The organism is Eubacterium sp. F2 (genome assembly GCF_046244355.1).
In the GTDB taxonomy this organism is placed as follows: domain Bacteria; phylum Bacillota; class Clostridia; order Peptostreptococcales; family Anaerovoracaceae; genus Aminicella.
This window is the reverse complement of the sequence record NZ_CP176393.1, coordinates 115,343-173,013: the sequence shown is the minus strand read 5'-3', so window position 1 is coordinate 173,013 and position 57,671 is coordinate 115,343. Positions and strand designations below refer to the sequence as shown.

At 49.5% G+C, this 57,671-nt stretch carries 51 protein-coding genes, 3 tRNA genes and 2 riboswitches (2 of these 56 running past the window's edge); of the genes, 44 read left to right on the top strand and 10 right to left on the bottom strand.

Annotation, left to right across the window (positions count from 1 at the left end):
- The 6 genes from ACI77B_RS00695 to ACI77B_RS00670 all read left to right on the top strand — a co-directional run.
- A protein-coding gene (locus ACI77B_RS00695; protein WP_409336913.1) for an ABC transporter permease crosses the window boundary here: on the top strand, positions 1-651 show its 3' portion. 150 nt of this gene lie to the left of the window's left edge; the window shows 651 of its 801 coding nt (coding positions 151-801); the start codon falls outside the window, past its left edge; its stop codon occupies positions 649-651.
- Between the two features lie 16 nt (positions 652-667).
- Positions 668-1,762, top strand: a complete 1,095-nt coding sequence (locus tag ACI77B_RS00690) for an ABC transporter substrate-binding protein (protein WP_409336912.1) — start codon at positions 668-670, stop codon at positions 1,760-1,762.
- 21 nt (positions 1,763-1,783) lie between these two features.
- The gene (locus ACI77B_RS00685; RefSeq protein WP_409336911.1) at positions 1,784-2,470 is read left to right on the top strand and encodes a TIGR00266 family protein; all 687 of its coding nucleotides are present in this window, start codon (positions 1,784-1,786) and stop codon (positions 2,468-2,470) included.
- A gap of 433 nt (positions 2,471-2,903) precedes the next feature.
- The gene (locus ACI77B_RS00680) at positions 2,904-3,242 is read left to right on the top strand and encodes an ArsR/SmtB family transcription factor (protein WP_409336910.1); all 339 of its coding nucleotides are present in this window, start codon (positions 2,904-2,906) and stop codon (positions 3,240-3,242) included.
- 130 nt (positions 3,243-3,372) lie between these two features.
- The gene (locus ACI77B_RS00675) at positions 3,373-3,588 is read left to right on the top strand and encodes a cation transporter (RefSeq protein WP_409336909.1); all 216 of its coding nucleotides are present in this window, start codon (positions 3,373-3,375) and stop codon (positions 3,586-3,588) included.
- Between the two features lie 134 nt (positions 3,589-3,722).
- Entirely contained in the window at positions 3,723-5,690 is a 1,968-nt protein-coding gene (locus tag ACI77B_RS00670) for a heavy metal translocating P-type ATPase (protein ID WP_409336908.1), read from the top strand.
- A gap of 207 nt (positions 5,691-5,897) precedes the next feature.
- Here the strand turns inward: ACI77B_RS00670 and ACI77B_RS00665 are convergent, their stop codons facing one another.
- Both ACI77B_RS00665 and ACI77B_RS00660 read right to left on the bottom strand, forming a co-directional pair.
- On the bottom strand, positions 5,898-6,539 hold the full coding sequence (locus ACI77B_RS00665) for a DnaJ domain-containing protein (protein WP_409336907.1): 642 nt from the start codon (positions 6,537-6,539) through the stop codon (positions 5,898-5,900).
- Positions 6,529-7,404: a DUF5685 family protein gene (locus ACI77B_RS00660; protein ID WP_409336906.1), complete on the bottom strand. Its 876-nt coding sequence runs from the start codon at positions 7,402-7,404 to the stop codon at positions 6,529-6,531. Before ACI77B_RS00660 ends, ACI77B_RS00665 begins: the two co-directional genes overlap by 11 nt.
- A 251-nt stretch (positions 7,405-7,655) precedes the next feature.
- Between ACI77B_RS00660 and ACI77B_RS00655 the strand changes: the two genes are divergently transcribed.
- The 7 genes from ACI77B_RS00655 to ACI77B_RS00625 all read left to right on the top strand — a co-directional run bounded on the left by ACI77B_RS00655 (position 7,656) and on the right by ACI77B_RS00625 (position 18,905).
- Positions 7,656-10,175 carry a glycoside hydrolase family 25 protein gene (locus ACI77B_RS00655; protein WP_409336905.1) on the top strand — a complete coding sequence of 840 codons (2,520 nt, stop codon included), beginning with the start codon at positions 7,656-7,658 and terminating at the stop codon, positions 10,173-10,175.
- 379 nt (positions 10,176-10,554) lie between these two features.
- Entirely contained in the window at positions 10,555-11,943 is a 1,389-nt protein-coding gene (gene argH / locus ACI77B_RS00650) for an argininosuccinate lyase (RefSeq protein ID WP_409336904.1), read from the top strand.
- Between the two features lie 63 nt (positions 11,944-12,006).
- Positions 12,007-13,389 carry a class II fumarate hydratase gene (gene fumC, locus ACI77B_RS00645; protein WP_409336903.1) on the top strand — a complete coding sequence of 461 codons (1,383 nt, stop codon included), beginning with the start codon at positions 12,007-12,009 and terminating at the stop codon, positions 13,387-13,389.
- 7 nt (positions 13,390-13,396) lie between these two features.
- A complete protein-coding gene (locus tag ACI77B_RS00640) occupies positions 13,397-14,020 on the top strand; it encodes a hypothetical protein (protein ID WP_409336902.1) in 624 nt (207 codons plus the stop codon).
- Positions 14,021-14,337: 317 nt separating this feature from the next.
- Positions 14,338-14,435: riboswitch (cyclic di-GMP riboswitch) on the top strand.
- A 33-nt stretch (positions 14,436-14,468) separates the two neighbouring features.
- A complete protein-coding gene (locus ACI77B_RS00635; protein WP_409336901.1) occupies positions 14,469-14,612 on the top strand; it encodes a hypothetical protein in 144 nt (47 codons plus the stop codon).
- A gap of 422 nt (positions 14,613-15,034) precedes the next feature.
- Positions 15,035-16,273, top strand: a complete 1,239-nt coding sequence (locus ACI77B_RS00630) for an InlB B-repeat-containing protein (RefSeq protein WP_409336900.1) — start codon at positions 15,035-15,037, stop codon at positions 16,271-16,273.
- A gap of 406 nt (positions 16,274-16,679) precedes the next feature.
- Positions 16,680-16,773, top strand: a riboswitch (cyclic di-GMP riboswitch).
- A 269-nt stretch (positions 16,774-17,042) separates the two neighbouring features.
- Entirely contained in the window at positions 17,043-18,905 is a 1,863-nt protein-coding gene (locus ACI77B_RS00625) for an InlB B-repeat-containing protein (RefSeq protein WP_409336899.1), read from the top strand.
- Between the two features lie 191 nt (positions 18,906-19,096).
- On the opposite strand, the gene ACI77B_RS00620 is transcribed toward ACI77B_RS00625, so the two are convergent.
- Together ACI77B_RS00620 and ACI77B_RS00615 are read right to left on the bottom strand one after the other, a co-directional pair.
- Positions 19,097-20,464 (bottom strand): PFL family protein, encoded by a 1,368-nt coding sequence (locus ACI77B_RS00620; RefSeq protein ID WP_409336898.1) that lies wholly within the window; start codon positions 20,462-20,464, stop codon positions 19,097-19,099.
- A gap of 14 nt (positions 20,465-20,478) precedes the next feature.
- Positions 20,479-20,751, bottom strand: a complete 273-nt coding sequence (locus tag ACI77B_RS00615) for an ACT domain-containing protein (RefSeq protein ID WP_409336897.1) — start codon at positions 20,749-20,751, stop codon at positions 20,479-20,481.
- Positions 20,752-21,148: 397 nt separating this feature from the next.
- Here ACI77B_RS00615 and ACI77B_RS00610 point away from each other — a divergent pair, with 397 nt between their 5' ends.
- The 19 genes from ACI77B_RS00610 (at position 21,149) to ACI77B_RS00520 (ending at position 40,179) form a co-directional block, all read left to right on the top strand.
- The gene (locus tag ACI77B_RS00610; protein ID WP_409336896.1) at positions 21,149-21,832 is read left to right on the top strand and encodes a uracil-DNA glycosylase; all 684 of its coding nucleotides are present in this window, start codon (positions 21,149-21,151) and stop codon (positions 21,830-21,832) included.
- A 118-nt stretch (positions 21,833-21,950) separates the two neighbouring features.
- A complete protein-coding gene (gene typA, locus ACI77B_RS00605) occupies positions 21,951-23,837 on the top strand; it encodes a translational GTPase TypA (protein WP_409336895.1) in 1,887 nt (628 codons plus the stop codon).
- Positions 23,838-24,271: 434 nt separating this feature from the next.
- A complete protein-coding gene (locus ACI77B_RS00600) occupies positions 24,272-27,718 on the top strand; it encodes a pyruvate carboxylase (RefSeq protein ID WP_409336894.1) in 3,447 nt (1,148 codons plus the stop codon).
- 173 nt (positions 27,719-27,891) lie between these two features.
- The gene (locus ACI77B_RS00595; protein WP_409336893.1) at positions 27,892-28,506 is read left to right on the top strand and encodes a DUF47 domain-containing protein; all 615 of its coding nucleotides are present in this window, start codon (positions 27,892-27,894) and stop codon (positions 28,504-28,506) included.
- A 22-nt stretch (positions 28,507-28,528) separates the two neighbouring features.
- On the top strand, positions 28,529-29,515 hold the full coding sequence (locus ACI77B_RS00590) for an inorganic phosphate transporter (RefSeq protein ID WP_409336892.1): 987 nt from the start codon (positions 28,529-28,531) through the stop codon (positions 29,513-29,515).
- A gap of 177 nt (positions 29,516-29,692) precedes the next feature.
- Positions 29,693-30,961, top strand: coding sequence for a diaminopimelate decarboxylase family protein (locus ACI77B_RS00585; protein WP_409336891.1), 1,269 nt, complete (start codon positions 29,693-29,695; stop codon positions 30,959-30,961).
- A 173-nt stretch (positions 30,962-31,134) separates the two neighbouring features.
- Positions 31,135-31,509: a YlxM family DNA-binding protein gene (ylxM, locus tag ACI77B_RS00580; protein WP_409336890.1), complete on the top strand. Its 375-nt coding sequence runs from the start codon at positions 31,135-31,137 to the stop codon at positions 31,507-31,509.
- 19 nt (positions 31,510-31,528) lie between these two features.
- Entirely contained in the window at positions 31,529-32,866 is a 1,338-nt protein-coding gene (gene ffh / locus ACI77B_RS00575; RefSeq protein WP_409336889.1) for a signal recognition particle protein, read from the top strand.
- Positions 32,867-32,977: 111 nt separating this feature from the next.
- Positions 32,978-33,220 (top strand): 30S ribosomal protein S16, encoded by a 243-nt coding sequence (gene rpsP, locus ACI77B_RS00570; RefSeq protein WP_178263966.1) that lies wholly within the window; start codon positions 32,978-32,980, stop codon positions 33,218-33,220.
- 19 nt (positions 33,221-33,239) lie between these two features.
- On the top strand, positions 33,240-33,497 hold the full coding sequence (locus ACI77B_RS00565) for a KH domain-containing protein (protein ID WP_178263965.1): 258 nt from the start codon (positions 33,240-33,242) through the stop codon (positions 33,495-33,497).
- Between the two features lie 111 nt (positions 33,498-33,608).
- The gene (gene rimM, locus ACI77B_RS00560; RefSeq protein WP_409336888.1) at positions 33,609-34,106 is read left to right on the top strand and encodes a ribosome maturation factor RimM; all 498 of its coding nucleotides are present in this window, start codon (positions 33,609-33,611) and stop codon (positions 34,104-34,106) included.
- A gap of 91 nt (positions 34,107-34,197) precedes the next feature.
- Complete coding sequence (gene trmD / locus ACI77B_RS00555) at positions 34,198-34,956, top strand: tRNA (guanosine(37)-N1)-methyltransferase TrmD (protein WP_409336887.1); 759 nt, start codon at positions 34,198-34,200, stop codon at positions 34,954-34,956.
- A gap of 71 nt (positions 34,957-35,027) precedes the next feature.
- Positions 35,028-36,011, top strand: coding sequence for an HlyD family efflux transporter periplasmic adaptor subunit (locus tag ACI77B_RS00550; protein WP_409336886.1), 984 nt, complete (start codon positions 35,028-35,030; stop codon positions 36,009-36,011).
- 18 nt (positions 36,012-36,029) lie between these two features.
- A complete protein-coding gene (locus ACI77B_RS00545; RefSeq protein ID WP_409336885.1) occupies positions 36,030-36,737 on the top strand; it encodes a YggS family pyridoxal phosphate-dependent enzyme in 708 nt (235 codons plus the stop codon).
- An 11-nt stretch (positions 36,738-36,748) separates the two neighbouring features.
- The gene (locus ACI77B_RS00540; protein WP_409336884.1) at positions 36,749-37,252 is read left to right on the top strand and encodes a cell division protein SepF; all 504 of its coding nucleotides are present in this window, start codon (positions 36,749-36,751) and stop codon (positions 37,250-37,252) included.
- Positions 37,253-37,255: 3 nt separating this feature from the next.
- Positions 37,256-37,552, top strand: a complete 297-nt coding sequence (locus ACI77B_RS00535) for a YggT family protein (protein WP_409336883.1) — start codon at positions 37,256-37,258, stop codon at positions 37,550-37,552.
- 23 nt (positions 37,553-37,575) lie between these two features.
- Positions 37,576-38,643 (top strand): DivIVA domain-containing protein, encoded by a 1,068-nt coding sequence (locus tag ACI77B_RS00530; RefSeq protein ID WP_409336882.1) that lies wholly within the window; start codon positions 37,576-37,578, stop codon positions 38,641-38,643.
- Positions 38,644-38,758: 115 nt separating this feature from the next.
- Complete coding sequence (gene lspA / locus ACI77B_RS00525) at positions 38,759-39,229, top strand: signal peptidase II (protein ID WP_409336881.1); 471 nt, start codon at positions 38,759-38,761, stop codon at positions 39,227-39,229.
- On the top strand, positions 39,229-40,179 hold the full coding sequence (locus ACI77B_RS00520) for an RluA family pseudouridine synthase (protein WP_409336880.1): 951 nt from the start codon (positions 39,229-39,231) through the stop codon (positions 40,177-40,179). Before lspA ends, ACI77B_RS00520 begins: the two co-directional genes overlap by 1 nt.
- 137 nt (positions 40,180-40,316) lie before the next feature.
- On the opposite strand, the gene ACI77B_RS00515 is transcribed toward ACI77B_RS00520, so the two are convergent.
- A complete protein-coding gene (locus ACI77B_RS00515) occupies positions 40,317-40,517 on the bottom strand; it encodes a hypothetical protein (RefSeq protein WP_409336879.1) in 201 nt (66 codons plus the stop codon).
- 374 nt (positions 40,518-40,891) lie between these two features.
- On the opposite strand from ACI77B_RS00515, the gene ACI77B_RS00510 reads away from it, so the two are divergent.
- Positions 40,892-41,839 (top strand): GTP pyrophosphokinase, encoded by a 948-nt coding sequence (locus ACI77B_RS00510; protein ID WP_409336878.1) that lies wholly within the window; start codon positions 40,892-40,894, stop codon positions 41,837-41,839.
- A 194-nt stretch (positions 41,840-42,033) separates the two neighbouring features.
- On the opposite strand, the gene ACI77B_RS00505 is transcribed toward ACI77B_RS00510, so the two are convergent.
- Positions 42,034-43,719 (bottom strand): Rqc2 family fibronectin-binding protein, encoded by a 1,686-nt coding sequence (locus ACI77B_RS00505; RefSeq protein ID WP_409336877.1) that lies wholly within the window; start codon positions 43,717-43,719, stop codon positions 42,034-42,036.
- Positions 43,720-43,932: 213 nt separating this feature from the next.
- Here ACI77B_RS00505 and ACI77B_RS00500 point away from each other — a divergent pair, with 213 nt between their 5' ends.
- The 7 genes from ACI77B_RS00500 (at position 43,933) to ACI77B_RS00470 (ending at position 48,582) form a co-directional block, all read left to right on the top strand.
- Positions 43,933-44,820 carry a YicC/YloC family endoribonuclease gene (locus ACI77B_RS00500; protein WP_409336876.1) on the top strand — a complete coding sequence of 296 codons (888 nt, stop codon included), beginning with the start codon at positions 43,933-43,935 and terminating at the stop codon, positions 44,818-44,820.
- 80 nt (positions 44,821-44,900) lie between these two features.
- The gene (gene gmk, locus ACI77B_RS00495) at positions 44,901-45,521 is read left to right on the top strand and encodes a guanylate kinase (RefSeq protein WP_409336875.1); all 621 of its coding nucleotides are present in this window, start codon (positions 44,901-44,903) and stop codon (positions 45,519-45,521) included.
- Positions 45,522-45,786: 265 nt separating this feature from the next.
- Positions 45,787-46,179, top strand: coding sequence for a DNA-directed RNA polymerase subunit omega (gene rpoZ / locus ACI77B_RS00490; RefSeq protein ID WP_409336874.1), 393 nt, complete (start codon positions 45,787-45,789; stop codon positions 46,177-46,179).
- Between the two features lie 120 nt (positions 46,180-46,299).
- Positions 46,300-48,087: a M20/M25/M40 family metallo-hydrolase gene (locus ACI77B_RS00485; RefSeq protein ID WP_409336873.1), complete on the top strand. Its 1,788-nt coding sequence runs from the start codon at positions 46,300-46,302 to the stop codon at positions 48,085-48,087.
- 221 nt (positions 48,088-48,308) lie between these two features.
- Positions 48,309-48,380, top strand: a tRNA-Asn gene (locus ACI77B_RS00480).
- A gap of 10 nt (positions 48,381-48,390) precedes the next feature.
- Positions 48,391-48,476 (top strand) — tRNA-Leu (locus tag ACI77B_RS00475).
- A gap of 30 nt (positions 48,477-48,506) precedes the next feature.
- Positions 48,507-48,582: transfer RNA gene (locus tag ACI77B_RS00470), tRNA-Met, on the top strand.
- Between the two features lie 646 nt (positions 48,583-49,228).
- Here ACI77B_RS00470 and ACI77B_RS00465 read toward each other — a convergent pair.
- The 4 genes from ACI77B_RS00465 to ACI77B_RS00450 all read right to left on the bottom strand — a co-directional run bounded on the left by ACI77B_RS00465 (position 49,229) and on the right by ACI77B_RS00450 (position 51,481).
- Complete coding sequence (locus tag ACI77B_RS00465; protein WP_409336872.1) at positions 49,229-49,777, bottom strand: glycoside hydrolase family 5 protein; 549 nt, start codon at positions 49,775-49,777, stop codon at positions 49,229-49,231.
- 96 nt (positions 49,778-49,873) lie between these two features.
- On the bottom strand, positions 49,874-50,299 hold the full coding sequence (locus ACI77B_RS00460) for a putative toxin-antitoxin system toxin component, PIN family (protein ID WP_409336871.1): 426 nt from the start codon (positions 50,297-50,299) through the stop codon (positions 49,874-49,876).
- An 11-nt stretch (positions 50,300-50,310) separates the two neighbouring features.
- Complete coding sequence (locus tag ACI77B_RS00455; RefSeq protein WP_409336870.1) at positions 50,311-50,592, bottom strand: type II toxin-antitoxin system RelB/DinJ family antitoxin; 282 nt, start codon at positions 50,590-50,592, stop codon at positions 50,311-50,313.
- Between the two features lie 361 nt (positions 50,593-50,953).
- Positions 50,954-51,481: a rhodanese-like domain-containing protein gene (locus ACI77B_RS00450; RefSeq protein ID WP_409336869.1), complete on the bottom strand. Its 528-nt coding sequence runs from the start codon at positions 51,479-51,481 to the stop codon at positions 50,954-50,956.
- Positions 51,482-51,770: 289 nt separating this feature from the next.
- Between ACI77B_RS00450 and ACI77B_RS00445 the strand changes: the two genes are divergently transcribed.
- The 4 genes from ACI77B_RS00445 to cas8c form a co-directional block, all read left to right on the top strand.
- A complete protein-coding gene (locus ACI77B_RS00445) occupies positions 51,771-53,669 on the top strand; it encodes a hypothetical protein (RefSeq protein WP_409336868.1) in 1,899 nt (632 codons plus the stop codon).
- An 83-nt stretch (positions 53,670-53,752) separates the two neighbouring features.
- Positions 53,753-56,149 (top strand): CRISPR-associated helicase Cas3', encoded by a 2,397-nt coding sequence (gene cas3 / locus ACI77B_RS00440; protein WP_409336867.1) that lies wholly within the window; start codon positions 53,753-53,755, stop codon positions 56,147-56,149.
- Positions 56,134-56,862: a type I-C CRISPR-associated protein Cas5c gene (gene cas5c, locus ACI77B_RS00435; RefSeq protein WP_409336866.1), complete on the top strand. Its 729-nt coding sequence runs from the start codon at positions 56,134-56,136 to the stop codon at positions 56,860-56,862. Before cas3 ends, cas5c begins: the two co-directional genes overlap by 16 nt.
- Positions 56,862-57,671, top strand: partial view of a type I-C CRISPR-associated protein Cas8c/Csd1 gene (cas8c, locus tag ACI77B_RS00430; RefSeq protein WP_409336865.1) — the 5' end (the start) only. Its footprint extends 993 nt past the window's final position; only the first 810 of its 1,803 coding nucleotides appear in the window; its start codon is at positions 56,862-56,864; the stop codon falls past the right edge of the window. The genes cas5c and cas8c overlap by 1 nt, the downstream gene beginning before the upstream one ends.

Sequence of the window (57,671 nt, the reverse complement as noted above, 5' to 3'; positions counted from 1 at the left end):
CACGACACGACCATGCTGAATGCAGTCTGGAATACCTTCTCCATCGCCATCGTAAGCTCGCTGATTGCAACGATAATCGGCGTCCTTGCCTGCGTGGGAATCCTGAACTTCGGCCGGAAGGGCCAGGCGCTGCTTCTAGGTGTGAACAATATCCCGCTGCTGAACGCGGACATCGTAACCGGAATTTCCCTGATGCTGGCCTTTATCGCCTTCGGATTCTACCTGAACTGGGGAACCGTGCTGCTGGCACACATTACTTTCAGCATCCCTTACGTCATTCTGTCTGTCATGCCGAAACTGAAAAATCTCGGTGTGCAGAATTACGAGGCGGCGCTGGATCTGGGTGCGTCGCCGGTGACCGCATTCTGGAAAGTCGTGATTCCGGACATCCGGCCGGGTATCGTTTCCGGCTTCCTCCTTGCCTTTACCATGTCGGTGGATGATTTTGTCGTCACCCACTTCACCAGAGGCGCAGGTATCAACACGATTTCCACGCTGATTTACAGTCAGGTGAAGGTCGGCATCCGTCCGACCCTGTTCGCCCTGTCTACGATCATTTTCATCGTGGTCATGGCCGTGCTTCTGATCGCCAACCGTGAGGACGACCGTCCCCCGGAAGACGAGTTCGTCGTTGAAACCCCGCAGAGTTAGGAGGGTGGACAAAAAAATGAAAGAACAAGGAAGAAAATATACGGCCGCGCGCCGGGCGGTTTCGCTCTTGCTGATTTTTGTTTTGTCCCTGCTGGCGGCAGTTACGCTGACGGGATGCGGAGAAAAGGACAAGAACGAGGTCCTGGTCTACTGCTACGGCGACTACATCGATCCGTCTGTCGTCAAGCAGTTCCAGAAGGAGACGGGCATCAAGGTCGTGCTGGACACCTTCGACACGAATGAGGAAATGTACCCGATCATCAAGAATCATGCCGGTGTGTACGACGTCATCTGTCCGTCCGACTACATGATTGAAAAGATGCGGACCGAGGGCCTGCTGCAGAAAATCGACTTCAGCAAGGTGCCGAACATCAAGTATATCGGAAAGCAGTATCTGAAGATCGCGGACAAAACCTACGACCCGGGTAATAAATATGCGGTGCCATACCAGTGGGGCGTTGCCGGAATCATGTATAATAAGAAGAAGCTTGGAGACGGCGCGGTGACGTCCTGGAAGGATCTGTGGAATAAGAAATACAAGGGAAGCATTCTGATGCAGGATTCTGTCCGCGACACGCTGATGGTGGCCCTGAAAAAGGATGGCTATTCTCTAAATTCGACCAGGAAGTCGCAGCTGAAGCGCGCGGTGAATGATCTGATCGCCCAGCGGCCGCTGGTCTATAAATATGTCAATGACTCGGCCAGAGACCTGCTCATCGGAAATTCCGCCAAACTGGGCGTGGTCTGGAACGGCGAGGTGATCTACAGCCAGAAACTGAATAAGAATCTGGCCTTCTGCGTACCGAAGGAAGGATCGGAGCTGTTCATCGACAACTGGGTCATTCCGAAGAACGCTTTCCATAAGACCAATGCAGAGAAGTGGATCAACTTCCTCTGCCGGCCGGATATTGCCTATAAGAATTTCAAGTATCTGACCTACAGCACGCCAAATGAGGGTGCGCGCAAGCTGATGCCTGCAAAATACCGGAACAATCCGAACCTGTTCCTGTCCGACAAGCAGCTCGCAAAATGCCAGGTATTGCGTGATCTCGGCCCGGATGGCGATGATCTGTACAGCACATACTGGAAGATATTCAAGTCGTCAAACTAATATTGTAAAAAGGAGAGGCCTATGAATTATGAAATCAAGGGTGGAAATCTGCCTGTCGTCATCTGCAGCCTGAACGAAGGGGAGATGATGATTACAGAATCCGGCGCCATGAGCTGGATGAGCCCGAACATGAAGATGGAGACCACCAGCGGCGGAGGACTCCGGAAAATGTTCGGCCGCATGATGTCCGGAGAAAACCTGTTCCAGAACCACTACACAGCGATGGGAGGCCGCGGAATGATCGCCTTTGCGTCCAGTTTTCCGGGCTCCATCATGCCGGTGGAGATCGGACCGGGACGCGAGATCATCGCGCAGAAAACCGCTTTTCTCGCCTCTGAGGCAGGCGTAGAGCTGTCCATCTTCTTCCGCAAAAATCTCGGTTCCGGATTTTTCGGCGGTGAAGGTTTCATCATGCAGAAACTGTCCGGCATGGGAACCGCCTTCCTGGAAATTGACGGAAGTGTTGTGGAATATGAACTGAAGCCGGGCCAGCAGATCGTCGTAGACACCGGATACGTTGCGGCGATGGATGGAAGCGTCCGCATGGACATTCAGGAAGTTCCGGGCCTGAAGAACATGTTCTTCGGCGGCGAAGGCGTGTTTAACACCCTGCTCACCGGGCCGGGCCACATCTGGCTGCAGACCATGCCGATCAGCGGAACCGCCGCGGCGATGGCACCTTATCTGCCGCTGAATGATAATAATTAGCAGAAGAGGGAGAATAGAATACCGGAAAATCTGCCTGGCAGCGATTCGATAGTCACAGAAGATTTCTGCCGGGAACAATTAAAGCTCAAGGTGGTTTTAGGTATTTTCTGACAGGAAAAGCAGATACCGCCCTGGGCTTATTTTCTATTCGGCAGCGGAAAAATTTTGTTAAGTACCTGTGGTGGTGTAAAATCAAAAAAACAGCTTCTCTGTTTCCACACTTCGTCGCTGCCATTCGCTTTAGCAGAAAAAAGTTAAATTCTTTCTCTTGCCATATTGACTTTTGATGAATATATGATAATATAATCATATGAACGATAGTTCATAGTAAGCAGATGAAGAGAGCTGATCCTGAACGCCGAGAAAGGACAGAAAGGCAGTATTTCACTGCTGCCGGCGGAGAGGGTTGAGAAGCAGAGCAGGAGGAATGAGTATGTCAGATTTAATTGAGTTATTTGACCGAAAGGTAGACCGCCTGACCCATGAAATTGATGAGGAGGAGCTGATTGACCTTGCCGAGCTGTTTAAGGTGTTCGGTGATTCGACCAGAATCCGGATTCTTTATGACTTGTTTGAGGGCGGAAAGAGTGTCGGAGAAATCTGTGATGATATTTCCATGAATCAGTCAGCCGTGTCGCATCAGCTGCAGATCCTGAAATCTTCGGATCTGGTCAGTGCGAAGAGACAGGGAAAATCGATGATTTACTCACTTGCGGATGATCATGTAAAGACCATCATTGCAATGGGGAAAGAACATATTGAAGAGGAGTAAGGAACATACTTTTCGAACATTGACAGAGCGGGAATCCCGGGCTGCACAGGGAGCTGCGCGGCGGAAGGAAACTGCGGAAGGTCAGAAGTCAAAGCAGTCCGGCATAAAGCCGGCGGAAAGGAACTTTAAAATGAAGAAGAAATTCAAAATCGAGGTAGACTGTGCAAACTGTGCAGCAAAGATGGAGAATGCGGTGAAGAATCTGGATGGTGTAAATGACGTAAACGTCAACTTCATGATGCAGAAAATGAAGATCGATGCAGATGATGACCGTTTTGACGAAATCATGAAAGAAGTTGTAAAGGCCTGCAAGAAGGTTGAACCGGACTGCGAAATTTATCTTTAAATTATAGATCAGAGAAGCGTGCGGACGGCCATGCAGGCGGCTTTCCGCACGTTTCTCCATGATAAAGGGATACTGGGATTAAAGATTGCTGAAACAATAAATCTGCTGTGAAGGCAGATTCGGAGGGAAAGAAAATGAAAAACAGTTCACTGACAAAGAAACAGCGGAAGGAAAGAAACCGGATTGTTCTGGCGCTGATCATCTATGTGATTATCGTCGCCGGAGAACACATTCTGAAAAGGATGGGACTTCTTACAGGTGTGTTCAGCAGCCACTGGGTTCTGATGATTCTCTACCTGCTTCCTTACTTCATCGCAGGCGGCGACGTCGTGAAAAACGCGCTGATCGGAATCAAGAATCTTCAGATGCTGGATGAATCCTTCCTGATGTTCATCGCGACGATGGGAGCCTTCGTTGTCGGAGAAAACGCCGAGGCCTGCGCGGTTATGCTGTTTTATCAGATCGGAGAATTTTTCCAGGACTATGCAGTAAACAAGTCCAGAGGCTCCATCAAGGACCTGATGGAAATCGCGCCGGAGTACGCCAATCTCCTTCACGATGACGGATCCGTAGAAACTATCGATCCGGACGACGTGGAGATCGGAAATATTCTGGTCATCCGTCCGGGTGAGAAGGTCCCGGTTGACGGCGTGGTTGTCGACGGCGCAAGCATGGTGGACACCGCGGCACTGACCGGTGAGTCCGTTCCGCGCAGCGTCGGAAAGGACGATGAGATTCTCTCCGGCTGCATCAACGGCGAGGGACTTCTGAAGATCAGAGCATCCAAAGAATACGAAGATTCCACCGTTTCCCGCATTCTGGAAATGGTCGAGGACGCGACCTCCAAGAAATCCAGAACGGAGAACTTCATCACGAGATTCGCCCGCTGGTACACACCTCTGGTCGTTCTGGGCGCGGTCATCCTGGCCGTTATTCCGTCCATCATCACCCGCGACCCGCTGACCTGGATTTACCGTGCCTGCACCTTCCTCGTCATTTCATGTCCGTGCGCCCTTGTAATTTCCGTCCCGCTTTCATTCTTTGGCGGAATCGGTGCAGCATCTCGTGAGGGCGTGCTCGTCAAGGGCTCCAACTACCTGGAGCTGATGGCAGAACTCGATACCGTCGTTTCCGATAAGACCGGAACTCTCACGAAAGGCGAGTTTACCGTGACAAAAACCAGCCCGGCAAGTGGAGTAACGGAGCAGGAACTCCTGGAAACTGCCGCTTTTGCGGAAGGTCTCTCGACCCACCCGATCGCCGCATCCATCCGCCGTGCTGCCGGAAAATCCGGAAACCCTGCCGGTCTGGAATCCGTTGACAACGTCAGCGGCCGCGGCCTGATCGCAAAGTCAGGCGGCCGCAGCATCATCGTCGGAAACGCAAAAATGATGCAGGAACACGGAATTTCATGTTCTGAGGAACGCGATGATGCCGCAACCATCGTTTATGTTGCGGAAAATGGAAAGTACCTCGGCGCGATTGCCATTTCCGACGTCGTAAAGCCGGAAGCCGCTGAGGCAATCCGCGAAATGAAAGAGGAGGGCGTCCGTCAGGTCGTCATGCTGACCGGAGACAGAAAACAGGTCGGCGAGGCCATCGGCAGCCGGCTTGGAATTGACCATACCTATTCCGAACTTCTGCCAGACGGAAAAGTCCAGAAAGTGGAAGAACTCCTGAATGAGGAGAGAGAAAATAAAAAGAAGCTTGCATTTCTCGGAGACGGAATCAATGACGCGCCGGTACTTGCCCGCGCAGATGTAGGAATTGCCATGGGATCTCTTGGTTCTGACGCAGCGATCGAAGCTGCCGACGTCGTTATCATGGACGACAATCTGGACCGTATCCCGCTGGTCATCCGCATCGCGAGAAGGACCGTCCGCATCGCAAGAGAAAACATCGTCTTTGCAATCGCCGTGAAGCTGATCATTCTGCTGCTCGGTGCGCTCGGACTTGCCGGCATGTGGGCAGCTGTATTCGCAGACGTTGGTGTAGCGATCATCTGCATCATCAATTCCATGCGTATGCTGAACCGTAAAGCCTTCCAGAGGAAGAGTCTGCCGGAAAGCGGGGAAAGGAAGCTGAAAAAAGAAGCTGCATAGAGAAATTGCAGAAGAAAAATAATCTATCACCCAGAAGAACAGAAAAAACCGGCATGTCAGCAGATGATGCAGCTGATATGCCGGTTAAAAGTTTCATAATATAATGCTTTATGGCAGTGCAGTGATGATTATCATGGAAAAATAATCAACTGTCTGACGGCAGATACAGCGTAACTGTTCCTGGTAAACTCCCAGGCTCTGCACTGCTTAATAACAGCAGAAGCACAGCGGCAGGGTCCAGCAGAGAGGGTTCATTCCGTAACCCTGGTCGGCGGACATACCCTGATACATGCTGCCGACACTGTTCATCTGGCTGTAGGCGTTCTGGTACTCGACGTTGGACGGGTCCATCTGGACGGCAGTCTGCACGTCCTGCAGGCCTTCGGCGATGCGCCCGAGTTTGAAGGAAACGACACCATACAGGAAGTGCCATTCTGCGTCTTCTGCGCGGTTCTGCAGGAGGAGCTGCTCGGCAGCAGAAATATTATTGCTGTTGATGTAGGCGCGGATCTGGTTATAGATCGGCGAGCTGCCGGTGTAAGATCCGTACTGGCTTTCTGCGCTGGATGAGCCGTAGCTGTAAGCACCGCCGGAGTATGATGAGCCGGATGCTCCGTAAGAGTATCCGCCATAGCTCTGCGATTGTGCAGAAGCGCCGCCGTTTTTTGTCAATGTATCATAGGCCCAGTTGACTTCCTGCAGTTTTTCTTCAGCGAGGTCAGCAAGCGGGTTTCCCTGGTATTTATCCGGGTGGTATTTTTTTACAAGTTCCCGGTAGGCTTTCCGGATGTCATCCTGAGAAGCATTACGGGGAATGCCTAGTATTTCGTATGGATCTCTATTTCCCATTGTTATTTGTTTCCCCCTTCTCAAGCACCTGGTCGGTCTTGCTGTGCAGCCCCAGGTAAACGATGTTTTCAATGATTCCGCGGTTTTTCTTTATGTCCAGCAGGTCCAGTGCCTTGGACATTTCTCCGAGTGCGTGGAAGAGCAGGGCAGAACCGAGGCTCTTTACACGCTCAGCCGGGATGGATGCGAACGGATTATAGCTTCCTGTTCTCCGGTCTTCTTCGAGGTCGTCCAGAGCATCGATCATGTAGATCCATCTGCCGAGCTGGAAGGCGAAAGCGCTGGTAATCCGCAGCTCAGCTGATGACGCCGGCTGGTCCGGATCATCTTCTTCATGGAGAAAGTAGCTGAGGAAGATGGTTTTCATGACTTCTCCGAAGGCGTTGGCCGGAAGATCGATGGAAGTGCAGTTCTGCCGTTCCAGTTCATACAGCTTTGCAAGCTGGCTGTGTACCCGGTCCGCTGTTCCTGGGAATTCAGCCTTTGCCGTAGAATAGGCACTGTGGAGAACGGCGGAACGCGACAGGGTCTTTATGGTATGCCCGTCATCCTGGATGTCATCCCTGTTTTTTTCATATCCAAGAATTACGGTCATTGCGGCGGCGTATTTCTGCGCACGGCCGCGAATGACTGGCTTTTTCTTAATGTGATGGGCTGCGCAGTGTTCCATGGACACTTCATCTTCCGCAGAGTCGAGGGACTCCAGGAACAGTGCCAGGAAGGCCATTTCGAATTGCAGACCAAACCGGAGCAGCTGTCCGTATTCTGCTCCGATGGTCTTGCACAGCCCGCAGTAGTATCCGTTATAGACGCTGAATTCACGGACTTTCAACTCTTCCTTCTGCGTAATTACATACCCAAACATAAATTCATCTCTCATTTATTATTTTACGAGTATCATTTTAGATGACATGAGTGGATATTTAAAGACTGTTTTGTGTTGATCAGATGATATGATTTGACAAGTGAAGTCATTTCGATTATCATGAGAGATAATTGCTTAAGAATCTTTAAGATTTATTTAAGTTTTCTAAGTAATGATTGATCTGAGAAGAGAGGAAAACCGCTGCGCTCAGCCAGTCAGCTGGCAGAGCGGGCAGTAAAGGAGGAGTTTTTTTGAGTTTGCAGAAGAAAGTTTCCCGGCGGATGGTACTGCTGATTTCTGTAATAACAGCAGTTATAGTCGCGCTGTCGCTGACTGTTTTTGCGGCAACGAGCAGCACCTCCGGCGGAAAGACTTACTATCACCCGCCATATGTGCAGGGCAGCAATTATATTACATTTAACGGTATTGATGTTTCCGTCTTCCAGGGTTCCATCAACTGGCAGAAGGTAAAGAAGTCAGGCGTTGACTTTGCCTTCATCCGTGTCGGTGGAACTTATGGAAAATCAGCATTTACGCAGTACGGCGACAGCAAATTCCTGACCAATGTCCAGAATGCGCAGAAGGCCGGTGTCAATGTCGGTGTTTATTACTTCTCACTGGCAAAGACCACATCTGAAGCACAGAGAGAAGCGGCCTGGGTAGTAAAACAGATTCAGGATGCCGGCCTTGAGCCGAATATGCCGGTCGTCATGGACTATGAATTCCTCTCAGGTTCCCGCCTGAGCACGACTACATACGGACCGACAGCCTCTGTAAGGTCACAGCTGACGGCCAATGCGAAGGCATTTATGAAGTACATCAAGAACGCAGGCTATACGCCGATGTTCTACACCTACAGAAGCGTCTGCGACTGGTCACCTCGTTTCAATATGAGTGACCTGCAGGATTACCCGTTCTGGCTTGCTCAGTACAGCACGACCAACAGCTACAGCAAGCGTGTGGATTACTGGCAGTACAGCAGTTCCGGAAGTGTAAGCGGAATCAGCGGTAACGTGGATATGGACTTCTATTACTATAATAAAAACGGCACAGGAACGGAGTCCGGAACCAAATCCATCAGAAACTGCAGCGTTTCCATTCCATACAGCCAGATGGCATACAGCGGTTATGCACTGGAGCCAAAGGTTACGGTCAAGGACGGCAGCAAGACCCTGACTGCAGGAGAAGATTACACCGTTGCTTACTTCAAGAATGTGAATAAGGGAACCGCTTATGTCGTGGTAAACGGAATCGGTGATTATTCCAATACCATCAGCAAGACCTTCACGATTTCCACATCCAATAAGGCCAGCAATGGAAGTTCAGACAGCAGCTCCACGAGCAGACCGACATCTCTGGGACAGGTAAAGAGTCTGACCACATACGCATATCCGTCTTCTGACAAGCTCAAGCTGAAATTCAGCAGTGTGTCCAACGCACAGAATTATGAGGTTGCGTACAAGACCAACGACGGAGACTGGAAAACCGTTACCACAGGCGGAAAGACGACCTGCACCCTGAAGACATCTGATAATGCCGCAGTGGCCGCTAAGGTACGCGCCGTATATGGATCCGGATCAAACGCGGTATACGGAGATTATTCTCCGACCAGATACCGTTACCTCGGCCTTGCCAAGATCAGCACAGCCCTGGATCTGGATGAGGGTGAGGCAGACGTTTCCTGGACACCGATCCAGAACGCGTCCGGCACCGTCTCCTATGCTGTATCTGCGATCGACAGCAACGATGATGCAGACACAGAGACCTACACCGGTGATTCCACAACATCACGTAAAATCGATGTAGAAGAGGGCGATGACTACACCCTGCAGATTGTTCCGTCCATGGAACTGAACGGACAGACCTACAAAGGCACATACTCCGGTATGAGAGCCTACAGACTGACCTCCAAGTGTGAGAAGCCGACGGTAACAGCAACATCGTCGCTGACTGGCATCAAGGTTTCCTGGGACGACGTCTATGCGGACAAGTATCGTGTTTACGTCAGCAGCAATGCGTCTTCTCCGACATCGAACCTGGCTGCGAAGAAGGATACTTCATCCACCAGCACGACGATTACCGGTCTGAAGAAAGGTCAGAAATATTACGTCAGCGTTCGTCCATACGATAAGGCTGACAGCAAGACCTATTACGGAGAGCTGAGCAGCCGTACAGCGGTTACCCTGACTTCCTCCATCAGCCGCGGCAGTTCAGAGAACAGTGTTACGGCACCGGAGAAGATCAGCAGTCTGTCAGTCACTGGAAGCACTTCCAGGGCAGCAGCCACGGTAAAGATCGGAGCAGTTTCCGGAGCGTCGGATTACCAGATCAGCTACAGAAAGAACGGCGGCAGCTGGAAGACCGTCTCCACCGGCGGAAAGACCAGCTATACTCTGAGCGGCGACTACGGCGACCGTCTGGAGGTCAAGGCCAGAGCCCTTGCGACAGCAGACGGAAAATCCGCATACAGCGGCTACTCGTCCGTGAAGAAGCGCGCCCTGCTGAAGCAGAATAAGATTGTATCTTCTTCTTCGACAAAAGGCACCCTGAAGCTGAACGTCAAGAAGATGAAATACACCGGATACTTTGTAACTCTTACCAGAAACGGGACAACGAAGAACTACCGCTTCAGTAATTACAAGACAACAGCTTTGACGATCAAAAATCTGAAGGCCGGCACATATAAAGTGAAGGTATACAATTACCTGAAATCCGGTTCTTCTACCTTCAACGGCTGTGGGTCCAAGGCCGTCAGCGTCACGGTGAAATAGGCCGAAGGAAAGAACATTCCGGGCTGAAGAATCCCCCGGCAGACGCCGGATTCTGGCCGCCAGAAAATAAGACAGGATGATACAGAAGCCCTCTGCTCTGGGAAAAGAAATTCCCATGGCAGAGGGCTTTCTTCCCGTATAGTATGAGTTTACCGTTTGTTGAATTGACACAGGCCGCCTGAAATGCAATAATAAAAGATACGTATGCGCGTCAGATGCGTAAAAAGAAATCAGAATACGCGGATACGGCTTTAGCATTCATGAAAGATGAGTTTTGTCATTACGGGGCAGAGTGAGAATCATCCTGCCTTTCAGAAATACAGTAAAACGCAGCATGTAATTATGCATAAAGAGTGAATAAGAAAAAGGGGAAATGAAAATGGCATTATGGGGAGGCCGGTTCCATAAAGATATGGATGACATGGTGAAGAAGTTCAATGCGTCGATCGGATTTGATCAGAGAATGTACCAGGAAGACATTTGCGGAAGCATTGCACATGTAAAAATGCTGGCGAAGCAGGCTATCGTGACAGATGAAGAGGCACAGAAGATCATTGAGGGCCTGGAAGGAATCCGGAAAGACATCGAAGATGGAAAGATCAGTTTTACGGCGGATGATGAAGATATCCACATGGCAGTGGAAAGCCGCCTGATCGAGCGCATCGGCGAGACAGGCAAAAAGCTGCACACAGCAAGGAGCAGAAATGATCAGTGCCAGGTTGACGGACGCCTGTATCTGAAAGAACAGATCCGGGAAATCGTCAGCGAACTGATTCACCTTGAAGAGGTGATTTTGTCGAAGGCAGATCAGTATAAGGACAGCATTACCGTTGGATTCACGCACATCCAGCACGCACAGCCGATTACGGCAGGTTTCATCTTCATGGCCTATTTCCAGATGTTCAAGCGGGACATTGAGCGGCTTCTGGATACCTATGAGAGAATGGATCTCTGCCCGCTGGGCGCCTGTGCACTTGCCGGCACGACATTCCCGACGGACCGTCATTACACAGCTGAGCTGCTGGGATTCCGTGCGCCGACGGAGAATGCGATGGATTCCGTCAGTGACAGAGATTATGCGTTGGAGTTCCTGAGTGATGCGTCTATCAGCATGATGCATCTGTCCAGATGGGCGGAGGAGTTCGTCTGGTGGAACAGCTCGGAGTTCAGCTACATTGCCATTGATGACAGTTACTGCACGGGCAGCAGCATTATGCCGCAGAAGAAGAATCCGGACATGGCGGAGCTGATCAGAGGAAAGTGCGGACGTGTTTACGGCGATCTGATGCAGCTTCTGACCACGATGAAGGGCACGCCGCTTGCATATAATAAGGACTTCCAGGAGGATAAGGAAGGTCTGTATGACGCAGTGGATACATGGAAAGCCTGCGTTGCGATTTTCGCGAATATGCTGGAAAAGACAGAGCTGCGCACGGATATGATCGAGAAACAGCTGCATAAGGGATTCCTGAATGCGACGGACATTGCGGAACATCTGGCCCAGGAGGGCATTCCTTTCCGCGAGGCGCATAATATCGTCGGCAGGATGGTAAAACTCTGTGAAGACGGAAACTGTGACTTTTCCGATCTGACGGATGAGCAGCTTCAGGCGATCGACAGCCGCGTGACCAGAGATGCGCTGGGAGACATCAGCATTCCGGCCTGTGTAAACGCGAGAAAGTCCTTTGGAGGAACAGCGCCTTCCGAGGTTGCGCGTCAGGTTGAGACTGGAAAAAACTGGCTTGAGGAAATCCAGAAAGAGCAGTAGAACATAAAATCACCGTTTCGGTGCTCCGCCTGCAGGACTCTGCGGGCGTCAGAAAGGGGAAAAATGAGCGGATACAGAATCGAACATGATACGATGGGTGAAGTACGTGTTCCGGCGGATAAATACTGGGGCGCGCAGACAGAGAGAAGTTTTGAGAACTTTAAGATCGGAAAAAAGAAAATGCCTGAGGAGATTATCCGGGCATTCGCAATATTAAAGAAGGCCGCGGCACAGGCAAATGAAGAGCTGGGCATGCTGGACGGCAGACGGGCAGAACTGATCGGTCAGGCCTGCGATGACATTCTGGCAGGAAAGCTGGACGGGAACTTCCCGCTGGTGATTTTCCAGACCGGAAGCGGCACCCAGTCCAATATGAACGTTAATGAAGTCATTGCTCACAGAGGAAATGAAATTGCCGGAGAGCAGCTCCTGCATCCGAACGACCACGTCAACTGTTCGCAGAGTTCCAACGATACCTTCCCGACGGCCATGCACATCGCCGCCCTCACAACGGTAGAGACACGGCTTCTTCCGGCCGTCAGAAAACTGCGGGATCTCCTGAAGGAGAAGGAAGACGCCTACATGGACGTGGTGAAGACAGGAAGAACTCATCTTCAGGACGCGACACCGCTTACACTGGGACAGGAAATCAGCGGATGGCGCTCCATGCTGGATCACGATGAGAAGCAGATCGCCGCAGCATCCGAGTCCTTGAGAGAACTGGCCCTGGGCGGAACAGCAGTAGGAACCGGACTGAACGCACATCCGGATTTTGCCGCGAAGTCTGCAGAGAAGATCAGTGCACTGTCCGGAATCCAGTTCAGAACAGCAGAGAACAAGTTCCAGGCGCTGACTTCCAAGGATGCCCTGGTTTACGTACACGGCGCCATGAAGGCACTGGCCTGCGATCTGATGAAAATTGCCAATGATGTCCGCCTCCTGGCAAGCGGACCGCGCTGCGGCATCGGAGAGCTGATTATCCCGGCGAACGAACCGGGAAGCTCCATCATGCCGGGAAAGGTCAATCCGACCCAGTGCGAAGCCGTCACCATGGTTGCTGTACAGGTTATGGGAAATGATGCTGCCGTTGGAATCGCCGCGTCTCAGGGAAATTACGAGCTGAACGTGTTTATGCCGGTCCTGATTGATAATTTCCTGGAATCCGCCGGACTTCTCGCCGATGCCATGGATTCCTTCGGGAAGAACTGCATCGCTGGAATCCGCCCGAACATGGAAAAGATCAATGAGAATCTGAATAAATCCCTGATGCTGGTCACCGCCCTGAGCCCGCACATCGGCTATGAAAACAGCGCCAAAATTGCAAAGCTGGCGTACCAGGAAAATCTCACACTGAAAGAAGCCGCGCAGAAACTGGATCTCGTCACGCCGGAGCAGTTCGACGCGTGGGTGGTTCCGGAAAACATGGTCCACCCGAATCAGAGGTGATCCCTGTATGAAAAAGTGGATAAGCTGGCTGTCAGTGGTGCTGGGTGTTTTTCCGTTCCTGATCCTTCTGTGGCCGCTGGATCTGAACTCCGGAATCAAGTATCCACGCGATGTTGCGGCGGCGGTCATCCCCTGCATTATTGCGTCCATCAGCTGCATCCTGCTGAACATCAATGATGTGAGAAAACGCAGGCCGCTGTCGGCGCGCAGGGCCTTGTCTGTGATGGAACTGTACATCGCCATGTTTCCGTTCCTCAGCGCGGCGTTTGCAATGACAGCAACACTGCTGATCGTTTCCCGGCATACGTGCCGCGCGTGGGAAGTCAGCGGGGCGGCCTTTCTGATCTGCGGCATTCTGCATATCGTGCCGATCAGTAACGCCGTCGGCCTGATCCTGCGCCTTCCGTCCCTGACGACCGGAGACGGCAACAGCCGGAGAAATCTGCATATCGGACTGCAGTTCATTCCGGTTGTCAACATCATCGATTCCTGGCACCTGCTGCAGATTTCCCGTTACGAGGGTGAACAGATCAGCCGGGCAAGATGGGCGACCCTGTACATGGGCCTGCTGATCCTGCTGATCCTATCCCTCCTGCTCGCGAGATTTGTGATCTGGTGGATCCTGACCTGATAGAAAGACAAGTACATAAAAGTATCATTACAGCGGATTTCCCAGCCAGAGTGAGGTTGGAGATCCGCTGTTATTCTTCTTTGAACAAAAGGTGATCAGCCAGGCAAAATAATGCGGGGATGAACGGTAGAGCAGAAAGCAGGTCACAGATACCCGGTGCTGTCAAATCATATTTATATTGTAAGAATAGGGGAAAGATGTATACTTTATAAATGTATTGTGAAGATTAAGTGTTTATGATATCATACATGTAACCAAACGATCTGTTTTGATCATTTATTAACCATTGTTCTCAAATAGTTCACTCAAATACAGTCAAATGTAAAAGGCAAACCGGCCGTGAGACCGGGACGCAAAACTACAGGGTCTTCCGAGTTTCTAAGCGATATGTTCCGGAAGACAGCCAGCTGCCATTCCTGTAAAGAAGACATGAATGGAGGTATTTACTATGAGAAGAGAGAACAAGAGAAAGGGACTGAACCGATTACTGGTTCTCGTCCTGGCGGCAGCCGTTACCATGGCGTTCAGCTTTACGAGTATTTCGTTTGCTGCAGAAGAGACCGGGGGGGGAGCGATCAGCCGATCACTTTAAAATTACAGTATTCATATTCAGGAGAGCGTAATGGACAGTTAATTGATGAAGTAACGATTTCGTCCGGAACAACACAAAATGATGCGACACGTTTTGAGAATATGGCAAGTGTTAAAGAGGGTTCATCCTTTACAGAAGGAAAGAAGAAATATGAATACTCAGGTCTCACCTGGAGCGATGGCTCAGCTCTTCAGTTTCCACTTTCGTATGATGCAATAAAGGCAAAAGTGACAGAACTGAAAAGTAATGTAATACTGGTTCATTTCACCGAGAAACAGTTTTATAAGTATAAGTTTCAAACCATTGATAAAATAGGTAGATCCGGTATTAGCTGGGAAGAGAAAAGCCCAGCAAACACATCTTGGTATATTCATACAATGCAGAACCCGGGCTCAAAAGAACATTTTAAGTTTGAATATTGGATGATTGGCGAGAGGCCGTTTAAAATCGGTGAAGTATATTTTACGAAAATAAAGGATTTACAGGAAGATACGACAGATACGGCATATGCTTGGTGGCAGCCGGCACTCTGGTTTGAATACTATGATGGCGATAAACTGCTTAAAACTACAGATGACTATTATAAGGATACGGCAATTCCTTCCTACGAACCAGAGAAGAAGGATGGTATGAAGTTTATCGGATGGGCAGATAAAGATGGAAATCTGTATGCAGAAGACCAGATTTTTAAAGTTCCAGAAATCACAAAAGATAACGGCAATGTGGGTCCGGTGAAACTGTATGCCAAGTGGAAAGAAAACTCCGCTCCGTACGTTCCGGTTACTCCATCCACTCCAACCGAAGAGCACACCGTCACGTTCCACCCGAATAACGGCGAATCAAACTTCACACAGACCGTTCCGGACGGCGGCAAGGCTGTTCAGCCGGAAGATCCGGCGCAGGAAGGGTATACCTTTGACGGATGGTTTACAGACAGCAGTCTCACACAGGCTTACGATTTCAACACTCCGGTGAAGGGGAATCTCGATCTCTACGCCAAGTGGACCAAGACCGTAAAACCGGTTAATCCGGTCAAGCCGGTTAAACCTTCCAGGAAGGTCACAGGAATCCTGCTTCCTAAGGTCATTGCCAACGGCAGCAGTGAGCAGACATTTACATGGACACCGCTGACCAATGTCGATGGATACTTTGTCTATGAAGCGTACTGCAATACCTATAAGAATGTTCACCCATTCAAGAAGGTGGCAGATGTCTCCGCCTCTTCTCCGAGAGTGTACAAGCGTTCCGGACTGAAAAAGGGCGCTGCATATAAGTACTACGTTGCAGCATACCAGATCAAGGATGGAAAGAAGCAGATCGTAAAGAAGAGCGTTACGGTTCATTCTGCGGCCGGAAACCTGCTGAAGACGAAGAAGGCAGCATACACCAACGTGAAGAACGTCAGTGTGAAGAAAAATGCGGTAACCCTGAAGATCGGAAAGACCTATAAGATTCAGCCTTCTGTTAAGGGTGTTTACTCCGGATATGCCATTCTGCAGAAGAGCCATGCCCCGATGTACCGCTATCTCTACATTAAGGATGGAAAGAACATCAGTGTAGATCAGAACGGAAATGTCAAGGCATTGAAAGCAGGAAAGTGCAACGTATATGTACTTGGTACCAACGGTGTCAGAACGAAGGTTGCTGTAACCGTTAAATAGCCGATGAAGTTTCTCGGAAAAGAGAAGATCGGCAGAAAAAGAAGTTAACACATTGCAGTGCAGAAGCCGGCAGCGGTTCATCATCCAGGTGAGCCCTGCCGGCTTTCTCCTTGAAGAGGAAATTTTTGTTCGGGCAGAAGAGGGATGGGAAGAGACTGCGGATGATTGGAGCGTGAATTACAGCTGAATGCATAAGCGCTCTCGATGTTAGAAAATACGGACTATTGTTTGCAATATAAGATCGTAGAAAAGGAGTATGGTAAGTCAATATCGAAAGAAATCGGGTGAATATAGGAAATGACATTGTGATGGAATTGTGTTGGTGATAAGGTAAGAAGAAATCAGAGATCCTATCTGAGTGCACTGCGATAGTTTATGATTCAATCTCAAACATTTCTCAATACGGATATGAAAAGAGCAAACTGGTCGTGAGGTCAGGACGCAAAGCTACAGGGTCTTGCAGGACAAATTGCAAACCGGCAAGACAGCCAGCTGCCATTCCTGTAACTGCAAAGCAAGAATGGAGGTATTTACGATGAGAAGAGAGAGCGGACGTATGCATAGCGTCATGGGAAATAGTCGAATTTCCCGAATCACCAGACAATCATTGCTTATTCTGCTTGCTGTGGTGATGACGATTATTTTTATTCCGATAAACAATGCGTGGGCAGATAGTTCAGCGCCAGATATTCCGACGATTGTATCGGATAATAGCAGTAAAATTGGAAGTAATAACACCCAAAGAAACAATCTGAACGAAACAGGAATAATGACGCAGCTGAATCAGGATTTAACAACCATAAAAAATAACGGCTCCTTTTCTAACAACAGTGGATCTGTTGTAATCAATGACGATGCGGCAAATCAGTCTGTTGTTCTTACAGTCAAGACGAGTACAGAAACCAAGACATTGACACTGGGGTGCAGCGGCGATACCGTAACCAGTGTTAACGGACAGAACCTGGAAGGCTGGTTAAAGAATGTCAACAGTCTTACATCTCTGGGGAATGCTGTTGTTACTCTCGGTACTCCGACAAATAATCAAGATATTATCACATATAATGATGCGGTGGAGAAGTATATGGAGGCAGCGGATGATGAGCAGATTTCTCAATCCCCGTCCGGTTTATCCTATAACGAAATGTACAGTATGTTCACCGATAATGTTAGTGATGTAATTCAGAAATATAATAGCATTGCGAACGTTGAAAATAAAGAGAGTTTAAAGAGACTGCCGGTCCCAGCTTTCATGACATTGCAGTCACTGGAGTCGATTCCATATACGTACCATGTTGAATATAAACCAAATGCGGGAAATGATACTGTTACTAATTTCCCGAGATCCTGGACGGTGACTACTTCAGTAAAAACATACGGAAACTGGGTAGCAGCTGCTATTCCGAAACGAGATGGGTACACATTCCTGGGGTGGAGCACTAAGCCGGACGGGAAGGTAGAATATCAACATTCCGGAACAGGTACTAAAATATCTCTGACACGCGAAAATCCGTCGTTGACGTTATACGCAGTATGGGCGAAGCAGGGTCAGCTGTCTGTAACCTATAAAGATGGTATGGACGGAAAAGTTTTCCAGGATATCAAGTATGAAGGCCTGGCAAAAGATTCCTACACCCCGGCATTTTCTTGGATCCCGGTGAGAGATGGATACACGTTTATCGGATGGAGCCCGTCAATATCTACTAAAGTTACGGAGAATGCGGTTTATACTGCACAGTGGAAGAAGACAGAGTCGGGAGGTTCAGGATCATCTGCTGTAATAACTGTTCCGAAAGGAAGCCATTTGGTTACATTCCATCTTCAGAATGGCCAGTCTGATTTGAATCAGGCAGTTGTGGACGGCGGCTGGCCAGTTGAACCGAGTGCAAGCCGTTTGACCAGGACGGGATATTCTCTGGAAGGCTGGTCTCTGGATGCAGCGGGGACACAGATGTATGATTTCATGACACCGGTGACGAGTGATATGGATCTGTATGCGCAGTGGAAAGTGGTTAACAAACCAGTAAATCCGCTGACACCAGCTAGTAACGATGTTCTTCTGCCTTGCGTGCGGTCTTCTGGAAAGACGTCTCAGACGCTGACCTGGACCAAGGTAAATAAGGCGAATGGATATGATATCTATTTCGCAAAGTGTGACACAGCATATCATGTTTATCCGTTGAAGAAAGTTGCGTCAGTAAAAGCTACACAGACAAGAGTATATAAGAAAACTGGTCTTAAATTCGGTGTACCATATAAGTACAGTGTTAAGGCATATCGAATCGTGAACGGTAAGAAGAAAATTATACGCAGCAGCGTATCCGTTCATTCCATTGCCGGAAATGCAAATGCAAAGTATGCAAATGTGAGAGCCGTGAAAACGACAAAGAAGACCGTTACGGTAAAGAAGGGCGGCAGCCTGCAGCTGAAAGCGTCTGCTCTGGGATATCGCAGCGGAAAACAGGTTCTGTCTAAGGGTCACTGCCCGGAAATCCGTTACATCAGCAGGGATAAATCCATTGCAGCAGTAACAGCATCCGGAAAAGTCAAAGGCAGGAAGATCGGATCCGTAAAGGTTTACATCCTCGGAAGCAATGGCGCAAGAACGGATGTAACTGTGAAGATTGTAAAATAACTCTTCTCCGGAAGGAGATTAGAAAATGAAAATGAGAATTTAACGCATTGCAGTGCAGAAAGCCGGCAGCGATTCATCAGAACGATGACCGCTGCCGGCGTTTTTTGTTTCCGGAATGGGCGGTGGAAAAAGCCCAGATCCACAGCTGCGAAGTTCCGCGCTGCGGCATCAGACTAGTCTGGCCGTGATACTTAGTTCTTCAGGCTCTGCAGCGGGGCAGGGATGCGTCCGCCGCGGTGAATCATTTTGGCAGGGGACTGACGGCGGACATTCATGACCGGGCCGCTTCCCAGGAGGCCGCCGAAGTTCAGTTCTTCGCCTTCCTTAAGGCCGATGGCCGGAATGACGCGGACGGCGGTGGTCTTGGAGTTGACCATGCCGATGGCGGCTTCGTCGGCGATGATCGCGGAGATGATTTCCGCTGTGGTGTCGCCCGGAATGACGATCATGTCCAGACCGACAGAGCAGACGGCGGTCATGGCTTCCAGTTTTTCGATGGACAGGGTCTTGCTTCTCGCGGCGGAGATCATGCCTTCGTCCTCGGTGACCGGGATGAAAGCGCCAGAGAGTCCGCCGACGCTGGAGGAGGCCATCAGTCCGCCTTTCTTTACGGCGTCGTTGAGCATGGCGAGGGCAGCTGTGGTGCCGTGGCCGCCGCATTCTTCCAGGCCGATTTCTTCAAGGATTCGGGCAACGGAATCGCCGATGGCCGGGGTCGGTGCCAGGGACAGGTCGACAATGCCGAACGGGACGTCCAGCATCGAGGCGGCTTCTTTTCCGATCAGCTGGCCGACACGTGTAATCTTGAAGGCTGTCTTCTTAATGGCTTCGGCGATTTTGTCCATCGGCGCGTCGTCCGGCATGCGCTGAAGCACGCTCCGGACTACGCCCGGTCCGGAAACACCTGTGCTGATGCAGCAGTCCGCATTTCCCACACCGTGAAAAGCGCCGGCCATGAAAGGGTTGTCTTCCACAGCGTTGCAGAATACCACCAGCTTCGCGTCTCCGATGCACTGCCGGTCCCTGGTCAGTTCCGCGGTTTTGCGAAATACCTTTCCCATCATCTCTACAGCGTCCATATTGATGCCGGCCTTGGTAGAGCCGATGTTTACGGACGAGCAGACCAGCTCAGTTTCTGCCAGGGCCTGCGGGATGGCTTCGATCAGTTCCCGGTCGCCGGCGCTGAATCCCCGGTGCACCAGCGCGCTGAATCCGCCGATGAAGTCGATGCCGATCTTGTGGGCCGCCTTGTCCAGCACCCTTGCGTATTTCACCGGATCGCCGCCGCTGACGCCTGCCAGCATGGAGATCGGCGTAACCGCAACCCGTTTATTGACGATCGGAATGCCATATTTATCAGAAAGCTTTTCACCGGTTTTTACCAGATGGTCCGCTTTTCTGAGAATCTTATCGTATATTTTTCTGCAGGACAGATCGATATCGCTGTCCGCGCAGTCTAAGAGAGAAATGCCCATGGTAATCGTCCGCACGTCCAGATTTTCATTCTGAATCATGTTTACCGTTTCCATTATATTATCCATTGGCAGTGGCATGGTCATGATTACCTCCTTTATTAAATGGTATGCATTGCCTTGAAAATATTTTCATGCATCAGATGAATTTCCATATCCGGCAGCGCTTTCTGCACTGCGCTCTGCAGATCATTCAGCGTACCGTCAAGAGCAGAGACGTCGATGACCATAACCATAGAGAAGAATCCGTTCAATACGGACTGAGACACATCTTCGATATTTCCATTTGCCTTTGCCGCTTCCGTCGCTGCAGCGGCCAGAATTCCCGTGTGATCCTTTCCCACAACGGTCAGAATCGCATTTTGTTTATCCATTTTATCCTCCTGTTCCATTGCCTGATTCAATACAATTGTGTATATTTTAACATATTTGGTTAAAACATGGAATATAGGATTGTCAGTTTTGTGTAATTCTGACAAAAAATAAAGGGCGCAAGGGAAAAACGGGCTGCGATCCGGCGGTCCCGGCAGGATTTCCATTGCGGACAGTCCGCCCGTTCAGCCTCTTGGCGGATGGATTTTGTCGGAAGGAAGAAATTGTGGGAGATTGACAAAATATAAACAGTGAAATTAAGCGGATTTAATAAATTTCCACATGATTATTGATGAAAATTTATTCATGATGTGGTAATATTAAAATTACAGGGCGCTGGAGGCGGTAAGACCGCGATACGATTCCGGCGCATCATCGAGTAAGGAGAGATTGCTGTTTATGGTTCATATTGGAAATGACTGGGACGACCTGCTGAAGGATGATTTCGCGGGGGAAAACTACCAGCAGCTCCGCCGCTTTCTCTATCATGAGTATAAGACGGAGACGATCTACCCGGACATGTATGACATTTTCAACGCATTAAAGTACACACCCTACCATGAGGTGAAGGCGGTGATTCTGGGGCAGGACCCTTATCATGAGCCGGGACAGGCACAGGGCCTGGCCTTTTCGGTTCAGAAGGGCGTGCAGCAGCCGCCGTCACTGGTAAATATTTTTAAGGAGCTTCAGGACGACCTGGGCATCGCGCCGCCGCCTCCGGACAACGGATGTCTGGTTCCGTGGGCCAGGCAGGGTGTCCTGCTTCTGAATACGGTCCTGACGGTGCGCGTGCACCAGGCGAATTCCCACAGGGGACACGGATGGGAGCAGCTGACAGACCGGATCATTGAGCTTCTAAATCAGAGAGAAAAACCGATGGTCTTTATCCTGTGGGGCGGAAATGCGAAGTCAAAGATTCCGCTGATTACAGGACGTCAGCATCTGGTGTTAAGCGGACCGCATCCGAGCCCGCTGTCGGCTTACCGGGGATTTTTCGGAGGACGCTACTTTTCCAGGACAAACGCGTTTTTGGAGAGCTGCGGGCAGACGCCGATCGACTGGAGACTGACGGATCAGAATTAACTTTTCTTCCCCGCGGCCGCGGGAAAATGGAGATTCCTGCCAGGCTGCAATATTGAATATGGTGCTTTTCTGTGCTATTATTAATTGTTAGTTTGGAAAAGGAAAAGAAGGGAAATACATGGGAAATAAACAGAAAATCATCAATATCGCGGTTATCGCGCACGTCGATGCCGGAAAATCCACTCTGGTTGACGCTTTCCTCGCACAGAGCCACGTCTTTCGTGAAAATGAGGAAGTCGTAGACTGCGTCATGGACAGCGATGCCATCGAGCGTGAGCGTGGAATTACAATTTATTCCAAGAACTGCTCCATCATGCATAACGACGTAAAGATCAATATCGTCGACACACCGGGACACGCCGACTTTTCTTCAGAGGTTGAGCGTATCATGAAGACGGTGGACACGGTTATCCTGCTGGTAGACTCCAGCGAGGGGCCGATGCCGCAGACCAGATTTGTACTGAGCAAGTCACTGGAGCAGGGTCTGAACCCGATTCTGTTCATTAATAAGATTGATAAGAAGGATGCCAGAATCGACGAGGTTGTCGATGAGGTATATGAGCTGTTCATGGATCTGAATGCCAATGACGATCAGCTTGACTTCCCGATTCTGTACGGAATTGCCCGTCAGGGAATCGCCGTAAAGGATCCGAAGGAAGCAGAGAGCGTCATCGTCGGAGAGGGTCCGGAGAAGATGAAGCATACGCCGGAAGGATACGGCGGACTGAACATCAACCCGCTTCTGGACACTATCATCGAGCACTGCGATCCATATCCGGATAAGAGCGATGAGCCGCTGCAGATGCAGGTCTGCCAGCTGGCTTACGATGACTATATCGGCCGTCTGGGAATCGGAAGAATTACCCAGGGCACATTGAAAGAGGCGCAGGTTGTCGGTGTCGCAAGAGAAGACGGAAGCATCGACGAGCGTAAGATCAACCAGGTATTCGTATACCGCGGGCTGAAGCGTACACCGGTTTCCGAGGCACAGTGCGGAGACATCGTAGTTGTATCTGGTATTTCCGATATTTCCATCGGAGAGACCCTGGTCGATCCGCAGAACCCGATGCCGATGGACATGATTCAGATTGAAGAGCCGACACTGTCTATGGAATTCATGGTCAACTCTTCACCATTTGCCGGAAAGTCCGGAAAGTTCGTCACATCCAGACATATCAGAGAGAGACTGGAGAAGGAACTGGAGGTCAATGTCGGACTCCGTGTAGAAGAGACGGATTCCACAGACTGCTTCAAGGTTTCCGGAAGAGGAGAACTTCACCTGTCCATCCTGATTGAGAATATGAGAAGAGAAGGATATGAACTTGCGGTATCCAAGCCGGAAGTCATTATCCATAAAGATAAAGACGGAAAGAAGCTGGAACCTGTCCAGGAAGTCATCTGCTCCGTTCCTGACCAGTACGCGGGCGCAGTTATCAATGCGCTGAACCTGCGCAAGGGAATGATGACCCAGATGAATTCCGAGAATGGCTACACCAGACTGGAGTACCACGTTCCGATGAGAGGCCTGCTGGGCTACCGTTCCGAGTTCATCAACGCCACACACGGAGAAGGCACCATGGAACAGAGATTCCTCGATTTTGAGCCGTACAAGGGAGAAATCAAGGATCGTACGAATGGTGTTGCAATCGCCATTGAAGAGGGAACATGCACACCGTATGCCATCTTCAATATCCAGGAGCGTGTCCAGATGTTCGTTGCGCCTGGAGACCACGTCTACGAGGGAATGATCGTCGGCATGAACTCCAGAGGAGACGATATGGAAGTCAACCCGTGCAAGGCCAAGAAAGTCAGCAACCAGCGTGCTGCCGGATCCGATGACACGATCAAGCTGACACCGCCGAGAGTCTTCAGCCTTGAGGAAGCGCTGGAGTTCATCGCAGAGGATGAGCTGGTCGAGGTAACACCGGATGCCATCCGTCTGAGAAAGAAGCTTCTGCATGAGCTCGACAGAAGAAGAGCCTACAACGCGGCCCACAGACGCTAGGAAATCCGCAGAGGACAAAATCCGAAAGGGCAAGGAGTTATCATGAAAACGACTCCCCGGAAGCTGCTTCCGGCAGACCGTCAGAAACGGAAATCCGGAGTCAGAGCAGACAGGTATGAATTTCCATATAAAAATCGTATCTGAAAAAAGCAAAAAACAGAATTGTTTTCCCGTTAAAAAGGGAATATCCTATATACAGAGATACATGAATACAGCGGTCAGAGAATTTTACAGGGCGGGCAGAGGAACAGCCTCTGCCGCCGGGAAGGGCATCGGTCCGGATGGCGTAAAAGCCGCCGGAAAGTCCTCCCGGAGCTGCCTTGCGGAATTTTCTGACCTCTCTGGGACCTGCAGGGTCAGAAAATTAAATTTTGTCCATCAAATATTGCTTTAATTGCTATATATAAAATATCAGCTAAGATGGGAGTTTGAATATGGGAGAGATAAGGAAGTTTAAGAGGGTCCTGGTCGCAAACCGCGGCGAGATCGCAATCCGTGTCATCCGTGCATGTAAAGAGCTCGGAATCCGTACTGTTGCGATTTACTCTGAAGAGGACAGAGATGCGCTGTTCCGCACCAAGGCCGACGAAGCGTATCAGATCGGCAGAGGCAAAGCGCCGGTTGATGCTTACCTGGGAATTGACGAGATCATTTCTCTGGCAAAGGCAAAGGGCGTAGATGCCATTCACCCGGGCTATGGATTCCTGGCAGAGAACCCGGAATTCCCGGATGCCTGCGAGAAGGCCGGGATCGAGTTCATCGGACCGACAAGCGCAATGATGAACGCTCTGGGCGACAAGATTCAGTCTAAGATCGTTGCCTCCAAGGTTAACGTTCAGGCTATCCCTGGTGTGGAGAAATCTATCGACACAGCAGAGGAAGCGGCTGAGGTCGCAGACAAGATCGGTTACCCGGTTATGCTGAAGGCAGCTGCCGGCGGCGGCGGACGCGGAATGCGTGTCGTAAGAGGCAGCGAGAACATCAAGAGTGAGTATGAGACGGCAAAGAGAGAAGCCGCCAAGGCATTCGGAAACGATACGATTTTCATCGAGAAATACGTTGAGGATCCGAAGCACATCGAGGTTCAGGTTCTGGGCGATAAGGAAGGAAACATCGTTCACCTGTTCGAGAGAGACTGCTCTGTACAGAGACGTCATCAGAAGGTTATCGAGTTCACACCGGCTCTGGTGCTGACCGACGAGCAGAGAGAGTCCCTGTGCAATGACGCGCTGAAGATTGCGAGAGCCGTAAATTACAGAAGCGCAGGTACGGTTGAGTTCCTGTTCGACAAGCACGGCAACCACTACTTCATCGAGATGAACCCGAGAATTCAGGTTGAGCATACCGTTTCAGAGCTGACAACCGGAATCGACATCGTTCAGGCACAGATCCTGATCGCCGAGGGATATACTCTGGATTCACCGGAGATCGGCATTCGCAGCCAGAAGGACATCAAGCAGCACGGATATGCGATCCAGTGCCGTGTAACAACAGAGGATCCGGCAAGCGGATTTGCTCCTGACACCGGTACAATTGAAGAGTACCGTTCCGCATCTGGTTTCGGAATCCGTCTGGACGGAGGCAACGGCTTCACAGGTTCCGTCGTAAGCCCGTATTACGATTCCCTGCTGGTCAAGGTAACGGCGTTCTCCAGAACATTCGAGGATACCTGCCGCAAGGCTATCCGTGCTCTGAATGAGACAGACATCAAGGGTGTAAAGACCAATAAGGGATTCCTGCTGAACGTACTGAACCATCCGACATTCCGTGAAGGTAAGTGCGACACCGGATTTATCGCAAACAATCCGGAACTGCTTGACATCAAGCCGCAGGATGACCGCGAAGGAAAGGTCCTGAAATTCCTCGGAAACAAGATTGTCAACGAGACCAAGGGACACAAGCCGCAGTTCAACGTTCCGGTATTCCCGCGCATTTCGAAGACAGAAATCAACACTCTGTCCGGAACCAAGCAGATGCTGGATAAGAACGGCCCGGAATATGTTTCCAAGTGGGCCCGTGATCAGAAGAAGCTGCTGATCACTGATACAACAATGAGAGACGCACAGCAGTCTCTGATGGCTACACGTATGAGAACCCGCGACATGGAGAAGATCGCACCGGCATACGCCAAGTATGCGAAGGATTTCTTCTCTCTGGAGATGTGGGGCGGAGCTACATTCGATACTTCCTATCGTTTCCTGAAGGAATCTCCGTGGGAGAGACTGGATACACTTCGTGAGAAGATTCCGGATGTACTGTTCCAGATGCTGATCAGAGGCGCCAACGCTGTAGGATATAAGAACTATCCGGATAACGTCATCCGTGAGTTCGTAAAGCAGTCCGCAAAGAGCGGAATCGATGTATTCCGTATCTTCGACTCTCTGAACTGGATTCCGGGCATGGAAGTTGCTCTGGATGAGGTTCTGAACCAGGGTAAGATCGCTGAGGCGACAATGTGCTACACAGGCGATATTCTGGATACCAACAGAGACAAGTACACGCTGGACTACTATGTAAAGATGGCGAAGGAACTGGAGAAGAGAGGAACACACATCCTGGGAATCAAGGATATGAGTTCCCTGCTGAAGCCGATGGCTGCACGCAAGCTGATCCGTGCCCTGAAGCAGGAGATCGGAATTCCAATTCACCTGCATACACACGACACCAGCGGAAACGGCGTAGCTACCGTACTGATGGCTGCACAGGCAGGATGCGACATCGTAGACTGCGCGTTCAACAGCATGTCCGGACTGACTTCACAGCCGGCTCTGAATACCGTCGTTGCTGCTCTGGAGAATTCCGACAGAGACACAGATATCGATCCGGATGGTCTGCAGGCAATTTCCGATTACTGGGCAGACGTCCGTCCGGTTTACAAGCAGTTTGAATCCGGACTGCAGGCTGCATCCGCAGAAATCTACAAGTATGAGATTCCTGGCGGCCAGTATTCCAACCTCAAGCCGCAGGTTGAGAGCTTCGGACTTGGCCACAAGTTCACAGAAGTCAAGGAAATGTACAGACAGGTTAACCAGATGCTCGGCGATATCGTAAAGGTAACACCTTCTTCCAAGGCAGTCGGCGATATGGCGATCTTCATGGTACAGAACGGCCTGACTCCGGAGAATATCCTGGAGAAAGGAAAGGGCATGGACTTCCCGGATTCCATCGTATCCTTCTTCGAGGGCATGATGGGACAGCCGGAAGGCGGCTTCAATAAGGAACTGCAGAAGGTTGTTCTGAAGGATAAGAAGCCGATCACATGCAGACCGGGAGAGCTGCTGCCGCCAGAGGACTTCGATTACATTAAGTCCGGACTGCAGAAGTACTTCGATCTGGAAGGAACCGACAGAGAAGCCATTTCCTACGCAATGTATCCAAAGGTCTATGAGGACTATCTGAAGAGCCTGAAGAAGGACGGAAACTTCCGCAGAATGGGATCCGACATCTTCTTCCACGGCCTGGCAGTCGGCGAGACCTGTGAGGTTGACATCGATGAAGGAAAAACTCTGGTCATCACACTGGATGAAGTCCGCGATGTTGATGCAGAAGGATATCGTGACGTTGTATTCAGATGCAACGGAAATTCAAGAGTTATCCGTGTAAAGGATAAGTCTGTAGAAACAACCGCTTCTGCTGCTGCAACCAGATATGCTGAGGAGGGCGATCCGAATGAGATCGGCGCCAACATCCCTGGAAATATCGTCAAGGTACTGGTAAAAGAAGGAGACTCTGTAAACGAGGGAGATCCGGTTGCTGTTATCGAGGCGATGAAGATGGAGACAAACATCATTTCCACAGCAACAGGAACCATTCAGGAGATCTGCGTCAAGGAAGGCGACGCTGTAAAGTCTAACCAGCTTGTTGCAGTCATCTCTGAATAATTGAAATCCATACGAATCAAAATGAGATCGTATAAGGAGGCTGTGACTCCGGGCTGCGTAAACGCAGCCCGGGGCCGCGGCTTCCTTTTTCTTTACATCAGGATTGCAGGAATGTTACAAATGCAGTAAAATAAAGTCGTATATCTGATGCATGTAAAGAATGGAAGAGCAATATGAAGAGAAGGAAAAATCAGCTCCTGGAAGGACTTCTGGAGATTGCAGAGAATCTTCAGGAAAGCGGAGCATATTTCAGCGATTTTGAAATTACAGGACCGGAAAGTCTGGAAGAGTTTTCCAGAAAAATGAAGGAAATGGAAAGCAAGGGCGACAACATCGTCCATGAAGTCATGGTTGAATTAAACCGCAGTCTGATTACGCCGCTGGATCAGGAAGATATCCTGGCACTTGCGGAGGCATTAGACACGGTACTGGACTGCATGGAGGAAGGATCGGCCTTTTTCTATATGTATAATTATGTCCATATGGATAAGTATGTAGAATCTTTCCGCCATCATATCAAACGCTGCACAGCAGAAATCTGTCCGTGCATCCGTCACCTTTCCGAGCGGAGCCTCGTGCAGATAAAAAAGCACACCATCAAGATCAAGACGATCGAAGAGGAATGCGATACCATCGAGAGAGAAGCCATTCACGATCTGTTCCAGGTAGAAAAGGATCCGATCCGTCTGATCAAATACAAGGACCTCTACCATATTCTGGAATCGGTTGTAGATTCATGCCAGCACGTCGCAAAAGAGCTGGATTCCATCGTCATGAAGAACGCGTAAAAGAATTTGGGAGCAGAGAAGAATGATTCAACTATATTTTATAATTGCACTGGCCCTGCTGTTCGATTTCATCAACGGTTTTCATGATACGGCCAATGCGATCGCCACAGCGGTGTCCACACGCGCCATCCGTCTCCGCTATGCGATTATTATGGCGGCCTGTATGAACTTCATCGGAGCTGTCCTCTTTACCGGTGTTGCAGAAACTATCGCGACCGGAGTCGTCGATCTGAATCAGGTAAAAGAAGGGCCTCTGGTCATGATCGTTGCACTGCTGTCTGCGGTGCTGTGGAATCTGGCTACCTGGTATTTTGGAATCCCGAGCAGTTCGTCCCACGCGCTGATCGGATCACTGGCCGGAGCCGCGCTGGGAGATGCCGGCATGCACGCGGTGAATTTCCACGGATTTATTACAATCTTTATCTCCCTGATTGCATCACCGCTCATTGCCTTCTGTGTCGGTTACCTTTTGTTCACAATCATAAAACTGACCGCGAGATCCATCAGCATTTACCGCGCCAACACAGGACTGCGCCGGGTGCAGATCTTCACCGCCGCGCTGCAGGCCTTCTCACATGGATCCAACGACGCGCAGAAGTCCATGGGTGTCATCACCATGGCGCTCGTCTCCTTCGGAATTCAGAGTCAAATGATCGTCCCGCACTGGGTGCAGATTGCCTGCGCGACAGCCATGACCCTGGGAACCTCCGTCGGCGGCTGGAGAATCATTAAAACCGTCGGAACGCAGATCATGAAACTGAAACCGATCAACGGAGTTGCGGCAGACATTTCCTCCTCGCTGATCATTCAGATCGCCACCCACCTCGACCTGCCGGTCAGCACCACACAGGTTATTTCCTCGTCCATCATGGGCGTAGGCGCCTCCGTCCGGAAGAAGGGCGTGAAGTGGGGAACTGCAGTCAAGATGTTCGCCTCCTGGTTCATTACCGTTCCGGTGACTATTGCTGTTTCCTTCGTCTTGTTCCAGCTGATTCATCTTTTTGTCTGACAAAAGAAAAAAGCAAGGAAATCTGGCCGTCTGCGCCTGAAGTACAGCCTTGCGTACACCATACTGAGATTTTTTTGCTATAATAATAATAGAAAATTGTAAATCGATCGTGTGCACCGGAAAAACGGCTGATTATACGATCGGTATGTCCGGAAAAATAATGAAGGAGAAGAGATCATGATCACTGCAGATGAAATCCGCCGCTCAGCGGAGCAGTACGACTGCTTTTATTTATATGAAGAAAAAGTGCTTCTTGACAGAATCGGAACTTTGGTACGCGAATTTCCGTACACGCACTTCCTGTATTCGCTGAAAGCCAATGACAACCAGGCGGTTACGGCAACCATCCTGCGCCACGGATTTGGAGCAGACTGCGCAAGCCCGGTTGAAGTTCAGCGTGCTGAAGCTTATGATGTGCCAAAAGAAGAAATCATCTATTGTGCGCCTGGAAAAACCGAACGCAATATCCGTGAGACCATGAATCGCTGCATCCTGATCGCCGACAGCGTGGGCGAAGTTGAGCGTATTTCCAGAATTGCCGCTGAAAAAGGCGTCAAAGCCATGATCGGTCTGCGCATTGACCCGGAATATAACTATGAAGAGGAAAACGACGATACGGTTCCTCACAAGCTTGGAATTGAATATTCGCAGGTTAAGGAACACCTGAAAGACTGGATGGCAGATCCGAACCTGGATCTCCTGGGCATCCACGTCCACCTGCACAGCCAGGAACTGGACTGGGAGCGCCTCGATGCTTATCACGATGCCGTTCTGGCACTTGCAGACGAACTCATTGAAGACTACGACTTCCCGATGAGTTTCCTCAATGTCGGTTCCGGAATCGGAATCGCCTACTCCAGAAGGGATGAAGGCTGTGACGTAGAAGCTCTCGGTCAGTCCCTGACGGAAAAATGGCAGGAATTCTCCCAGCGTCACCCGGACGTAGAGCTCTTCATGGAAACCGGCCGTTACCTCACCGGAAAAGCCGGCCTTTACGTAACGAAGGTTATCGACAGAAAGACCTCAAGAGGGAAAAACTATATCATCCTGGCCGGAACCTTAAACGGTTTTGCCCGTCCGGTTCTCTCCCGGATCATCACCCAGTACGCAGGCGGCTACAGCGATGTACCGTCTGAGCCGATCTTCACCAAAACCGATGCCTTCCCGCTCTGGTGCGTATCCGGTGACGGCAGAAAAATTGAAGAGCGTGAAAAAGTCACCATGGCCGGCAATCTCTGCACGGCCAACGATATCATCGCCGAAGATATTGAGTTCAGAAAACTTCTTCCGGGAGACCTTGTCGTCATCCGTAACGCCGGCGCTTACTCCTCCGTCGTTACTCCGATGCAGTTCTGTTCCCTTCCGAGACCGGCACAGATCATGATCCGCGAAGACGACCAGAGAGCCCTGCTGGAGCAGAAAGAAAAGTACGCTTCGATCGTGTAAGTGTGTAGAGAATCCATACGCCTGCAATTGAGTCTGATGCCGGATTCAATTGCAGACGTTTTTTTCATGAGAGAGAAGAATTTGTCAAGTAAAAACACTTGACAGGGACGCCGGGATGGGTTAAACTAGTCGGGTATGTTAAGGAAATTAGCTTGACAGAGAGGGGAAACGCAGTGAATCAGATTGCGGAAGAGAGTCTGCTGTTCGATTTCTACGGTTCACTTCTGACGGAAAAGAAGCAGAGGGTCATGCGCCTTTATCATGAGGAGAACATGTCGCTGTCGGAGATCGCAGAGGACTGCGGAATTACCAGGGCGGCGGTCTATGATTCCCTGAAGAAGGCGGAAAGCCAGCTCCGTGATTACGAGGAGAAGCTCGGGATGCTTGCATCCTACTTTGAGCGGCTGGAAACGCTGAAGGAAGTGCGCAGCGATCTTCAGAAACTGAAAGACAGGCTGCCGGAACGGTTTCTTGACAGAGAGAAAGGTGCTGCCGATCTGATTTCGGATATGGATGCGCGTCTTTTGAAACTGTCAGAAGAAGCTTAGGAGCAGCAGGAGAGAATATATGGCATTTGAAAGCTTATCAGACAAGCTCCAGGGAGTGTTCAAGGGCCTGAAGGGAAAGGGTGTCCTGGAAGAAAAGGATATCGACGCCGCGCTCAGGGAAGTCAAACTTGCGCTTCTGGAGGCGGATGTAAACTTCAAGGTCGTTAAGGAGTTTGTCGCTGACGTAAAAGAGAAATGCATGGGCGAGGACGTCATGAAGAGCCTGACGCCGGCTCAGCAGGTTATCAAGATTGTAAATGACAGTCTTGTAGAGCTGATGGGCGGTTCCGGAGCAAAGCTGACCTACTCTCCGAGCGGATTTACGACCATTATGATGGTTGGTCTGCAGGGAACCGGAAAGACGACGTCCTGCGGAAAGCTGGTCAACTGGCTGAAGCAGAATGGAAAGAAGCCGATGCTCGCTGCCTGCGACGTTTACCGTCCGGCCGCGATTGATCAGCTGGAGGTTGTCGCGAAAGCGGTCAATACTCCGGTTTATATCGACCGGGATGAGAAGGATCCGGTCAAGATCGCGCAGAAGGCGAGAGAGCAGGCGGAACTGAAGGGCTTCAATGTTCTGGTCATCGATACAGCCGGACGTCTGCAGATCGATGATCAGCTGATGGAAGAGCTGGACAGAATGAAGAAGGCGGTCAAGCCGCATCAGGTTCTTCTGGTTGTCGATGCTCTGACCGGTCAGGATGCAGTCAACGCAGCCAAGGGCTTCCACGAGCGTCTTGGTGTTGACGGAGTCATCATGACCAAGATGGATGGTGACTCCCGAGGCGGAGCGGCGCTGTCCGTACGCAAGGTTACCGGCTGTCCGATTTTGTTTGTCGGAACCGGTGAGAAATACGATGCGCTGGAAGTTTTCCATCCGGACCGCATGGCCAGCAGAATTCTGGGCATGGGCGACATGATGTCTCTGATTGAGCACGCGGAGCGAACTTACGATGAAGAGCAGGCCGCCAAGCTGGAGAAACATCTGAAGAAGAATCAGTTCACGCTGGAAGACTTCCTGGATCAGATGGGTCAGGTTCACCGCATGGGAGGACTTGGAAAGATTCTCAGCATGATGCCGGGGATGGGAAATGCCAAGATTTCCGACGATGACATCGACAGAGGCGAGGCGGAATTCAAGCGCATGGAGGTCATTATTCATTCGATGACGATCGAGGAGCGCAGAGATCCAAACCTGCTGAACGCAAGCCGCCGCAAGCGCATTGCCGCGGGAAGCGGAACCAGCGTTGCGCAGGTCAACAACGTCATTAAGAAATATAATGAGACAAAGAAAATGGTCAAGAGGGTCATGAAACCGGGCGGCCTGAAGAAGAGCGGCCTCCGCGGACTGTTTTAACCGCGGCATGGAAGGGAACCCCTTGCGGGTGTAAATTTTGTCTGAATGTCTGGGAACGGTACTTCCGCGACGGACTTTCAATATAATGTGAAACACAGAAGGAGAAATACAATGGTAAAGATCAGACTGAAGAGAGTTGGAGCACACAAGAAGCCGTTCTACAGAATCGTAGTTGCAGATTCCAGAAACGCAAGAAACGGCAGATTCATCGAGGAAATCGGTTACTTCGATCCGATGGTAGAGCCGAACATGGTTTCCATCGACACAGAAGCAGCAAAGAAGTGGATCGACAACGGAGCACAGGTTACAGAGCGTGTTAAGACTCTGCTGAAGAACGCAGGAGTTGTTGAGTAAAAGCAGGCGGTGACGTTCAATGACAGAATTGGTTGAGACGATTGCCAAAGCGCTCGTTGATGACCCGGAACGTGTTGTCGTTACTGAGGAACGCGACCGGCAGGGTGAAGTGCTGCAGCTACAGGTTGCGGGCAGTGATATGGGCAAGGTCATCGGAAAGAAAGGACGCATTGCGCGTGCGCTCAGAACGGTGGTCAAGGCTGCGGCGACGAAAGAAAATAAAAAAGTCACAGTTGAGATCGTTTCTGAAGATGAACTCGATCAGACAGCTGAATAAACAGACTGAGAAGGGGCTGCGGCACAATTGCCTTGCGGCCTCTTTTTCTATCTTTGCGGGCATTGCGGGGTTTTACAGGCATTACCAGCATCACAGGAATAAATAATAAATATGGAAAAGATTTTAATTGGAAAAATTACCAGCGCAGTCGGGCTGAAGGGTGAGATGAAGGTATACAGCTATGCCTCATCTCCACAGCGTTTTCAGAGCCTTGAGCGGGTCTGGATTGATAAGGATGAGTATCCGCTGGAGCGCAGCAGGACCCAGAAAAATATGGCGGTTCTGAAGGTCAGCGGGGTCGACGACCGGGATGCGGCGGAGCGCATGCGCGGCCGCAGTGTGTTCATGTCGGATGAGGACCTGGAGGAGCTTGAAGAAGGCGCCTACTATATCCGCGACCTGATCGGGCTGAATGTGGTTAACGAGGACACAGCAGAAGTGATCGGAACCGTGAAAGACATTCTGACGGACCGGCCGCAGGACATTTACGTCATAAGGCTTGAAGATGGCGGCGAGGCGATGATCCCTGGCGTGAAATCGTTTATTCATGATGTGGACCTGAAGAAGAAGACGATCCGCGTGCATCTGATCGACGGAATGCTTGGATAATCAATATGTACAGTCAATCGCAAATAGACGATTAGTTTACTGCTGACTGCCTTCATGCAGGCGGTCAGGGGACAAAAGGAAAACGAGCAAGATGAAATTTAATATCCTGACACTATTTCCGGACATGTTTTCCGCAGTGAATACGAGTATGGTCGGCCGGGCTGTGAAAAACGGCCTGATCGATTTCAATGTGGTCAACATCCGGGATTTCAGTACAGATAAACATAAAAAAACCGATGACATGCCTTTTGGAGGCGGACAGGGCATGCTGCTGATGGCGCAGCCGCTCTGGGGCGCGATGGACTCTGTCGGAGCACAGAACAAGCGCGTGATTTACATGTCTCCGAGAGGAAAATTGATGGATCAGAATCTGATTGAAGATCTGGCGCAGGAAGAAGAGATCGTCATTCTCTGCGGACATTATGAAGGCGTCGATCAGCGGGTTCTGGACTACTGGAACTGTGAGGAAGTTTCCATCGGCGACTATGTGCTGACTGGGGGAGAGCTGGCGTCTATGGTCATGATTGACGCGGTGGCGCGGATGATTCCGGGCGTCCTGGCCAGCCGGGAAGCGGCGGTGGATGAATCCGTCTACTCAGGGCTTTTGGAGTATCCGCAGTACACACAGCCGAGATCCTTCGAGGGGCTGGATGTGCCAGAAGTGCTTCTGAACGGAAATCATCAGCTGATTCATCTCTGGAAACTGGAGCAGGCGCTGCGGCTGACGAGAGCACGCAGGCCGGATCTTTTTCAGAACTTTTTAAGCAGAAGAGATGAACTGACCAGGCCGGAAAGAAAGGTTCTGGACAAGGTGATTTCTGAGGGTTCTGAGGATGAACAAGGAAAATAAGAATTTCGTGGAAAAAGCCTGTATATTGTTGTAAAATGGAGTATAAGAGGAAAAAAATGAGGGAGGACAGGATGAAAAGAAAAATATATCTGGGAAAGCATCCGTTTTTTCTGATTTGGCTCTTCTTATTCATTTTATTATGCGTGATCGTTTACGCGATCCCGTCTCTGACCGGAGCGCTGCGTTCAACGTATACGGTGAAGTACGGAAGTCTGAAGGTTGAAGATTCCGGCACGGGATATCTGGTCAGAAATGAACGGGTCTACCGGGCAGAATCTGGCGGAAGGGAAAACCGCTATATTTCAGACGGAAGCCTGGTCAGAAAGGGCGTCAGTGTGCTGGAAATCAACGGAAGCAGTTCCGGTGAACATACAGAGGAATTTAAAGAACTGATGCACCGGCTGAACGGGCGAGGCGTTTTTTCCACCTATAAGACAAAAAATGAAGGCGTTGTCAGCTACAGCGCGGACGGCTATGAATACAAGCTTACGCCGGATAATATGGCGTCGAAGTCAAAAAGCTGGTATCAGGCCCTGTCGAACGATACCGTTGTCCAGCTGAAGCGTTCCGAGGTGAAGAAAAACGAACCGGTATTCAAGGTGGCAGACCGCAGTAAATGGTATATTGTCATGTTCGTCGACACATCTCATGCGAAACGCTACACGGCCGGCGAACAGCTGAAAATCCGTGTAGACAAGCGGAAGACCATTTACGGTGATGTTCAGTCTGTGAAGAATATGGACGGGTCCACGCGTCTGATCATCAGCACGGACTATTACTATGACCGTTTTGCTTCCGAGCGTACGGCCCAGGTAACCGTGACTATGTCAGAGACAGACGGCCTCATTATTCCGAACGAGAGCATCGCCAGAAAGAACGGCAGAAAGGGTGTATATGTCCGGCAGAAGACCGGAAAATATGTATTTACACCGATTAATGTGCTGGCCACTGACGGAACACAGTCCGCGATTTCGCAGTCGAGTTTTGTCGACAAGAAGGGAAAACTGGTTGACACCGTAGAAAATTATGATACGATTCTGCGGCATGGGAAATAGAAAAGAGGTCTTTTTTAGATGTCGATCAAGACAAATATTGAAGAAGTACGCAGAAATATTGCTGCAGCAGCAGAAAAATCAGGAAGAAAGCCGGAGGATATTACTCTGGTCGCCGTTACGAAGCTGCATGAAGCAGATGAGATGAACGAAGCGATTGACGCGGGAGCGACAGATATCGGGGAAAACAAGGTACAGGAAGTACTGAGAAAATACGATGACGTCAAGCCGGTCCGCTGGCATCTTATCGGTCATCTGCAGACTAACAAGGTCCGTCAGATCATCGACAAGGTCTGCCTGATTCATTCCGTAGACAGTTTCCATCTGGCTAAGGAGATTGAAAAACGCGCGGCGCAGCATGACATGATCTGTAAAATTCTGATTCAGGTCAATACCGCACACGAGGACAGCAAGTTCGGTGTTGAAGAAACAGAAGTGGACGGACTGATTAAAGAGATTACAGAAAACTGCCCGCACATTCAGATCTGCGGACTGATGTGCATCGCTCCGTATGAGGCAGATCCGGAAGACTGCCGTCCGGTATTCCGCAAGGCAAAAGCAATCTACGACCGCTACGACGCGGGAGAGCATAATGACCGGATTGACTTCAGATATCTGTCCATGGGCATGACGAATGATTATGAAGTTGCCATTGAAGAAGGATCGAACATGGTGCGGGTAGGCACTGCCATTTTTGGCAGGAGAGATTACCGCAGTGAAGAAAAATAAGGAGGATTAACATGAGCTTAGGGGATTCCATGAAGAAATTGATCGGAATTGAAGAGTACGATGACGATGATGAAATTACGGATGCAGAAATCGATGCCGAAAAGGAGAAATTAGAGAAACAGGAAGTAAGACCGACAGCGATGGCTGACCGTCCGCGCACAGCGGCAGCGCCTTCCAAGACTGAGCGTCGTTTCTCCATGACCGGATCCAGCGAATTCAAGCTGATCCTGATCGAGCCGAAAACGTTCGATGAGTGCCCTAAACTGGTGGACAGCCTTAAGGGCAGACGTCCGGTAATCATCAATCTGGAAAAACTGGAAACAGAAGTGGCAAGAAAGATTTTCGATTTCCTCAGCGGCGCAACATATGCACTGAATGGAAACGTACAGAAAGTCGCAAACAACATCTTCATCTTTGCACCGGAGAATGTTGACATTGCCGGTGGACAGATTTCCGAGAACGGCAACTTTGACTTCGGCACAGAGGAGAAGAGAGACGACAATCCGTGGAGGTAAGACGTGCAGTTATACCACATACTGGCAACGGCAGTGCATATCTTCTGTGAGCTGATCATCTGGGCGATGATCATTCAGGCAGTACTGAGCTGGTTCGTCCGGGACATGCATTCCGGACTGGCGAAGTTCTACATGGGACTTACCCGCTTTACAGAACCCTTTGTTGCTCCCTGCAGGAAACTGCTGTACCGTCTGAACATCAACACAGGAATATTTGATTTTTCGCTGCTGGTTGCGTTTCTGTTTATTGAAATCATAGAAAAAGTGGTGATCCGCCTTCTCGGCGTGATTCTGCTGTAGGCGATGAAAAGAAAGGAAGCGGCATGGTAACACCTAAAGATATTCAGGTAAAGCAGTTCGCACTCTCAATGCGCGGCTATAACAAGCGCGAGGTGGACGAATTCTTAGACGCCATCACGATCGACTATCAGAATGTGATTGAAGAGAAAGCGCGTCTGGAACAGGAAAATAAAGACTTGAAATCCCGGCTGGAAGAGTCGCAGAAGAATGAGCATTCCGTGATGAACACGCTGGAACAGGCAAAGCGTCTGATGAGCGACATTTCCGAGAGCGCAGAGAAGCGTGCGGAAGTCATCATCAAGAACGCGCATCTGGACGCACAGACCATCACCAGAAATGCCAAGGATTCTGTTGCGACATACACCGAGCAGAGCGAGCAGATGAAGAACAAGCTCGCCGGCTTCCGTGCCCGCTTCAAACAGTTCATGAACGACGAGATGGGCCGTATGGATTCCACCGTTGAGGAGCTTTTTGCCGACCTGGGTGAGATCGTACCGGATATGGCTGAACTGGACAGCAGAAATACGGAGAATTACCGCCAGCAGAGCAGTAAACCGCAGCCTTCTTCCGGGCGCAGCAGTTTTCCGTCCGCGTCTGAGCGCAGCCTCCCTTCCTCCGACAAAATGGACGAGACAAGGGTGTTCTCGGTATCGGGAGATGAGCCGGATTCTGCGTCCCGCAGCCGTGAGAAGAATGCGGACCATACCATGGTTTTCGGCCGCGATGAACTGAAAAACGCATCATCTGGTCAGACAGATTCATCTGCAGACAGCGGATCCTATGAGAAATACAGCCTTGAAGACTTGTTTAAGGATGACGACAGCAGTTCCGCTTCATCCGATCATACGATGGTTTTCTCCAAAGAAAAGATTACCGATGAATTCGGTTCGGAAGAGCCGGTTATGGAAGACAGAAAAACAGATGCCTCCAGGGCGGCTTCCAATGAGCCGGATACTTCCTGGCTGAAGGACGCACCGGACGAATCGGCTGTTCAGACACCGAAGGCCGGACGCAGACCATTCAGTGGAAAAGGAGAAACCGTTGTCATGGATAAGAACGATTTTCTCAAGGAATTTGACAAGCATAAGTAAACAGCAGAATAACATTTTCATCATTCATCAGAGGATGAAATGATCATGAAGATCGCGAGGCATTGTTCTGTCTCGCGATTTCTGCAGAATAGAGTAGTTTAAGGAAATTTTACATATGGGTTATTTTTTGACTGCGGTATTGATATTTGCACTGGATCAGGGAAGCAAGATTCTGATCCGGTCACGTATGATGCCGGGAGACCAGTTTTCCGTGATTCACGGACTTCTCTCCATTCACTACATTCAGAATCAGGGTGCGGCATTCGGGATTCTCTCGTCATCCGGACATCTGCTGGAGACGATACCGATTGTTGTGATTATTGCCGTTCTGATTGTCGTGCTGATAAATAAATATATGCATCCTTTCTGTAAGTACGCGCTGATTCTGATCGCCGTTGGAGGCCTGGGAAATCTGACCGATCGTGTTTTATTCGGAAAGGTTACCGATATGATCAGCATCAGCTTTTTCCCTCCGATCTTTAATGTTGCAGATATCGCAATTACAACAGGATGCATCATGATTGCGGTATACGTACTTTTTGGTGAGCGCTTCCGCAAATCTTCTGCTTACAGGAGAAAAAGATAATGCGGGAATTTAAATTTACAGTAAACAGTGAGGAAGCCGGGAAACGGCTGGATAAAGTCATTACAGACAGACTGACGGGCTATTCCCGCTCTCAGGTGAAAAAGCTCTTTGAGCTGGGAAATGTCTATGTCGATCATAAGGATGTGAGCGCCGGAAAGCAGAAGGTGGAAGAAGGGATGCAGGTGCATCTGAGGATTCCCCAGCAGGAAAATTTTGAGATCCGGCCGGAAAATATCCCGATCAATATCGTCTATGAAGACGAGGATGTTCTGGTGGTCAATAAGCCGCGGGGAATGGTGGTTCATCCGGCTCCGGGAAATTACAGCGGGACGCTGGTGAATGCACTTCTGTATTATCCGGGAAAGGAACATCTGTCCGATGTGAACGGCGATGTCCGGCCTGGAATCGTGCACCGGATAGATAAAGACACCAGCGGTCTGCTCATGGTCGCGAAGAATAATGAGGCGCATAAAAGCCTTGCAGAGCAGCTGTATGTGCATTCGATCCGCAGACAGTACATTGCCCTGGTGCAGGATAATATCAAAGACGATGACGGTACGATAGACGCGCCGATCGGAAGAGACAGAAAAAATCGCATGAAACGCAGCGTCAACGGAGAAAATCCGAAACGGGCGGTCACACATTTTCACGTGCTGGAGCGGTTTGGCTTCTGCACACTGATTGCCTGTCAGCTGGAAACAGGGAGAACCCATCAGATCCGTGTGCACATGTCATCCATCAAGCATCCGCTTGTGGGAGATCCGATGTACGGCTCCAGAAAGACCTGGAAGGGCCAGATGGCCCAGCTGCTGTCCCGGATGCAGGGGCAGCTCCTCCACGCGCAGATCCTCGGCTTCAATCATCCGCGGACCGGAAAATATATGGAATTCCGGGCTCCGCTTCCGGAAGAGTTTGAGAAGGTTCTGGCATATCTGAGAGAGAAGCGCTGACCATCAGACAAAAGAAAAAAGCAAGGCCGGATTCCGGCAGACCGATAAGTCGTACGTGTGTGTTCATGACGGTGACCGGCTTCCGATTTCATTTCGTGACAGCTGGAGATCCGCCGGAATCCTGAATGACTGCCGGATCAGATATACGGCATGCTGCTTCTGCGCGGCTGCTCTGCGGCATACTGCGCCGGAATCGTCCGGCAGCGCAGATCCGGGAGATGGATGTCTCCGCTCAGATGCATGGATCGGACGACCGACAGGCAGTCTCTGCAGATGACGCCTCCTTTGAATGTCTGATTTCCGTTGAGATTCCCGCACAGGGAACAGAATTCACTCATCACCTTACCTCCTTTCTGCGTCTATCATAGGAAATGGCAGATATGGGGACAAGCGCAAAAGTGCAGTATATATCAGAATTGTGTCCGGACAGGCAGCTTTTGAATGGGAAAAGCTCTTGCCCGTTTTTCTTTTGTCCGAAAAAGATGTGGGCGGAGAGAAACGAAAAGTCCGGGTGCAGAAGGCTCTCGTCCGACAGACCAAAAAGAAATGAAGTTGTATATGATAAAATACAATAAAAGGCAGGTTTCACATAAAGAACACGGATAATTTGATAATATATTAACAAAATCGGGTATAATGAATATAGTTGGGGTAGAATAGAAATAGAAAGCAGCAGGTTTTAAAGAGCTGTAATATGGTAGAGGAGATTATTATGTCTGAAACAATGCAAAATCGTCTGCAGCACCAGTCCGGAGCGGGTGCTTTTCCGCATGCGGGGTACATGCCGGTGGACCGGTCCGGGAAGAAGGAAAAGGATGCGGCTGCATGCGGTTCAGATGCACCGCAGAATGATCAGACCGCTTCCGGGATGAGTCCTGAGAATGTTCAGAAGGCAGAAAAGAAGATGCTGGAAGGCATTACCCAGGAAGAAATCAACGAGGCTATGCTGGAAATCGCACATTCTCATCCGGAAACCGTGCTGACCCGTCAGGAAGGTTTTGATGTCCTGATGATGCGCTACGATTCCGCGATTCGTGAAGTCAGGACCAAGCTGGAAATTCTGAACGAAGAGATGAGCCTCCGCGGAGATTCCAACCCGATTTCTTCCATCATTACCAGAAGAAAAAAACCGCAGAGCATTTATGAGAAGCTGATCCGTCAGGGAAATGAGATTTCCGTCAAGTCGATTGAAGAGAATTTGAACGATGTGGCCGGTGTGCGCGTGATCTGCCCCTTCCAGGATGATATTTATAAAGTGGCAAAGATGCTCGCCCAGCAGGACGACATTACGCTGATTCAGGTGAAGGATTACATCAAGCATCCGAAGCCGAACGGCTACAGAAGCTTCCACATGATCGTCGAAGTTCCCGTGTTCTTCTCCAATGAAAAGCGTCCGATGCGTGTCGAGGTGCAGATCAGGACAGTCGCCATGGATTACTGGGCGAGCCTGGAGCACAGAATGAAATACAAGAAGGCGCTTCCGGTGGAGACCACGGCAGCGATTTACGACGATCTGAAGAAATGCGCCGACACGATCGCCGACACCGACGCCAAGATGCTGCAGATCAGAGAGCGCATCAATATTCTGGAGCGTGAGCATAAAGCGACACGCCTGGATGAGAAGAACGAGCGTCCGGATTCAGCAGTGATGTATAAATAACATTGCGTTATTCTGACTGAAAAAGAAAAAGAAACGGGCATCGGCCCGGGATATCGAAAATCCCGGGCCGATGTCCGTATTTTTGTCTGAAATGAAGATAATAACAAGGCTGCCGGCTATACGCCCGGCGCTTCGATGGCGGCATGCCGTCCCCTGCCGGGCAGACGGCCGGTGAAAAAAGGATTTTGATTTCGTTACCCTTTCTGTCCGTCCGGCTCTTTCGGGTTGACGTAGACCGTACGGTTGTGGGTGAAAATCACCATGCCCGGTTTGGCGCCGTTCGGCTTCTTCACGTAGCGGACGCGGACGTAGTCTACCGGCACGTTCTCCGACGTCCTGGCCTTGCTGTGGTAAGCGGCAAGGGCGGCGGCTTCCATGACGGCGGTTTCCGTCAGTTCCTTCCCCTGGGTTTCCAGGATGACGTGAGAGCCCGGAATGTCCTTTGTGTGCAGCCAGTAGTCATTCTTCGATGCCAGTTTCAGCGTCAGTGCATCGTTTTCCTTATTATTCCGTCCAACCAGAACCGTGAATCCGTCGCTGGTCTGATACTTCAGCGGGTGCGGGCGGAACTTCGGCTTTTTCCGGCGGTTTGCGGCCTTGCGCGGACGGATCCAGCCCTCTTCCTCCAGTTCCTGGCGCAGATCCTCAATGTCCCGGATGCTGTCCGTATTATTCAGATAGGTGTAGACCGATTCCAGATAATCGATATTCTCCTGATTTTCCTTCAGCTGCGCCTTCTTCTCATGGACGGCGGTTTTTGCCTTACCGTACTGCTTGAAGTAATTCTGCGCATTCTTATTCGGAGACCAGCGGGGATCCAGCGGAATCGTGATTTCCTTACCGTTATAGTAATTCGTCACCGTAACTTCCTTCATGCCTGGCTGAATCAGATGCATGTTCGCCGTCAAAAGCTCACCGTAGAGCCGCAGCTGGTCCGAGTTTTCCGCCTTCAGCAGATCCTCGTTCAGGCGCTGTTTCTTCAGATACAGCTTGTCCAGGCGGTTCTTCACCGAGTGCACCAGACTGTGGGATTTCTGCCGCGCGCGGTTGGTCGCATTCCGGTGCTCATAGAAATATCCGCAGGCATGGCTCAGCGAGTCGAAGTCCAGGCGCTTGCAGCTGTTTTCATATTCAGAGAGCGGTGCCATGTAGAATTCCACCGGTTTTCCCTGTTCATCCTCATAGACCACAGGTTCCAGCGCATTGTCCTCAATTCTCGACAAAAATTTCCTGAGCAGGGCGTAACGGTGGGGCGCTGCGAACAGTTCTCTCGCGAAACACGGCGCGATTCCTCCGACTTTTGACAGAAGCGCCTTCGGCGTATCTCCCGCGTTTTCCAGCTCTTCCTCCGTGATTTCCCGGAAGGGAATCTTGTTCTGCGAAGGCGGATAGCTGTAGGTCATGCCCGGCAGCACCTGACGCGCCCGGCTCTCATCCAGGGAAATCTTTTTGATGCAGTCAATGATTTTTCCTGTGGACATCTCCACCAGCACGATGTTGCTGTGCTTTCCCATGATCTCAAAAATCAGTTTTTTATTCACGGTGAATCCCAGTTCATTCAGTGTTTCCACGCTGATCTCCAGGATTCTTTCCGAATCCTTCTGCTCCACGCTGGTGATCCGCCCGCTCTGCAGATGCTTTCTCAACAGCATGCAGAATGGCAGCGGCGCCGGGGGATTCAGCGGATTCTTATCGATCAGACGCACACAGGACGCGGAAGAATCCACAGTCGCGTACAGCCTCCTGTTCCCGTTTTTTGTATGAATATGCAGAACCAGTTCGCTGGATTCCGGCTGGTAAATCTTATCAATCTTTCCGTATAATATCTGTTCACGGAGTTCTCCGGCCATTGCAGCGGTTACGATTCCGTCAAATGCCATAACAATCAGCTCCTTATCTTAATCACGGCCTTGCCCGTGTATATTTTGTCCCTGAAATTCTCTTCAGAAAATGGTCTGTGCCTTAAAAATCCAAAGCGGCAGGGCACAGTATTATCATTATATGCTTATCGGTCTGCAATTGTAAAGAGATGAACCCTGTGTTAAAATAATCATAAGTATGCATGATTGAAAAATAGCGGGAGGCAAGGAAAAATGATCAGAAGCATGACAGGGTTTGGACGCGGTGAATACCGGGATGAGGAGCGTTCTGTGACGGCGGAAATCCGCTCGGTTAATCACCGCTACTGCGATGTTGCGGTGAAGCTGCCATACGCCTATTCGTTTGCGGAGGATCCGGTCAGAAAGGCCGTGAAGAAACATATCCGGCGCGGAAAGGCGGACTGCAGAATCACGATCGATCTGCTGAAGGACAGCGATGTGAAGATTTCACTCAACCGTCCGGTTCTGGATCAGTATATGGACAGCCTGCGCAGGATGAAGGATGAATATCAGCTTGAGGGGGATATTTCCGTAAGTCTCGCGGCATCGCTTCCGGATGTGTTTAAGGAAGAGCCTTCGGTGGCAGATGAAGAGGCCATTGTGAAGGCCTGTGAAGCGGCGGCGGAGCAGGCGGCAGAAAACCTGAGCGGCATGCGGCTGATCGAGGGCGAGAAGCTCGCAAAGGATCTTCTGATGCGGGCCGATCTGGTAAAGGGCTATGTGGAATCGATCGAGAAGCGTTCCGAGCACGTGCCGGAAGAATACCGGGACAAGCTGCAGGAGCGGATTAAGGACCTGCTTTCCGATTCTTCCGTGGAAGTTCCGGAAGACCGCCTGGCCGTGGAAGTCGCGATGTTTGTGGACAAGGCCAATATCACGGAGGAGCTGATCCGCCTGAAGAGCCATCTGGACCAGATGAAGGCGATTATCTCCAGCGATGAAGAGGCCGACGGAAAGAAGCTGGATTTCCTGGTTCAGGAGATGAACCGCGAGGCAAATACCATCGGGTCCAAGGCCAATGACCTGGACATTACCCGCCTGGTTCTCAAGTGCAAGGCAGAGATTGAGAAAATCCGCGAACAGGTGCAGAATATCGAATAGCGCCGGGAAAATCAGTTGAAATACAGCGGTTTTCATGCTAAAATAAGAGTTCGTAGTAAGAGGCATTTGGAGGAATTCGGATGAGCGAAAAACGCGGAAAACTTTTTGTTATTTCAGGTCCGTCCGGTGCGGGCAAGGGCACCATCTGCAAGAGGCTGATGGAGGACAGTGATCCTGAAGATCTGGCTCTTTCCGTATCGATGACGACCAGAAAGCCGAGAGAAGGAGAAGTCGACGGAGTCAGCTACTTCTTTAAGACAAAGGAAGAATTCGAGCAGGAAATCGAACGCGGAGGTCTTCTGGAATATGCGGCCGTTTATGAGAACTATTACGGCACGCCGAAGGCTTATGTGGAAGAAAAGCTGAAGGCCGGCACAGATGTCATTCTGGAAATTGATATTCAGGGCGCGATGAACGTGAAGAAGTCAAGGCCGGAAAGCACATTTATCTTTATTCTGCCGCCTTCCATGGATGTTCTCAGAAAACGTCTGATCGGACGCGGAACGGAAACGGAAGAGGCTGTAGAGCTGAGACTTTCCAAGACAAAAAGTGAGGTTTCTCACATCAGAGACTATGACTATTATGTGGTAAACGATGATCTGGATCGGGCCGTTGCTGAGGCCAAGGCGATTTTTACCGCTGAGCATCAGAAGGTGGAAGACGGCGTATCCGAGCTGCTGAAGAATTACGGCGCAGAGTAAGAGAAGGCTGTAATCTGCTGGCAGAGACCAGGAAAGGTCGTCGCAGCATTCATTATTCAGGAAAACAGAAATCCGGCAGGAGTGAGGCAGGATGACGAAAAGCGGTTTTTCGCGGAGCGTCCGTTTCAGCGGCCGGAGAGTCACGATATATAGAGAACACTGCACAGAAGACAGGGGCAGGCCGGAAAAGCTGCAGGGAACACGTCAGAAAGGATGCGGCCTTGCGCGGGAGGGTTTTGTCTGCGGAAACAGGAGGAGAAGCAACATGTCCATGTTATATCCATCAATTAATGAGTTGAAGAAAAAAGTCGACAGTCCGTACACACTGTGCATTCTGGCGGCGAAGCGTGCGAGAGATCTGATCGACGGAAAGCCGGAACTGACAGAATGTAATAGCCCACGTCCGGTTTCCAAGGCCGCAGAGGATATCTATGAGGATATGATCACTTACAAGCGTCCGGCTATCGCGCTGGCGGATGAGGCTGAGGACATCGGAATGAACCTTGAAGAACTGGCGGAACAGGTCGGCGCTGAACCGCTCACAGCGGAAGAAATTTCCCAGCTGAAGGCTGAGGGAGACACCGATATTCTCGGAGATGCTGCCGGTGAAGACGTTCAGGAAGACGCGCCGGAAGAGGAAGAAACTCCGGAAGAGTAACGAAAGGCGGATGCAATGGACACAGAAATGTGTGCAGATTGAAAGAGAGAGGCTGCAGCCCCGTAATGGGGCCGCGGTCTTTTTGTGGTTTTCGTGACGGTGTAAGGATGGGGAAAATATATGGATAAGCACAGCATATCATTTATGGAGGCTCTGGGGAATCTGGACCCGGAGCCAAAGGATGTATTTCAGTATTTCAGGGAACTGTCGAAGATTCCGAGGGCATCGCGCAGCACGGACCAGGCGGCCGGCTATCTTCTGTCCTTCGCGGAGAAGCGGAAGCTCCCGTGCACGGTGGATGCCTGTAATAATGTGGTGATCATCAAAGCGGCATCGGAAGGCATGGAAGATCGTCCGCCGGTCATGCTCCAGGCGCATATGGATATGGTTCTGGAAGTGTCGGAACAGGCTGATAAAGACCCGCGGACCCATGGGATTTCCACCTATACGGACGGGGACTGGATGAAGGCGAGGGGCACGACACTGGGCGCGGACGACGGAATCGGCTGTGCGATGATGCTTGCCGTTCTTGCTGACGATACTCTCCGCCATCCAAGGATTGAGGCGGTGTTTACTTCCGATGAGGAGATCGGCATGAAGGGGGCAGAGCGCATGGATGATCATATTCTGAGGGCGCTGAGTGCCCGCCGCTGCATCAATCTGGATACGCATGAGGAAGGAAAGCTGGTTCTGGGAAGCACCGGCGGGATGTCTGTGGAGACGGTGATTCCGATTAAGAGAAAACCGTTTTCAGGAAGTATTGCCTGCAGAATTTCTGTGCGGGGGCTGAAAGGCGGGCACAGCGGCCGGGATATTATGGAAGGAAGGGGAAACGCCCTCATGCTGCTGGGACGTGTCCTCTACGAGCTTTTCCATACAGCGCCGCTGCGTCTGGTGAACATTCACAGCACAGAACGCCTGAATGTCATTCCGGCACATGCGGAGGCAGATATTGTGACCACGCCGCAGGGGGTTCCGCGCATCACGGAAATCAGTGAAAAGCTGCAGGATATTCTGAGTAAAGAATACGTGGATACGGATCCAGGTCTGCAGATTGAAGTTGATATCATGGATGAAGGCGGCGCAGGGCCGTCTGCAGCGGGAACAGCTGCTGCCGGAGCTGCCGGCCTTTCAGGCGGACAGGGCATGAGAAATTCCGCGGAGGGAAGACGAACTGCGGTGGGAGATTCCTTCTTCAGCGGCTCCGGCAGAAGTGCAGGAAACTCTGGAAAAGCCGCTGCTGCCGATGATTCCTTCTGGCAGAAAGCCGCAAAAAAACAGGTGGTCATGCATACGAATACGGTGGTTTCTGCGGGCACCCAGCTGCCGCCGGAGCCGGATGTGCGGATCTACCGCCGCGTCGGCGAAAAAGAAAGTCTGCAGATTCCCCTCGATGAAAAGAGCACCCGCGCCATCCTGGCCTACTTTATGTGCCTGCCGCGCGGCGTCATCCGTATGAGTCCGGTTTACAGCGGCCTTCCGGAAGTTTCCACAGTGACTTCACAGGCAGAGCTGCGCCGGAACGAATTTCACGCCTGGGGCTTGATCAGAAGCTTTTCCGAGACCCGGAAATACTTCCTTGCCGAGCGCATCGAGACACTGGCAGAAACCCTCGAAGGCGACATCATGACCTACGACAACTACCACGCCTGGAACGCGCCGGCCGATTCTCCGCTGGCCGATGCATTCGCAAAGGCGTATGAAGAAGAAACCGGAAAAGCCCCGGAGCGCACTGCCGCTCCGGCAAGCCTCGAGTGCGGCGTGCTCTGCAGCCAGCTTGGAGAAGACCTGGATATCATTTCCGTCGGCCCGACCGTAGAAAACGACCACTCCATCTACGAGCGCCTGTCCCTCTCTTCAACAAAACAGTCCTATCAGGTGCTGAAGCGCCTGCTGGCGGAGCTGTAGAAAAGTATGAACAATCCCGAAGGCCGGAATATGCCGGCCTTCGGGATTGCTATTATCGTTGAAATCATAGTGTTTACAGCCTTTGAGAACAATCACCATCAAATCATTTAAAATTTTTTCGAAAAAACTTTAAAATAAATCGTAAAATAGTGTTGACAATATACCGGATATGCGGTATATTAATATCGTTGTCACTGAGGTGAGCGCAGTGAGCACGATAATCCGAAGTAGCTCAATGGTGGAGCAACCGGCTGTTAACCGGTAGGCTGTGGGTTCGAGCCCCACCTTCGGAGTTCTTATTTTGCCGGTGTGGCGGAATTGGCAGACGCACAGGACTTAAAATCCTGAGGTCTTTATCGACCGTACCGGTTCGACCCCGGTCACCGGCATCTTATTAAATGATCCGGCGGGGTCTTCGTCGCGGGGTAGAGCAGTTGGTAGCTCGTCGGGCTCATAACCCGGAGGTCGCAGGTTCAAGTCCTGCCTCCGCAACCACATTTCAAAAGCCTGTAGTCGTTGAAATCAGCGTGCTACAGGCTTTTTTTCATGCTTGAGTTATATGTATCTAATCATAACCTTTCTATTTTTGACCGGTTTCTGACCAGTCCTGGGACCGTTTTCGGGTACGTTTTTGAATTTACTTCATATACAGGAAGATTACAATGTGTGTAAAGAGGTGTGTGTCAAGGTGCTGGACGAAACAGCATGCGGGGGGGCGGGGCTGCAGCCCCCGCTGCTTGAGAGATGAGAGATACTGCTCTGTACCGACATGGCAGCAAGTGACAAAAGGCACTTTCGATTTTTTTGTTTTCAAAATGGCAAAAATAATATAATTTTCAACGGGAGAGAGGAGTTTTGCCGGCTGCGAATGGGTTCTCGTGTTTTCAGCGGAAGGAAAGTTCAAGTTTATATTCTTTGTATTTGACTTTGCGTTCATGTTGATTATATTTAAATGATATAAATGTTAATTTATTGAACACTTTGTCTTGTATCATATGAAAATAACGGGAAATGTTGACAATCCCCGTTATTTTTACATTTTCTGTCTGATCATGAAAGCGTAATTTAAGCGTGCACAATACAATCCGTTGAGGAGCCATGATTATTTTATTATTTCGCAACCGATTTTTTCAAACTCCTCTCAGACGTTTTGGAAATGCAGGAAAATCCGCAAATGGAAACGCCGCGCTCTCTTGGTTGTCGGGCATGACACAGAAAAAGGGCAGCTGCCTGATGTGCATTTGAGTATAGTGCAGCCGTTCGGCTCGTTGCAGATTTCATAGAGCACATGGCCGTTGCCGCGGTACCTTTTCGCCATCTTGGTAAAGAAAGCTTTTGCCGCCTTCCGGTGGCTGTTCGGATTGCCGTCGGACAGGATGTGCCAGTCGATGATGACGTACATACCGAGCGAGGACGCCGCCTTCACGCCCCGGTCCAGCACCACCTCAAGCTGCGCCTTATCCCCGCCGGAGGTGTAGCCGCCGTATTCCTGAGTGTACATCGCCAGCCGGACGCAGTTCGCGCCCCAGCCGTCCCGCAGCGTCTTAAACGCCGCCCGATTCACGTACTGCGGATACCAAGCGATGCCGTGCGTGCTCACGCCCTTCAGCTGGACGGTTTTCCCATGGCTGTCAGTGAGATTGACACCCTTTACACGCGCCATGCTTCGTGTAGGAAGCCGCCGCGGCACAGGCGGGAGCATTCAGCCCGGACAAAATCAACACGCCAAGGAGTAGCATTGCAAGCGCCGCGGTCAGGATTTTTCGTGGTGTCTTCAGTTTCATAGTTATTGCCTCTCATTAGATTCTGAAAGAATAATATCAAGCATCTGGCGTGGTGTTACAACGAATGGTTTCACAGGAAAATGTCGGGAATTTCCGGTTATGAGATAAGCGTCAGTCTCTTTTCTGGCCTCCATTGTGACCTCGTAGAATACTTTGTCCTTAGGATCCGGGAGATCAATGTCAAGATGTTCTTCTGAAATATTGACTGCGTGGATTTCTATTTCTTCAACGATATTACTTACAATTGTTTCTGTCAGATGAAATTTTGGCCGGAGCAGAACAGCCTGGTATTCATTCATGATTGCCTTGTTTACCAGAGGAATAATTACATCGTTAAAGGCGAGATCAATAATAGTACCCGGAATGGATTTCCATTTCAGAGCAGCTGAAACCAATACGTTTGTATCTATCACAGCATAATACTTCAAAACCGGACACCTCACTCTCTGGATTTTGCAATTTCTGCATTAATTTCATCAAGTGACATGTCTGAAATTCCATGTTCTTCTGCAATACGGCTTGCACGTTTCATTGCTTCGATCCCTTTATTTACCGGTTTTGAATCGATTTTCATGCTGAAAGGAATTCCCCTGGCACTTACCAGTCGGGAAACACACATTCTGAGATAAGAAGGCATATCCAAACCCAGCTGCTGGAGAATACCGACTGCTTCAGCTCTTTCTGTTTCGTCTGCACGGAACTGAATTAATGTATTTGCCATATTAAGCACCTCCTGTTCTGATTATATTATATACATTTGAAAGCAATTGAAAACATATGAAGTGAAATTTTAATATTTATCGGTCCGTGTACCGGTCATAATATCCGTTTCCGTCAAATGCGAATTCTGTATCCGGACTGGAAAAGAATTTTTCGGGTACAAAGGCAAGGATGGCGATGGCTGCACAGAAAGACCGGAAGAAATTTACCAGAGCGCATCGCAGAGCCTGAGAATTATCGCTGATGCAGTAAAGGGATAAGAAAAAAAGAGCTCCCGTACTTTTACGGAAGCCCTTGGCATCTGACGGATATTCTATGCATTCAGCACCCCGTCCGCCGCGGAGGTAAAACATAAACCGTGATTATTTGCTTGCAACCAGCTCGTATCCAGCATCAAGCCATGCAGCAAGTCCGCCCGGCTGACGATATACTTTCTTATAGCCCTTCTTAACCAGGTAAGCTGCGCCGAGATCAGAACGCGGGCATCCAACGAATCCGCAGTAAACAACGATTCTTGCCTTCTTATTCTTTCCGGCAGCCTTGATCAGAGCCTTCTTCTGTGCAGAAGTGAATTCCTTTGTTGTCATAGGAACCGTTACGTTTACAGCTCCAGGAATGTGCTGCTTTGCAAAAGAGTCTGCAGGCATTGTATCGATGAGGACCATCTTTGTTCCCTTTGTTACCCATTTATGCAGTGTAGCTGTGTTAACAAGCTTATACTTTCCTGCCTTTGTCTGTGTAACGAGGTTCATTGCTGCAGTTTCAATCTTCTGCTCGTTACCATCAGGTTTTGCCGTTCCGAATGTTGCAGAATCAGCGAATACGCCGATTGCTGAGAATGCAACAACGAGGACGAATGCCATAATCAGGACACTAATCTTCTTTTTCATGATGTTTCTCCTTTTTCATTGATAAGGTGATACAGCTTATTTTGTTAAATCAATTATAGCAATTATGAAAATGCTGTTCAAGAACGATTCTGAATATAGACAAAATTTATATTAGCAAGGAGATAAACCGTGTGTATACAATAGATTGCAACAATTCAACTGTCCGATAATAATCACTCTTGCTGGCAGATGTGCTGGAATAGATTGACGAATAATCTACTTAAGATATAATGAAAAGAGGCACAATTGTTATTACTTTAAAGAAGCGATATTTCAGGAGAAGAGAATTATGAGCAGTGGAGATGATTTCTGGCATGGACTGAGCCGCGGGCAGTTCGAGGATATGGTCCGGCGCAGTGAAGAACGAAGCAGTCAGTCAGATTCGGATGATTTTAATGACGGATTTGATGATCATTCTGATGATGATTTCAATGATGACTACGGTGATGATGACTATGATGGCTATGGCGATGATGCTGATGACGATGACTATGATGGAGGGGGATCATCATTTTCCGGATATTCAGGCGGCACTTTCTATACCAGTGAAGAGCGGAAGGAAGAAGGAAAATTCAAGAAACTTAAGAAGCAGGAAAAACTGAACAGCAACTGTCTTCTCGCCTTTCTTCCGCCGGAGGAACAAGAATCTTTATTCCGCAGACATGGTCTGGATCAGATCTGGAATGATATTTCCAGTGGAAAATATTCCATTGAACAGACAGTACCTGCATATGACCAGAATGCATGGATTCATAACTGGGAACATGGAGCCATGTGGCTGATGGCCGCAGACCGGTTCAACTGGCTGATGTGGAAGGCCAATTGTAAAACCAATCCCTGGTATGATTTCTGGAATGAACATGAAATTCGTATGGATCTGACAGAGCTGCCAGCTCTGGATCCAGTGTTTATACCAGATAAACGGCCATATGTTTTTTTAGAGGAATTGTATCAGAAATGCTGGCATGTCGATCCGATCGAGGAAAGAGAGCCTGGAAGACGGAACGATTTCTTGATGAAGCAGCAGAAAAAGATGCAGCGTGAGCAGATGAAAAAGCATTGTGAATTTCTGAGAAATCGGCTTTTCGGCAGTGCTTACGACAGTGGTCTGCAGAAAGCACAATTTATAATATTTCAGAGATTTATCGACTGGGGATCGATGGACGATGAAGAAAAACAGCTCTTCATGAAATATCTGAAATGCTACTTCAGGCCGATTGACTGGTTAGATCTTAAGTATCCAATGGGCGTAGAACGGTGCGATTTTGTAACAGAGGGATTTAACACGGATACTAACGAGCGGGACACTAAATCTCTGCTGGGCAGCCTTATGGGACATACCTATCGTGAGATCGATAACGACACAGCCAGAAAAATTGTTGAGAAGAACCGCATCTTTGATGAATATCGGAGGACCATCCCGGGCTTCGTCGATAAGTATGCAGATCTTCTGCTGGATCTGGATGAATCCTGTGCAGACAAAGCCAACGATCCAGAAATAGAAGCAAGGATAGACGCCTATAATAACGGCCCGCAAATCCGGATCGATCCGGTAAAGACCGATAAAGACGGAAATGTGATAACGACTGCGATGATAGAGCAGCAAAAGAAAGAAGAGGAAGCCCAGAGAGCTGAACAAGAAGAACACAGAAAACAAAGGGCTCTGAAACGCCCCCATCGAAAGAAAATCGTGCGGCGTATTCTTGCCGGCTTTCTTTTGGCCGCCATCGCAATATGCTTCCTCGATTCCGTACCCAACAGAATTTATGCCAGGAATGTATTCCAGAAATACGGCGAGAACGCAGGAACAGACAGCCATGGAAGAGTCAGGAAACTTCCATCATCATTTCATGACGGACAGTCCCTGTCCATCGCGCGTGGAATGAAAGGAAAAGTCTACTATATCTACAACGGAAAGAAAGTCTCCTATGTGTGGCAGAGCGATCGGGAAGATATCAGTAAGCAGTCCTTTGATCATGTCATAGACCGGATGTACGGAAAAGCATATAGTAACGTTAACCTTCAGACCTCCGGGAAAGCGCAGAAGATCAGCGCCAGAGAGTATCCAATGCAGTATTATGAAATTTACACCAGTAAAGGTTTTCCGGCTGTCGAGGGCTTCAGTAAATCCGAACGGGAAAACTGCATGTTTATTCTGATTAAGGAATATGATGATTCGGAAGAATAGGAGCCGAGCAGACTGGGGAATATGGTGAGGGAAAAAAGGTGAATGTTTGAAATTGCTGAAGAAAGAACGGAGGAAATGAAATCATGTTTACTGCACATATTCGACCGGATACGAAAGTCGAGCAGACATGCAGAGAGCATTGCCTGAATACGGCAGAATATGTAAAAAAGGATCTTACGGGCATCGGGTTAGGCAAGGCCGGATGGTTTGTCGGAGTCGTGCACGATATGGGAAAGTTCACAGGTGATTTCGATACGTATATTCATAAAAGTGCGGAAAGACTTCCAGTAAAGAGAGGATCTGTAATCCATACTTTCGCCGCAGTATCGTATATATTAAGCAGATATCATAATGAAGAGGATAATTCCATTTCAATGAAAGATATCTGTGCAGAGATTTTTGCCTATGCTGCAGGAGCACATCATGGGGAATTTGACTGTATAGATCCAGATGGAAAGCTGGGATTTGTACACAGAATGGAGAAACAACCGGACTATGATTCTCGTGCTGCAGCTGATTACTTTCGGGAATGTATTGGAGAATGTGAATTAGAAGACCTGTTTAACGCAGGATCTGCTGAACTTTCCGAGGCTCTTCAGGCCATTACAGCAAATGCAGGCGATGCCCGGGAAGTCTATTTCTATGAAGGCATGTTTGCGAGACTGCTGTTATCCGCGGTCATTGATGGAGACCGGAGAGATACGGCAGAATTTATGGCCGGTGCAGACTTTACAAAGCTTGTAACCGCTGATTCAGGATTATGGAAGGGACTGCTTGCTGTGTTAGAGCGGCATCTGGATCAGATGGACAGCAGTACAGGTATTCAGGCGGCAAGAAGAGATTTGTCCGATTACTGTAAAGACTTCAGCTCTTGTGAGGAAGGAATTTATCGGCTCGATCTGCCTACAGGAGCTGGAAAGACATTATCTGGCCTCAGATTTGCACTTGCACATGCAGCGAAGAAAAAGAAAAAGCGGATTATCTACGTGGCACCTCTGATCAGTATTCTTGATCAGAATGCTGACGTGATTCGGGACAATCTTGAACGCAGTGATATTGTGTTAGAACATCATTCTAACATTATTACAGATGAAATGACTGATGATGAGCTGCACCAGTATGAACTTCTGGCAGAGACATGGGATGCGCCAATCATCATAACGACACTAGTTCAGCTTCTGAACACAATTTTTAGCGGGAAAACAACCTGTATCAGGAGATTTCAGTCGCTCACAGAAAGTGTGATTATTTTTGATGAAGTGCAGACAGTCCCGGCGAATATGCTTACGCTTTTCAACCTTGCGATGAATTTTTTGTCGCAGACATGTCATGCAACCATTCTTCTATGCTCAGCAACACAGCCGTCTTTGGATGAACTTGAGCATCCGATGAAGATTCGTAGAGAACAGTTTGTTCCCGATAAGGAGATGCAGAACTATCGAGAGGTTTTCAGGCGGACAAAAATTACCTGGCAAGGCGATTACCAGCTCGATGATATTCCAGAGTTCTTAAATGCATTGCTTATGGACAGGGAAAGTGTTCTGGTTGTCTGTAATAAAAAGGCGCAGGCAGAGAAATTATTTGAATCTGTGAGGAGTACGAACGGTGTCAAAGCATTTTATCTGTCTTCTGCAATGTGTATGGCACATCGGAAAAATACGCTTGAAGAAATGTACCGGGCATTGCGGGAGCACGAAAAAATGATTTGTATTTCTACTCAGGTTATTCAGGCCGGTGTAGATATTTCCTTTTCAGCAGTTGTCCGGTTTGCAGCGGGCCTGGACAGCATCGTACAGGCGGCGGGAAGATGTAATCGAAACGGTGAATCGGACAGTCCGCTTCCAGTATATGTAATCAATTGTGTTGATGAACAGCTGAAAATGCTGCCTTCTATTCAACGCGAGAAATCAGCATTTCTGGAACTTGTGCATGAGTTTGAGAATGGTCCGCAGAAGTATGAAAATGATCTGGCGTCTGAAGAGGCGATACGATCATACTATCAATATCTGTTTCGGGATATCAACAGAGTAAGCGGCCAGATGGATTTTGCGATCGGAAAAGGAAAGCCAAGCATATTTGAACTTCTGTCAGATAATGCATCATATGCGCAGATGAGCGCAGATCAAAAATATCTGCAGTCATATATGACTAAACAGGCCTTCAAAACTGCTGGTGAATCGTTCCGGGTAATCGATAATGAAGCAAAAACGGTAATTGTTCCGTATCTGAATGAAGGAAGAGATTTAATCGCAGCAATTTACTCGGAGAAAGCAGAAAAGGATTATGGATATCTGAAGTCGCTGCTGAATCAGGCAAAGGCATATTCCGTATCTGTATACGATTGGCAATTTGAAAAGTTAAAACAGGATGGAAGAATTCATCAGGCAGTGGAAAGTATTTTTACACTTGATAATAGCTGTTATGATGATTACATTGGATTAAATGTGGAAGGAGGAAGTGAGGAATGCATCCTAATATAGTGGAATTTGAAGTTTCCGGAGATTATGCATTATTTTCAGATCCGGTTACAAGAATTGGCGGAGAGAAATCTAGTTACCAGGTCCCGACTTACGAGGCGTTAAAGGGAATATTATCTTCTGTGTACTGGAAACCGACGATTATCTGGTACATCGACAAAGTCAGAATCATGAATCCGATTCAGACAGAAGTGAAAGGAATCCGGCCGATAAAATATAATGACAGTCAAAAAAATGATCTCGCCTATTATACCTATTTAAAGGACTGCAGATATCAGGTTCAGGCACATTTCGAATGGAATGAGAACCGCCCGGAATTGAAGGGTGACCGGAATGAGAACAAACATCATGAAATCGCAAAACGAATGATTAGAAAAGGTGGAAGAAGAGATATTTTTCTTGGAACCAGAGAATGTCAGGGCTATGTGGAACCTTGTGTGTTCGGCGAAGGAGAGGGATTTTACGATCAGATTCCGCGTCTGGATTTTGGTATCATGTACCATGGTATTACATATGCAGATGAAGCGTATTCAAATGAGACGGATGGACACATGACGATTAATTTATGGCATGCCGTCATGAAACGTGGCATCATCGAATTCCCGAAACCGCAGGACTGCGAGATCCACCGAATTATCAAAGAAATGTCCATGAAGTCTTTTGGAAAAGAGAAAAAAAATTTCAGCGGCCTGGGAGAATTTGAGGAGGTTAGGTAATGGGTCTTCTGCAAGAAGCAATAAAAACATACGACTGTATGTCTGATTATGCCGGGAAAATACAGGCCGGAAAAGAGCCATTGTCTCCGGTTGGACATATTATAACGCATGCTCAGATTGAAATTACGGTGGATCAGGAAGGAAATTTTGTTGAAGCAAAAGCACTCGGCACGAACGAAAATCTGATTATTATTCCTGTTTTAGAGGAATCTGCGGGAAGAGCCGGAAGTGCAGTCCGGCCACACCCACTATGTGATCAGATCGGGTATGTAACCGAGGTTAATCCGGAAAAGCATGAGAGTTACATGGAGCAGCTTGAAGGATGGAGTTTATCGGTTTATTCAACCAAAAAGCTAAACGCAGTTTATTCATATTTAAAACGCGGGACAATCCTTAATGATCTCAGAAACGCGGGACTTCTGAAGGAAGATGATGGACATGTTAAAAATGAAAAAGATGTTGTCTGCTGGTCGGTAACTGGACTGGGAGAGGACAGCGGACCAGTTTATCAGGACAAAAAGATGTTTGCTTCCTGGCAGAAATATTATTCTGATATTCTGGATAATGATAACCATCTGGATTTCTGCTATTTGACCGGAAAATACGAAGAAGTTGCGAAACAGCACATGAAAGGTGTAGTGGCGGCGAACGGAAATTCAAAGATAATTTCTGCTAATGACAAAACGAATTTTACTTTCAGAGGACGATTTCTTGATTCTGGTCAGGCGTTGTCGATTGGATATCTTTCTTCACAAAAAGCGCATAATGCATTGAAATGGATTGTATCAAACAGCGGTGTCCGGGAAGGA

Excerpts from the sequence above, each read along its gene's own strand:
- ACI77B_RS00690 (WP_409336912.1), top strand. The coding sequence starts at position 668 with ATGAAAGAACAAGGAAGAAAATATACGGCCGCGCGCCGGGCGGTTTCG.
- ACI77B_RS00685 (WP_409336911.1), top strand. The coding sequence starts at position 1,784 with ATGAATTATGAAATCAAGGGTGGAAATCTGCCTGTCGTCATCTGCAGC.
- ACI77B_RS00680 (WP_409336910.1), top strand. The coding sequence starts at position 2,904 with ATGTCAGATTTAATTGAGTTATTTGACCGAAAGGTAGACCGCCTGACC.
- ACI77B_RS00675 (WP_409336909.1), top strand. The coding sequence starts at position 3,373 with ATGAAGAAGAAATTCAAAATCGAGGTAGACTGTGCAAACTGTGCAGCA.
- ACI77B_RS00670 (WP_409336908.1), top strand. The coding sequence starts at position 3,723 with ATGAAAAACAGTTCACTGACAAAGAAACAGCGGAAGGAAAGAAACCGG.
- ACI77B_RS00665 (WP_409336907.1), bottom strand. The coding sequence starts at position 6,539 with ATGGGAAATAGAGATCCATACGAAATACTAGGCATTCCCCGTAATGCT.
- ACI77B_RS00660 (WP_409336906.1), bottom strand. The coding sequence starts at position 7,404 with ATGTTTGGGTATGTAATTACGCAGAAGGAAGAGTTGAAAGTCCGTGAA.
- argH (WP_409336904.1), top strand. The coding sequence starts at position 10,555 with ATGGCATTATGGGGAGGCCGGTTCCATAAAGATATGGATGACATGGTG.
- fumC (WP_409336903.1), top strand. The coding sequence starts at position 12,007 with ATGAGCGGATACAGAATCGAACATGATACGATGGGTGAAGTACGTGTT.
- ACI77B_RS00640 (WP_409336902.1), top strand. The coding sequence starts at position 13,397 with ATGAAAAAGTGGATAAGCTGGCTGTCAGTGGTGCTGGGTGTTTTTCCG.
- ACI77B_RS00635 (WP_409336901.1), top strand. The coding sequence starts at position 14,469 with ATGAGAAGAGAGAACAAGAGAAAGGGACTGAACCGATTACTGGTTCTC.
- ACI77B_RS00630 (WP_409336900.1), top strand. The coding sequence starts at position 15,035 with ATGATTGGCGAGAGGCCGTTTAAAATCGGTGAAGTATATTTTACGAAA.
- ACI77B_RS00625 (WP_409336899.1), top strand. The coding sequence starts at position 17,043 with ATGACGCAGCTGAATCAGGATTTAACAACCATAAAAAATAACGGCTCC.
- ACI77B_RS00620 (WP_409336898.1), bottom strand. The coding sequence starts at position 20,464 with ATGACCATGCCACTGCCAATGGATAATATAATGGAAACGGTAAACATG.
- ACI77B_RS00615 (WP_409336897.1), bottom strand. The coding sequence starts at position 20,751 with ATGGATAAACAAAATGCGATTCTGACCGTTGTGGGAAAGGATCACACG.
- ACI77B_RS00610 (WP_409336896.1), top strand. The coding sequence starts at position 21,149 with ATGGTTCATATTGGAAATGACTGGGACGACCTGCTGAAGGATGATTTC.
- typA (WP_409336895.1), top strand. The coding sequence starts at position 21,951 with ATGGGAAATAAACAGAAAATCATCAATATCGCGGTTATCGCGCACGTC.
- ACI77B_RS00600 (WP_409336894.1), top strand. The coding sequence starts at position 24,272 with ATGGGAGAGATAAGGAAGTTTAAGAGGGTCCTGGTCGCAAACCGCGGC.
- ACI77B_RS00595 (WP_409336893.1), top strand. The coding sequence starts at position 27,892 with ATGAAGAGAAGGAAAAATCAGCTCCTGGAAGGACTTCTGGAGATTGCA.
- ACI77B_RS00590 (WP_409336892.1), top strand. The coding sequence starts at position 28,529 with ATGATTCAACTATATTTTATAATTGCACTGGCCCTGCTGTTCGATTTC.
- ACI77B_RS00585 (WP_409336891.1), top strand. The coding sequence starts at position 29,693 with ATGATCACTGCAGATGAAATCCGCCGCTCAGCGGAGCAGTACGACTGC.
- ffh (WP_409336889.1), top strand. The coding sequence starts at position 31,529 with ATGGCATTTGAAAGCTTATCAGACAAGCTCCAGGGAGTGTTCAAGGGC.
- rpsP (WP_178263966.1), top strand. The coding sequence starts at position 32,978 with ATGGTAAAGATCAGACTGAAGAGAGTTGGAGCACACAAGAAGCCGTTC.
- ACI77B_RS00565 (WP_178263965.1), top strand. The coding sequence starts at position 33,240 with ATGACAGAATTGGTTGAGACGATTGCCAAAGCGCTCGTTGATGACCCG.
- rimM (WP_409336888.1), top strand. The coding sequence starts at position 33,609 with ATGGAAAAGATTTTAATTGGAAAAATTACCAGCGCAGTCGGGCTGAAG.
- trmD (WP_409336887.1), top strand. The coding sequence starts at position 34,198 with ATGAAATTTAATATCCTGACACTATTTCCGGACATGTTTTCCGCAGTG.
- ACI77B_RS00550 (WP_409336886.1), top strand. The coding sequence starts at position 35,028 with ATGAAAAGAAAAATATATCTGGGAAAGCATCCGTTTTTTCTGATTTGG.
- ACI77B_RS00545 (WP_409336885.1), top strand. The coding sequence starts at position 36,030 with ATGTCGATCAAGACAAATATTGAAGAAGTACGCAGAAATATTGCTGCA.
- ACI77B_RS00540 (WP_409336884.1), top strand. The coding sequence starts at position 36,749 with ATGAGCTTAGGGGATTCCATGAAGAAATTGATCGGAATTGAAGAGTAC.
- ACI77B_RS00530 (WP_409336882.1), top strand. The coding sequence starts at position 37,576 with ATGGTAACACCTAAAGATATTCAGGTAAAGCAGTTCGCACTCTCAATG.
- lspA (WP_409336881.1), top strand. The coding sequence starts at position 38,759 with ATGGGTTATTTTTTGACTGCGGTATTGATATTTGCACTGGATCAGGGA.
- ACI77B_RS00520 (WP_409336880.1), top strand. The coding sequence starts at position 39,229 with ATGCGGGAATTTAAATTTACAGTAAACAGTGAGGAAGCCGGGAAACGG.
- ACI77B_RS00515 (WP_409336879.1), bottom strand. The coding sequence starts at position 40,517 with ATGAGTGAATTCTGTTCCCTGTGCGGGAATCTCAACGGAAATCAGACA.
- ACI77B_RS00510 (WP_409336878.1), top strand. The coding sequence starts at position 40,892 with ATGTCTGAAACAATGCAAAATCGTCTGCAGCACCAGTCCGGAGCGGGT.
- ACI77B_RS00505 (WP_409336877.1), bottom strand. The coding sequence starts at position 43,719 with ATGGCATTTGACGGAATCGTAACCGCTGCAATGGCCGGAGAACTCCGT.
- ACI77B_RS00500 (WP_409336876.1), top strand. The coding sequence starts at position 43,933 with ATGATCAGAAGCATGACAGGGTTTGGACGCGGTGAATACCGGGATGAG.
- gmk (WP_409336875.1), top strand. The coding sequence starts at position 44,901 with ATGAGCGAAAAACGCGGAAAACTTTTTGTTATTTCAGGTCCGTCCGGT.
- rpoZ (WP_409336874.1), top strand. The coding sequence starts at position 45,787 with ATGTCCATGTTATATCCATCAATTAATGAGTTGAAGAAAAAAGTCGAC.
- ACI77B_RS00485 (WP_409336873.1), top strand. The coding sequence starts at position 46,300 with ATGGATAAGCACAGCATATCATTTATGGAGGCTCTGGGGAATCTGGAC.
- ACI77B_RS00455 (WP_409336870.1), bottom strand. The coding sequence starts at position 50,592 with ATGGCAAATACATTAATTCAGTTCCGTGCAGACGAAACAGAAAGAGCT.
- ACI77B_RS00450 (WP_409336869.1), bottom strand. The coding sequence starts at position 51,481 with ATGAAAAAGAAGATTAGTGTCCTGATTATGGCATTCGTCCTCGTTGTT.
- ACI77B_RS00445 (WP_409336868.1), top strand. The coding sequence starts at position 51,771 with ATGAGCAGTGGAGATGATTTCTGGCATGGACTGAGCCGCGGGCAGTTC.
- cas3 (WP_409336867.1), top strand. The coding sequence starts at position 53,753 with ATGTTTACTGCACATATTCGACCGGATACGAAAGTCGAGCAGACATGC.
- cas5c (WP_409336866.1), top strand. The coding sequence starts at position 56,134 with ATGCATCCTAATATAGTGGAATTTGAAGTTTCCGGAGATTATGCATTA.